Consider the following 57,671-nt stretch of genomic DNA (forward strand, 5'->3'; position numbering starts at 1 on the left):
GTCCCTCTTTGCATTGTCCCAACGGTTGTTCTGTAACAGAACTACCTGTACCTGTTGCATGGGATTCACCAGATTGAGCTGCCGCATATTCACTGTAAATACCAGTTTCTGGTGAGTAGTGAACACCTGGTTATTAAAGGGTTGTTGTACCTGCAAACCAACTGCAGCCTTCTCCTCTACTACCAGCACCCGACGGGTAAAGGCAAGCTGGGAAGGATCGCCATTCAGAAAAACCTTGAGCAGGTAGTTTCCTGAACGTGAAGGTGCCGAATTTCGGTCGGGGATCTGTGCCTGGTAATGGGTATAACGGGTAAGTGCAACCGAAGAACTCCGGTATGTAGTAATACGTTGCTGCGAAAATCCCTTGATATAATCCATGCTGTTCAGGTTCACCGGAGTCCAGTCTGCATTACAAAGCTGCCAGGCATAAGAAAATCCTTTGGTTCCTCCTTCCCTGTCATCAAAATGAAGTTCCAACTGATCAGCGGAACCCAGCCGGATTACCGGATACCCTAATGGATTACCCACCGGAAATAATTTCACCTGTTGAATATTCGTCTGATAAACCTGATCTGGTTCAATTTGCTGAGCCAGGGCCGCACAACCAATACAGGCAAACACCCAGCTAAATAACAGTTTTCTATACATGAAATTTTTTCTTGGTGATTCTTTCACAGGGAGCAATCTACAAAACGCATCCGGTTAAAAATAGTTTTCTCACCTATATTTGGCGACTAAAACCATGCCGATTGAATATCGCCGGATTTATTGCACGCAAAGTTGCTTTCAACAATAACCAATCCTTTTCCCGGTTTATCATCCGGCTGGCGATTGCGGCAACCACGATCAGCGTAGCTGCCATGATCCTGGCACTTGCATTTACCAATGGCTTTCAGTCGGCCATCAGTCAGAAAATCTTTAATTTCTGGGGACATATACGAGTACAACATTATGAACCTACCAAATCTGTGATTTCTGAGGAATACCCGATCGACCGGAATGATACGGTAGAACAGCTTCCAAAAACGCTTGCAGGGATTCGCGGTATCCAGGCCTACGCAACCAAAAACGCTATCTTAAAAACAGCAGAAAGCCTCGAAGGTGTACTGTTTAAAGGGATTGATCAGTTGTATGATTCCGTCCGTTTGCAAAGCTTCCTGAAAGAGGGGCGTTGGATGCAATTCCCCGATTCCGGTTACAGTAATGAAATCGTTTTAAGTGCATATACCGCCGGACAACTTAAACTTAAAACCAACGATCAGGTTCTGATTTATTTTATTCAGAGCGATGGGAGTCCGCCCAGGGCACGCAAACTAACGGTTTCGGGCATCTACAAAACCGGCATTGAAGAGTACGACAAACTCATCGCAATGGGGGATCTCCGGCTAATACAGCGACTTAATAACTGGTTGCCGAACCAGGTGGGAGGATATGAAGTATTCCTCGAAAAGCAGGATGACATGGACCTGATGAATGAGGCAATCTTCAGCAGATTACCCATGTTATGGAACAGCAAAACGATCTTTGAAATCTACCCCAATATCTTTGACTGGCTCTCCCTGCAAGACCAGACCATCGGCATCACCCTGATCATTATGATCATCGTAGCAGTCCTAAATCTGATCACCTGCCTAATCATTCTGGTATTGGAACGCACGCGAATGGTGGGCATTCTCAAGGCGCTGGGGGCCAGTGATCGCACTATCCAGCATATTTTCCTGTACAATGGCGCCATTATTACCCTGATGGGTATTGGGTTTGGCAACCTGCTTGGTTTTACCCTTTTATGGCTTCAGAATAAATTCAAGTTCATCCGCCTGCCCGAAGACATGTATTATATTGATAAAGCGGAAATTCTGGTTATTCCCTGGCAGATCATAGCGGTGAACCTGGGAACTTTTCTCATTTGTATCGCTGTTTTGACCATCCCAAGCCTGATTGTCAGAAAAATCCAGCCGGTGAAAGCGATTCAATGGAAGTGAAAGGTGAAAGGTGAAAAGTGAAAGAAGGGTGAAACGTCAAACGTGAAAAGTGAAAGAAGGGTGAAACGTCAAACGTGAAAAGTGAGACGTCAGATGTCAGAAGTCAGACGTGAGAAGTGAAAAGATGGAGGAATGGATGAAGCCTTCTCCAGCTTCCCGTCTCCCGCCCCCTTTATTTCCCGTCTCCTTTGTTTCCCGTCTCCTTTGTTTCCCCGCCTCCTTTGTCTCCTCTTCCCTGCCTCCCTTACTCCACCATACCTGCCAATATAATGCCTGTTGCTACTGCAGCATTGAGAGATTCTGCGGCGCCTTTCCGGGGGATAGTTACGAAATGGCGTAATACTTCCCGTAGTTCAGGGCGAATGCCTTTGGATTCATTTCCGATTACCAGTGCGGCAGGCTGATGGATTTTGAGCTCCTTTAATGGGGTGCCATCCAGGGTAGCTGCAATAAAATCACGGTGTGCATGCGCTTTTACATAGGCAACCAGGTCTGTGTAAATGATTTCAACCCTCCCAATGCTTGCCATGGTACTCTGTACTACTTTTGGATTAAAGGCATCGGCAGCGTCCTCACTGCAAATGATCTGCTGTATGCCAAACCAGTCGGCAATCCGGATGATGGTACCCATATTTCCGGGGTCCTGGATCCCATCCAGTACTAACTGCCAGCCGCCGGGTTCAACGGTGAGATCCGGCTTTTCAAAAACTGCCAGCACCTGGTTGGGGGTCTTCAGGAAGGAGATTTTTTCCAGTTCCGCTTCGGTAATCATCACTGCCCAATTGGCCGATTGCCATTCCGGATGAAGCTGCCACCAGCTTTCCAATCCGTATACCTGCCTGGGCCGCATATGTGACAGTTCAAGCAGTTCTGCTACAGTTTTAGTTCCTTCTGCTACAAATACGCCCTCCTCATCTCTGAATTTTTTATGGCTCAAACTTTGGATATATTTGGCCTGATTTTTCGTCATCATTTGCATTATTTTTCAATCAACTATGCCTTTTACCAAGAACAACTACATCCGTACAAGCTGGCTTCGGGTGTATGGTTACGCTTTATTGTTCCTGGTTACGGGGTGCAAGGTCATAAAAAATTATCCCAGTCCCCAGCCCTTTGTCTATAAAACTACGATCAAACTGGATGCAAAACTTCCTTCTACTGAAAGAGCAAATCTTATCAGTAAAATCGAAAATCAGTTATCCGACAGCCTGCAGGTCCGCTACAGCAAAAAGGGCTTTTTAAAAAAACAACTCGACCGGCCAGCTGTATTCGACACTACCTATGCGGTTGAATCCGTCCGTTATATTGACGACCTGCTGCGTGCCTATGGATATATGTATGGAAAAATCAGCTGGGACAGTTCACTTACCCAGGTCGAAGATCAAAAAAGAGTGACTACTACTTTTCGGGTTAATCCGGGGAAAGTATTACGACTCGACTCCATCGGTTTTGATTTTCGCGACAGCACGCTGCAAACCCTGGTGCAGAGCTCCAGGAAAGAAAGCACACTGAAAAAAGGAGATCCCTATTCCAATGAAAAGGTATCGGCTGAAATTGACCGGATGTTAAATGTCTTCCGCGATAATGGGTATCTGAAAATAACCAGACAGGATGTGTATGCAGAGGTTGACACTATTGTAGCGGCATTGATTGACCCGGGACTGGATCCCTTCGAACAGATCCGCTTACTGGAAGAAGTACAGAAGCGAAGAGAGAATCCCCAAATTGATATAATATTCAAACAGCGGGGTACAGAAAACCCGGAACATCTTCAGCAATACAGGTTTCGATACATTCGGTTTTATCCGGATCTGTCAATTGTGGCTGACAGTTCCATGTTCGCCAAAAAAGACACGGTTAGCCGCAGGAATATCAGTGTGATTCGCTCACGCAACATGACAAAACCTTCTTTTCTGATCCGGAACAACCAATTGACCCCGGGCAACCTGTACAGGCAAAAAGATGTATACCGGACCAATAATGTCTTTCAGCAGATGAGTGCCTGGCAGCAGGTAGGCATCGACTTATTTCCGGTTGACAGTCTCGGCGTAGTAGATGCCGACGTTAATATGTACCTGGCCAAAAAGCAGAATATTTCAGTGGATGTGGAAGCCAGCCGAAACGCAACAGATCTTATCACCACTACCAACCTGTTCGGCCTGGCACTCAACTTCGGATTGCAGGACCGTAACCTGAGTAAACAATCCGTATTGGCAAGCACCAATTTTCGTTTTGGTATTGAATTGGGTAACCAGGGCAGAATCATTCAAACTTTTCAAACCAGCATTACACAGAGTTTCACCATACCAAAATTTGTAACTCCCTTCAAAATCCCGAGGGAACGCCGGCTGCAGAGTTCCCGCACCTTACTTTCTGCCAGTGGTTCTATCACCAACCTGCGTGATTTCTTACGGGTACAATCTATTAATACGTCAATCGGCTATGAATGGACGAATTCGAAGAATCGAAACTGGTATTACAGTCCGCTGAATGTGGAATATGTTCGTTTGTACAAAACCGATAGTTTTTTCAAACAGGCAGCTATTATTCCCAATCTCGAAAACTTTTACAATGATGGTCTGATCATTTCTCAATACCTCATTCTTCGCAATGCATGGGCCCGCAACAAAAAAGTGTATAACCTAAAAATTCAACTGGAAGAAAGCGGGGGCATATTCGGTAATTTCAAACAGTTTGATCTAAGAGCCCGCCTGTTCAGGTTTGCCAAAGCCGATATTGATTTCAGGCATTATATTAATCGGGGGAGTACTTCCTGGGCTTTCCGGTTTTTTGTTGGTATGGGTATCCCATATGGAAAACAATACGACACCCTGGGAAATATCATCACAGAACCCAATCTGCCATTCTTCAAATCTTATTTTGCCGGAGGCCCAAGCAGTATGAGAGCCTGGCAGGTCAGGCAACTGGGTCCGGGTTCTTCCAAATTTTTCCAGGGCACCAATACTTTTCGATTTGCCGATTTCCAGTTGGAATCGAATATTGAATACCGTTTCCCCTTAGGTACCCTGTTTGGCATCAACCTTAAAAGTGCCTTCTTTGCGGATATCGGAAATATCTGGTACCGTAACAACCAGGGTAATCCTGCTTTGGATGCCGGTGTATTCAAGCTGAAAAATCTGTACAGGGATATCGCCGTTGCTGGTGGAACCAGTCTGCGACTCGATTTTAATTATTTCATGATTCGGTTCGACTGGGCTTACAAATTAAAAGATCCGCTGTTTGCTGAACAGCAGAATGGCTGGTTTCAAAATGTAAATCTGTTGAAAGGACAATTCCAGCTAGGAATCAACGCCCCTTTCTAACTGGTCACGGATAAATCCTGCTGCCTGTTCCATATTCAGGGCATCCTCCACTTTAAAATTTCCGATTCTGGTTCTGCGAAGACTGGTAAGATAAGCACCGCAACCCAGGGCCTGTCCCAGGTCATTTGCCAAACTACGTATATAGGTGCCCGTTGTACAGATTACTTTAAAATGAACGAGTCCCGCTTCCAGTTTGGTACAACTGAATTCAAGAATAGTAACCGGACGTGGTTCTAGTTTTACTTCTTTTCCCTTGCGGGCCAATTCATATACCCGTTGGCCATTGATCTTGATAGCAGAGTGTATGGGAGGAACCTGCATAATTGGGCCTCGAAATGCCTCCATGGCGGCATCCACTTCCTTCCAATCAATTTTATGTCCATCCTCTCTGAAAACACCATCCTCTTTTATTGAAAAGCCCGCCGTTGGCACCGGCTCAGATTCAAGGTCATAGGTTGGCGTAGAAGCTCCAAGTTGCAGGGTGCCGGTATATTCCTTTTCCTGCGCCATGTATTCATTGATCTTCTTGGTAAATTTTCCGGTACAGACAATCAGTAATCCGGTAGCAAGCGGATCAAGGGTACCTGCATGGCCCACTTTTTTTGTCCTGACCTGGTTCCTGAGTTTCCTTACCACGTCAAAAGAGGTCCAGTCGAGTGGTTTGTCAATCAATAGTACAGCACCTTCAGCAAATGGATTCTCAGGTATTCTATCGTGTATGTCTGTCAATTTTTTTTGCAAAGGTAAGCCCGTACATCTTAGCATGTATCACCATTCGTTCTTACCCGATCCGGAAATGCTGTTCCTGAGTTGTTTCCAGGATTCGGCAATGGGTGCAGGTGTTTCATAGGTTTGAGGAAACTGCCGGATATATTTTTCAGCAGTCGCTTTTCGATCGGTAGTCAAGGGATGCGTACTTAAAAAACCAGGCAGTTTAGTGCCTGATTCCGCCTTTTTCAATCGATCCATGAGGCCGATCATACCCCTTGGATCCACCTTATTGCCCCGCATCAGGTCCATTGCGCTTGCATCAGCTTCTTCTTCCAGTGAACGTGAATAGGAAAGCGAACGCAACTGATCAGCCTGACCAACCACTGCTGAGCCGATTGATCCAAGGTCACCAAAGACCATGGACAAGAGAACCGAGCCGGATAACTGGCGCAAAATGGATCGGAGACTGTGTCGTTCGTTAACGTGGCTGGCTTCATGCCCAAGCAAGGCAACCAGTTCTTCAGGCTCCTTCATTTCTTCCAGAATACCTTTATAAACAACGATTCGTCCCCCCGGAATGGCAAATGCGTTGATTTCCTTTTCATCCACCACTGTAAAATTCAGTCTATACTGTTCACTCAGTTTGAGTTCATTGGCAAACAGGGTTAGCTTTTCAGTTGCGGCGGAATCAATTTTTAATCCTTCAGCCATGGATGCATATATCATCTCACCTAACTCTCTTTCCTTTTCCGTTGAAACCAATTGCAGACCAATGCCTGTTATCAGGGAAATCAGCAGAAAATAAATACCAAGTAAGCCACCAGCTATTACAAGCAGCAAGACTGGCCATTTCCAGTGTTTTTTTGCTTTTGTAGAAAATTTGCCGGTATTCGAAAGTTTCTGGTTGAGTTCCGGCCAAAGCAGGTGGTTAACAGAAACTGTCAATCGCTCATAACCATCAGGCAACAATTGAAGCATAGCCGCTCCGGCACTGGTTTCAATCAGCCGGATGCCACCAACTGCAAATGCCCCAATAAAGGATTCATCTGCTGCATCATATAATTGAATGGCCTGATCAAATAAAAGTATACGAACCTTCCTGGGAGGATCCTGTTGCCTTGCCTGGTACCAAACCTCATGTTGCTTATCGAGCATTCTGCAAAATTAAATAATCTGCCTGGCCTTCCACTCCAGGTATTTGTTAATGGTTTGTGTTGTCAATTGCCTGGGAGGGGTAAGAATAGACTGAATCCCATATTTCTGAAGTTCCTTGACCATTCGTTTTTTTTCAAGGATAAACTTCTCGGTTATAACCTTGATATAAAGTTGCTCCAGGTTTTCAACCGGCTGCTCCGCCTGTTGCTGCAATTCGGTATTCTCGAAAAACACTACCAATAACTGATGTTGCCTGGCCAATGAACGGATATAGGGTAATTGCCTTTGCAAACTACTCATCGATTCAAAATTGGTAAAAAGAATCAGTAGGCTTCGGTGGGTAATCCGGCTTTTCACCAGTGTTACCAGTTTTTCATAATCCGCCTCCAAAAAGTTGGTCTGCTGGCGATAGAGCGTTTCTGCCAGCAGGCTCATTTGCATGCCTTTACGGTCTGCAGGGACGAACTGCCCCATAGTTTCCGCGAAACAGATCAAACCGGCTTTATCGTATTTAACCAGCGCAACTCTGCTAAGCACCAGGCTTGCATTGATTGCATAATCGAGCAGGGTCATTCCTTCAAAAGGCTGTTTCATTACCCTACTTTTATCAATCAGGCAATACACCTGTTGGCTTCTTTCATCCGTGTAATTGTTCACCATCAGGGCGCCGCCTTTTCTTGCAGTAGCTTTCCAGTTAATGGTACGAAGATCGTCTCCGGGTACATAGTCCTTGATCTCTTCAAACTCCATACTATGACCAACTTTGCGGATCTTCCTGTTTCCAATATCTGACGTTGTGGCATTATGAGCCACTAATTCATATTGCCGAAGGGAATGAAAAGCGGGCCATACCATAACCATTTTTTCAGCAGGCAAATTGTATTTTCTCTCAGCAAGAGAAAGAGGGGAACGAACCAATACCGTTATATTCCCAAAATGGTATTCTCCCCTGCTGACCGGCCGGAGTGAATACACTAATTGCTTTTTCTCATTGGCCTCCAACGTAACCGGAATTAAAAAGTTACGTGCCTGAAACTGAACCGGAACTTCATCTATCAGATCTGCTTTAACCGAAAAAGGATAATCCGATTGAACATCAAGGTGAATTTTATTTTCATCCCCATTGCTAAAAACGTCCGCCATCCTTCTATTTGCCTTGATGCCATCTTTTAACCGGAACAACATCACTATATCAATGAGCACCAGCAAGATCAAAGTTCCCAGCAGTATGAGTCCCAGTTCAAACAATACGGGAATAAAATAAGTAAGTACAAAAAAGCAGGCTATCCCGATCAGCATCCTGATGAGACGGGGTGTAAAAAAAAGACGGTATACAATTAATTCCTTTTCAGCCATTAGCGGGGCACTTCAATGGTTTGTACTATTTCCTTTATCACTTCATCAGCGGTGCCGCCTTCCATCTCTTTTTCAGGTGTTATTATAATACGATGGCGCAAAACCGGAGCAGTTACAAATACCACATCTTCCGGAGTTACAAAATCTCTTCCATTGATAGCGGCATAAGCTTTGGATGCATTCAGTATCCCGATAGAAGCACGGGGTGAAGCACCCAGGTAGATATGTTTGTGATTACGGGTCTGGTGTACAATGGCAGCTATAAATCCTAACAATTTTTCTTCTACATGAATTTGTTTCACCTGTTGCCTCAATTGCAACAATTGTTCTTTATTTAATACAGGGCGGATAACGTTGAGCAAATTTTCAGCACCTTTCTCATGATGTAACTTAAGAATGGTAACCTCCTCATCAATGGATGGATAATCTATGAGAATCTTGAATAAAAATCGATCCAGCTGGGCTTCCGGCAAGTGATAGGTCCCCTCCTGTTCAACCGGGTTCTGTGTTGCCACTACCAGGAAAGGGGGATCCATTTTATAGGTGTTTCCATCAATGGTAACCTGCTTTTCTTCCATGACTTCAAAGAGTGCGGCCTGTGTTTTTGCAGGGGCCCGGTTGATTTCATCAATCAGCACAAGGTTGCTGAAAATCGGACCTTTACGAAACTGAAAACAGGCTTGTTGCGGATGGAAGATACTGGTACCAAGAACATCCCCAGGCATCAGATCAGGCGTAAATTGGATACGTGAAAAACCAACATCCACAGCCTTGCTAAGCAACCGGGCGGTCAGTGTTTTGGCAACGCCAGGAACTCCTTCAATCAAGACATGCCCATCGGCCAGCAATGCTACCAGCAATAATTCAACCATCGCTTCCTGGCCGATAATTACCCTGGCCACTTCCTGTTTGAGTTCATCAACAGCCGTGTTGAGCTGCTGGAGATTGGTTCTTTCTTCAAATAATTGTTCTTCCATCAGGATCGTTTTATATGAAATTGTTCAATTAGGTCATTCATGCGCAACAGGTCCTCGTCCGACACAGTCCCGTGCTCCTCAATCATACGGAATTCATAAAACAGGCTGGTAAGCAATTCCGACGCCACACCGCTTTTCAGAGACAACTGTCTCACCAGCTGATCTTCCGGCAGATTCCCCTGAATATGATAGTGCTGTCGTATGAATTCCATTAAATGTGTTTCCATTTTTATGGCAAGATCACTATTGTCTTTATGCTGATAATACAATCTTCCAATGGTTTTTACGAAATCAAGCGAACTGTTTTCAGGAGGAGTTAGTACAGGAATTATTTTCCTTCTTCTTTTTATTTCACTGAACAACAAAACTACCAGCAAGAGCAGGATGGTATACAAGGCCCATTTAAGAGCAGGATATTTCATAAACACGCCCATACTGGAAAAATTATCTGTTTCAGTTTTGGGCGTCCTGAAATAATCATCCCACCAGATGAAGGAATACGAATGGGGCAGTCCGCTCAGCAAATCTGACCAATACCGATGATTGTCTTTATGAAGTAAAAAGAAATTGGTTAACTGCAATGGATTTGAATGCAGGGTAATACTTCCTGAATCCAATTGCATCCTGATACAGTTGGGCGCACCCGATTGAACAGTACCCAGAACCTCCCATCCCGAACTAGTATCAACAGTAAAATGATAGGGTATTATTTCACCTGGATATCCATAGGTTTGGTAGGTATCGAGGACGGAAGCGCGGAGCGTGTAGAGAACAGTGTCAGTAGAACTGATCATTGGTTGACCATACACTTTCTGCACACCAATAGAATCTAAAAAGGAATCGTCAAACTCTATTGCGGCTATAACCAGGTGGTTACCTTTCCTGACAAAACGCAGGAGATCCTCTTTTTCCGCATCAGTTGGTAAAAACCGGGGAGAAACAACCAAATATAGCTCCGGCTGCAATTCTTCCGTTACGGTTGAGTCATTCGTTTCAGTTGACTCCTCCCAATCTACCGAAGACCCACCAATACCAACAGCTGGCGATTCTTTAATAATGAAGATATCTTCCGCCTCGGGGAAATAGGTAAATAAGCTATTGTAGGCATACCAGGTGCCGTATGGAATTTTATCCTGGTGCCACAGACTAATCCGGGGATTGATAAACTTGGAATCGCAGCCGGCGCAACCCACAAGACAGCAGGTTATCAGCAACAACATCATTTTATCCAGCCCGATTAACTTCATACAGTCTGTTGAAACTTGGAAAATTCCTGTTTGATCAGTTGATACTTAGCGGCATCGGCAGGAAACCCACCATAGCACACATATTCATATATTCTTGAAAGCTGACGAAACTGTTCAAAATTTGGGTGCTTTCTAAACTGTTGCAAATACCTGGCATTGGTCCATTCAGGATGATACTCCAGTAAACCCTTTCTTTTCAACAGCAAGAGTGTTTTCAGGTATTGCAGCCGAACTGATTCATGGAAATCCTTCATAGCTTCTGCAGAACTCAAGAGTTGATCCAGGTCTGGTTCCAGATCGCCTGCAGGAGTACGTACAGTTTTTTTACGCGCTTTTGATTTTTTTGTAAAAAGCAGCAGATTTCGTTCAGACAAGATTCGATATAAAATAAAACCCAGGAATAGTATAAGGAGCACATAAAAAAATAGTTTCAACCATCCACTTTTCAAGAAAGATTCCAGCCAGTCCAAATTTTCCTCTTTTTTTACTTCCACTTTTTTGGGCCAGTAAGCAGGGTCATTGGCGTAACTAAATTCTTTTAGTGCTTTCAGTGAATCGACTTGTTTTACAGGCATTTCCAGTTTATCCTGTGCATAGGTGCAAAACCCGCTAATACTATGGATAAAAACTACCGCCAGAAAATGATATAAGAGTCGTGCTTTCAGCTTTCTTCTATTAAACTTGTTTTTCCAATTGGATTTTTTTTGCTAACCGGACAGGATAATAAATAAAATACCATCCAATAAATGTAAAGGATCCGATTAATATAAATAGACTTAACCAAACCGGCATCCCGGTATGACGGGTTATATATCCTTCAAAAAAAGCTGCACACAAAAAAACGGGCACCAATCCTATCATGATTTTCAGCCCGTCTTTAACACCCATTCGTAATGACTGCAGGTGTGTATAGGTGCCAGGGAAAAGAAGACTTCGGCCAACTATCAGTCCGGCACCACCTGCAATTACAATCGCTGAAATCTCCAGTGCACCATGTATCCAGATCACCAGTATGGATTCCCATCCCAACCCTTTAGCAAAAAAGAAATATTGGAAGGATCCCAGCATGACACCATTTTGGAACAGCATGTACACTGTTCCGATGCCGGCAAAAAATCCAGCTACAAACATGTTAAATGCCACCCTGATATTATTAAGCGCTATCGCTAGAAACATATACAGCTCCCCTTCCTGTTTATACACGCCAAAAGGATCTCCCTTAGTTATATTTTCTTCCGTCATCTCAACATACTGATTACCCAGAACACCCCGAACAAATTCTTGGTCCTGTGCGGAAGAAAAGACAGCAATCAATGCAAATACAACAAATACCAGTAAGGAGTAAAACAACATTTGGTGATGCTTTCTAACCACCAATGGCAATTCAATTACAAAAAAACGACGAAGCCGGGAGGTCTCTTCTTTTTTATTGCTGTAAATAGAAAGATATTTTGAACTTGCCAGCCCGTTGAGATAAACGGTAACCTGGCTTTTGGGATAAAATGTTTTAGCATATCCAAGATCGTTTACCAGTTCCGTGAACTGTGTGGCCAGTTCATCCGGACCAGCTGCACCATCTTCCTGGATGCTTTTCCATTTTTCAATATTCGATTGCAGGAATTTTCCTTCTCGCATAGGCCAACAATATAAGGTCAAAATTTTATTTCCGGAAATCAGTATGAGGTATTATCTTTTCGCACTGTACTATGCCTGTAACAAAACTTCATACCGGTTTTAACATTGAGGTAGAATTTACAATCAGTGCTTTTCACAAACGACTGCTGGCCTGGTTCATTGACCTTGTAGTAATATTAATATATAGCTGGCTGGCCAATAAATTCGTAAATAGTTTTAAATCGAGCCCGTTTGATACTTCCTTAGGATGGCTGGATATACTTGCATGGATTCCCATTTTATTGTATTTCCTGATTGCGGAAGTGACCATGAATGGCCAGTCGCCGGGCAAGCGAATCTTGCGCATAAAAGTAATAACTGCAACCGGAGGTCAACCAACGCTCAGTCAATACCTGATACGATGGCTATTTCGTTCGGTAGATTTTCCACTCATGGTTTTTGTATCGCTCATTTATTCCATCTGGCCATGGTATCTTTTTCCGCTATTATTTACCGGCCTGATCAGTTTTATTTTAACACCCCTCTCTCAACGAATCGGCGATCTGTTGGCAGGAACAATTGTAATTGATACCAATACAGAATCAGCCTGGCAGCACACTGTTTTTACTGAGGTGGAAGACAGTTATCAGGCAGTATTTCCAAATGTGATGAAACTGAGCGACCGGGACATGAACACAATTAAACAGGTACTGCTTTACACACGAAAAAGACCGGGTGATCCGGTATTGGAAAGAGTTGCTGATAAAATAAAAATGGCACTCAAAATCGAAACCGATCTGAGTGCCGAAGATTTTCTGGAAACCCTTCTGAAGGATTATAATTACCTGTCGAGAAAATAATTTAAAACGAAGCAAATCCGATTATAGCAACCCCCACAATTGCCAGGAGGTAGATAGACATTAAGATTATTGTCAATATGCCAATAAAGCGAAAACAGGATTTCAGGTTCCTGAAGGAAGTCTGTAGTTGAACTGGTTCACCTGCCCGGAGTGCAGCCTGCATTCCCGTAGAAAACCGATACAGATACAAACAGGGAAAAAAATACAAAGCAGCCAGGGCAATATATACCAGAGAAAGACCAGAGGAATACATACCTACAGAGCCGGTTAACTCAGGCGAATTAAAAGAAGAAAATAAAAAAGTCATACCAAGTCCGATTAATACAATCAGACCACATCCAATAAAGCCCAGGATGGACAAAAACTTTGCCCACTTGGCAGTCTCTTTCAGGTAACCGTTTGAAAGCTCATCAATTTGCAATTCAAACAGATTTGATTGGGTTGTTTCCATTATTATGATTGATTTGGTTTAATGATGTACTTATTGTGCACCCCAGCCCAGTATGGAAGCAATTCCGGTAAATAGCACAAAGGCCGCATACAATCCAATTATCAGAAAGGTCCATATTGCCAGGTAGCGAAAAAAAGAACGGAGACAGAGCAGTGAAATTGTAAGGCTGGTGGAATTTTCCCGCCCGGCCATTCGTTTCAGATGAAAGCCAAACCGGTACAACCAGCGAAATGGAAAATATAAAAACAATACACCCAACAGGGATACAATACTGGTAGTGGCTGCCAGATCCCTGGCGGCTTCTTCTTTTACCTGAAGTACAACTAACGTATACACCGACCTCATTCCGAGATATACCAAACCGATCAAAAACAGGTATCCGGCAATTGCCAGCCATCGGGCCCATTTGGCCGCATCCTGTAACAATAGCCAGTTCCCCGCTTCCACTTCTATCCGATTCTTTGAACTTTCCGCTTCCATAACAATTAAAGCATTAATATAAAAAAAACATGCAGAAGCCAATCAGCTCTGCATGTTTATATTTTTGATGGCATCCCTGGATCAGTACGCTCTGGCAAACAAAACCCGCTGTGTGCTGGGCTTTCCTGTCAGGATACAGGTGCCTGCTTCCTGTTTGTTGTCAAGAGGGATACAACGGATGGTTGCCTTGGTTTTTTCCTTAATGGCTTCTTCGGTTTCAGCTGTTCCATCCCAATGAGCAGCAAGAAATCCACCCTTTTCATCCAGTAGCCGTTCGAATTCTGCCCAATCATTCACCTCGGTAATATGACTATCTCTGTAAGATTTAGCCTTATTGAACATATTCATCTGGATTTCATCCAGCAGATTTTTTACCTGCCCTGCCAGGTTCTCCAGCGGAAGTGTTTGTTTTTCTTTGGTATCTCTCCTGGCTACTTCGGCTACTTTGTTTTCCAGGTCTCTGGCCCCTATTGCAATTCGTACCGGAACACCTTTCATTTCGTATTCAGCGAACTTCCAGCCCGGACGCGCATTATCGCTGTCGTCGTATTTTACGGATATGCCAAGCGCTTTCAATTCTTTAATGATTTCATCCACCTTTTCTCCAATCAGTGCCTTTTGCTCATCCCCCTTGTAAATTGGTACAATTACTACCTGTAAGGGTGCAATTTTCGGAGGCAGGATCAATCCCTGGTCATCACTGTGTGCCATCACCAGCGCTCCAATCAAACGGGTACTCACACCCCAGCTGGTAGCCCATACATATTCCAGCTTGTTTTCCTTGGTCAGGAATTTTACATCAAAGGCCCGGGCAAAATTTTGTCCGAGGAAATGAGAGGTTCCCGCCTGCAGGGCTTTTCCATCCTGCATGAGCGCTTCAATACAGTAGGTGTCCTCCGCTCCGGCAAATCGTTCGGAAGGCGTTTTTACGCCCTTGATTACAGGAACTGCCATGTATTCCTCCACAAAGCGGGCGTATACATCCAGCATTTTTTCTGTTTCTTCAACCGCTTCTTCTTTTGTAGCATGAGCCGTATGTCCTTCCTGCCAAAGGAACTCAGCGGTTCTCAGAAAGAGTCGGGTTCTCATCTCCCAGCGAACCACGTTGGCCCACTGGTTGATCAGCAAGGGCAGATCGCGGTAACTCTGGATCCAGTCTTTGTAGGTATTCCAAATGATGGTTTCAGAAGTCGGACGAACAATCAACTCCTCTTCGAGTTTGGCATCCGGGTCAACGACCACTCCGCCCCCATTTGGATCATTTTTTAAGCGATAATGGGTTACCACGGCACACTCCTTGGCAAAGCCTTCCACATGGGCAGCTTCTTTGGAAAGGAAACTTTTCGGGATGAACAGCGGGAAATAGGCGTTTACATGCCCTGTTTCCTTGAACATCCGGTCGAGCTGGTCGCGCATATTCTCCCAGAGGGTAAACCCATAAGGTTTTATTACCATACAACCTCTAACGGCAGAGTAATCCGCCAGTCCGCCTTTCAGAACTAAATCGTTATACCACTGGCTATAATCCGCTTCCCGGCTCGTAATTTCTTTACTCATGCTAACTGATTGGGTTTTAACATTTAACTTGCAACGAAAGATTAAAAATCGCTGTCTAATTTGTACTTTAGTAAAGCGAACGCAAAAGTAATTTTTTAACTCATTAATCGCTGAGCCATGAACCTCAAAATTTCTTCCTTACTGGTGGTGGCCGCTGCTCTCACACTGGGTAGCTGTTCCTCCGTATACAAATCCGGTCAAACTCCGGATGATGTTTATTATTCTCCCGGAAGAACGGGGGCGGCCTATGCATCAGGAAATGATGACAATGGCTCAGATTACCTTGCTACCAATCAGCGCCGTCGGTACAATGATCGCGTAACTGATCCGAACTATGCGGATGACCAGTATATGCGGATGGCGATCGCGACAGGTCGTCGTCCTATGTTCTTCGATGATTTTGCCATGATGAACCCCTATTACCGGAACAACTGGGCATTTAACAGCTGGATGGTTTGGAACAGTCCCTGGAACAGCCCCTGGAATTCCATGTATATGTGGAACAGCTTTTACAACCCTTACTGGGGAATTGGAAACGGCTGGTATGGCGGCGGATTTGGCCTTGGCTGGTCTCCCGGATGGGGTTCCGGTTGGGGTCCAGGCTGGGGCGGTGGTCACTGGGCTGGTGGTGGAATCATCAACAAACCCGGCTATTATACTGCTCCGCGTCCGAGTCGCCCGAGATCTGGTTTTACCATGGGTAGCTACCTGAACAACAACAACAACAACCGGAACAGTTATCGCGTAAACAATTCTTATTACGGAAACTATAACAACCGGAATAGTTACAACAATAACCGCAGTTTCAATAACAGCAACAACCGGAGCATGTATAACAACAATCGCTCTACCAATTCAGGTTCTTTTGACCGGCCAACCCGCTCTTATTCACCTTCTTCCTCACCTGCTGGCGGTAGCCGTGGTAGCTCAGGAGGTGGTGGTGGAGTAAGTCGTCCAACCCGATCAGGTAACTAAATCTTTCAAATAACGTATCGGAGGAAACAACCCAAAACAGGCCGTTTCCTCCTTTTTTATATCCATCCTGTATCTAAAGTAAAGGCACATGCGAAAAAAAATTCTTCTTGTATCCTTCAGCTTCTGTTCACTTATTGGCTTTGCCCAGGTACCCGAAGATGCACTGCGAATGTCCTGGAATACACCCGGTGGTACCGCTCGCAACCAGGCAATTGGTGGCGTGATGGGTTCACTTGGAGGAGATATAACTTCCAATTTCATTAACCCCGCCGGTATCGGTATTTACCGAACCAGCGAAGTAGTTATTAGTCCGGGGTTCAACTTCTTAAACAATAACGGTACTTTCAGAGGCACTAAAACAAGCCAGAATAATTCCAATGCATTTTTTGGAACAAGCGGATTTGTATTAGGCATCCCATCCAATCCTCGAAGCCGTAATAAAAGCAGCAGCGCTTTCAGTATCGCCATCAACCGGGCGGCGGATTTTAACCAGAAAATAAATTATCGCGGACAGAATGATTTCAGCTCTTTTTCTGAAGCCTATGCTTCCGAAATTGCCAACTCAGGTCTTTCACTGGATGATGCACTGAACTCGAATAGTATTTCATTCCCTGCCCGAATGGGACTATACACCTACCTGGTTGACACCCTTACCACTCCAGGTTTTGGCACTGAAGTAGTGGCATCCCCGCTCCGATATGCTTTTGAACAGGATACCGCCTTTTTATTAAACCAGGATAATTATATTGAATCCAAAGGTGGCATCACAGAGTTAGCTTTCAGTTTTGCGGGTTCCAGTAAGGAGAAAATCTTTTGGGGTGTGAGCTTGGGAGTGCCCATTATGAATTATGAGCGGGCCAGTACACTTACTGAATCCGATGCTACCGGGAATAACACTAATTATTTCAAAGAAACCTACCTCCGTGAACGATTTACCAGCCGGGGTGTTGGCCTTAACTTAAAAATGGGATTGATTGTGCGTCCGGTTGAATCCATTCGGCTGGGTGCAGCCATCCATACGCCCACTATTTATGGTATGCGCGAAACCTATGATGCAGAACTATTTGCTGACCTGGAAAATTATAACGCACCCACCACGGTGAACGTAGGCACACTGAATGAAGGATTTACTCCCGAATACCGGTACGACCTCACATCTCCCTGGAAGTTCCTGGTTAGTGGGGCCTATATTTTCCGTGAAGTTGAGGATACCCGCCAACAGAAAGGGTTTATTTCAGCCGATCTGGAATATGTTACCCATTCTTCCAGCCGCTTCCGCGATGCCGAATTGGATGGTTCTGGCAGCAACAATTATTTCAATGCGGTTAACAATGTAATACGCGATATCTACAAAGGAACCTTGAATATGAAAATTGGTGGTGAGTTGAAGTTCAACACCATTATGGCAAGAGCCGGTTTCGCTTATTATGGTAATCCTTATCGGGACGAAGCCTTAAATGGAAAGCGCATGTTCATCAGTGGTGGACTGGGGTATCGTAATAAAGGCTATTTCATTGATTTGGCCTATGTACATCGCATCACCAATGATGTTAACTTTCCTTACCGTTTGAACGATAAGGCTAACACGTTTGCAGATCTGCGCGGTGGTGGCGGTAATGTAGTGGCTACAGTAGGTTTCAAGTTTTAAGAAAATCTCTCCACCAGAATCCGGAATCTTTCACGGTTCGGAGCTGCGTTTTGAAGTCGACATGAACCAGCCCGAACCGTGCTTCATATCCTTCCGCCCACTCGAAATTATCCATGAGGGTCCAGGCGAAATAACCGCCCAGTTTTACTCCTTCCCTTTTTGACTTCAAAAGCGCCTGAAGATACAATTGGAAAAACCTGATCCTATCCTGGTCATGTACTCTGCCCTGCTGTACCTGGTCTTTAAAGGCAGCACCATTTTCGGTGATCATGAGTTGTTTAATGGCCCCATATTTCCAGAATCTTCGGATAATATGCTGAAACGAATCTGCATTGATTTCCCATCCCATGGCAGTAACCGGAACCTTCCGCTCCCTTGGTTTTACTTCCGCAGCCTGGATCAGTGGAATAAAGGAATGATGTTTGACAACTATCGGGAAATAATTCTGTAATCCGATAAAATCCATATCAAACTGCATCTGCTCTGCAAATTTCCAACTCTTGTTCTTCCGGTTCATTTTGTCAACAATTCCTCTGTCATCTTCCGGAAATCCTTTTCCCAATAAGGGCTCAATGAACAACCGGTTCATGAACAGGTCAATCCTGCGGGCAGCAGCCAGATCAGCGGGAGTATCCGAAAAAGGAATGACTTCCGAACAGGAAAAACTGGTTCCGATAATGGCATCCGGAATATACTGGCGCAGCATTCTTCCACCATCCGCCTGCGCAAGGGCAGCATGATGCACTGATTTCAGAAATCCTTCCAGGGATCTTCTACCGGGGGCGTGGATGCCCAGCATATGTCCCAATGTGGTGAAACCCGATGGCTCATTCAATACCAGCCAGTGTTTAACAGATCCGAAATTCTTGGCACACACTTTTGCAAAATGACGGAACCATCGATTGATAAGCGGACTCTCCCATCCTCCTTCTGCCTGTAATACCTGTGGAAGATCCCAATGATAAAGGGTTACGAAAGGGGTAAGTCCAAGTGAAAGGCATTCATCAATGAGTCGCTGATAAAATGCGATCCCGGCTGCATTTGCCTTTCCGGAACCATCCGGCAGAATACGTGACCAGGAAATACTGAACCGGAACGAGTTGAATCCAAGTGCTTTTACCAATAATAAATCATCTCTGTACCGATGATAGAAATCACAGGCAACTGTAGGCCTTGCTCCCTTTTTAATCACTCCCTTTCGCCTGGCAAACTGGTCCCAGATGGAAGGCGACCTCCCATCTTCCGTTATGGCCCCTTCATTCTGGGCGGCCGATACCGCAACACCCCAATGAAAATCTTTTCCAAATGACGACGCTTTCAGTTCGGATGTTACCATTCCGGCAAATTAGCATTACTGCCAATTGACCCATATTATGAAATCATGAAATCTGCTTTTGAATATAATTCAGAACGCCATCCCCGTCAGCAGGATGAAACCATTGGAAGGCAGTATCTTTTTTAAACCAGGTCATCTGTCTCTTTGCATATTGACGTGTATGCTGCTTGATTTTTTCAACCGCCTCGTCCAGCGACAACTGACCTTCCAGGTACATAAACAGTTCTTTGTATCCAACCGTTTGTAAGGCAGTGATAGTCTTCCAGGATTTTCCTTTCTGATCTAATTCCACCTGCACTGATTTTACTTCTTCCAGTAAACCGTCCTTCATCATCTGTTCAACCCGTTTATCGATGCGTACTACCAATTCCTGCCGGGGCAGTTCAAGCGCAATTTTTAGAGTTTGAAAAAAGCGGGGCTTGACCTGACTGGTTTGAAAACTTCGTATACTCCTGCCCGTTGACAGCACTACTTCCAGTGCGCGCAGCAGCCGATGTGGATTCAAAATTTCACCGGTGGAATAATAGAGAGGATCTTTCTCCTGAACCATTTGCTGAAGCCATCCCATTCCATTCTGCTCATACTCAAGTTGAATGGATTGCCGGATTGCCGGGTCAACGGTTGGCACATCATCCAAGCCCTCTGTGAGCGCTTTGATGTACAGGCCGGTTCCGCCCACAATTACAGCGGTATCGTGTTCAGCAAAAATCCGTTGAAGCACTTCCATACCGTAGCTGGCATACTTCGCAGCATTCCAATCTTCCAGTATGGAATGAGATGCTATAAAATGATGGGGAACAGCCGCCAGTTCCTGTTCATCTGGCCGGGCAACCCCTATGGATAACTCCTGGTAACATTGCCTGGAATCAGCGGATAAAATCTCTGTTTTAAGTGACTGGGCCACCAAAATGGCCATGGCTGTTTTTCCAACGGCCGTTGGTCCGGCTATAACTATACTAAAATTCTTCTTCACTGCTTTCATCTTCAGCACCAAAGCTATCGCTCTCTTCGTCTTCACCTTCTCCTTCAGTACCAAATCCTTCTGCTCCGGTCTGGAGATCGTATTTCTCTTCCATTTCCGCCAGCTTATCACCCACCAATCCTTTGGTTCCGTATTGTGATGGTGCTATGCCTTCCGTACGAACAACAGCAGGATATTCTATTTTAGGATTTTCTTCTTTAGAAACATTAATCAGTTCAACCAGGAAGGTCCAGTTCCGGTTGAAATCATACTGATAAATGAATTTCTGATTAGGATCAAAAATCTCGCTACCAATGGTGGTGGATTCCATCAGCAATGGCTCTACCACGTATGATTTATCGTATTTTTCAAGGGAGATTTCCTTACCGCGCTGCCAGTTATCATTACTGCGATAAAAGGTTGCCGCATGTTTGGAATCAAATTCATAGGCTTTTAAAATTGCCTGGTGCAGATCCAGAAAAAATTGCTTGTGTCGGATTGCAATATCTCTGTAAATACTGTCGTCTTCCTCAAAATACACCCTGAACTTCAGAATTGCCATAATATACCTGCTGTTGATTTCGGGCCTAAAATAGCATCTTTTATTGAATATGAAGGTGGGATTACTGCTTCGGCTGCAGGTTGTATTCCCTGGCTTTCTCCACCATCAGGGTGTAAGCGGCTTCGTAACTATTGGGGATTTCTCCATCCAGGATAGCTTCCCGGATCGCATTTTTAATATCTCCAACAATACGACCGGGTGCCAATCCGAAAATTTCCATAATGAGTTCCCCGGAAATCGGAGGCTGCCAGTTTCGTATGCGGTCGTTTTCTTCCACCTCCTGCAACCGTTGTTTTACCAGGGCAAAATTGGTCAGGTACTTTTTAACCTTGAACTTATTCTTTGAAGTGATATCTGCAGAACATAAGAGCATCAGATCCTCTATTTCATCACCTGCATCAAACAGCAGGCGCCGGATGGCACTGTCTGTAATATTTTCTTTTGTCAAACTGATAGGCCTTAAATGCAGTTCCACCAGTTTTCTTACATACCGCATCTTTTCGTTTTGCGGGAGCTTCAGTTTGGCAAATATCCTTGGTACCATGCGTCCACCGACAACTTCATGGCCATGAAAGGTCCAGCCATGACCCGGTTCAAATTTTTTTGTTGCAGGTTTTCCAATATCATGCAAAAGAGCAGCCCAGCGCAACCAAAGATCATTGGTATGAACAGCAATATTATCCACCACCTGCAACGTATGGTAAAAATTATCCTTGTGCCCTTTGCCGTCAATATACTCTGCACCGGCAAGGTCTACCAGTTGCGGGAATATAATATGCAGCAGACCGGATTTATACAACAGATCCAGCCCAATGGAAGGTTGCGTACTTTGCAAAATTTTATTCAGCTCTTCGGTTATGCGTTCCTGTGATATGATGCGGATTCGTTCCACATGCATGCAAATACCTTTCCAGGTGGTTTCTTCAATGGAAAAGCCCAGTTGGGATGCAAAACGGATCGCGCGCAGCATGCGCAGCGGATCATCGCTGAAGGTTTGACCGGGTTCCAGTGGAGTGCGGATGATTTTATTTTCCAGGTCTTTGCGGCCCTCAAAAGGATCAATCAACACTCCATAATTCTGCTCATTCAGGCTGACAGCCATGGCATTGATAGTAAAATCCCGGCGTAATTGATCTTCTTCCAGGGTGCCCGGTTCAACTTCCGGATTCCTGCTATGGTAACGATAACTCTCCTTTCGGGCCCCTACAAATTCCACATCAAACTCTTCAATTTTCAGCGCTGCTGTACCGAAATTTTTATAGAAAGCTACACTTGGAGCAGGACTGAAACGTTGTGCAACTGCATTGGCCAGTGCAATACCATCGCCAACACAAACAATATCCGCATCCTTTGTGAGTCGTCCCAATAATTTGTCGCGAACAAATCCCCCAACCACATAAGTTTCCAATCCCAAATCGGCAGCAGCATGTGCGATTTTTTTGAAAACAAACAACTCTTTCGCTGAACAAGTAATTTCCATCGGGCTGCAAATTAGTTTAATTTAAGGGGAAATTTCAGATCATGGTCAGTTCCACAGCTCCCACTGTTTCGGATTATTTAAGAGAACTACCGGAAGAGAAACGAGCCGTAATGCAGTCCTTACGAAGCATTGTTCAAAAAAATATTCCTACAGGATTCCAGGAATGTATGCAATACGGCATGATCAGTTATGTGGTTCCGCATTCCCTTTATCCTTCAGGTTACCATTGTGATCCCAGGCAGCCGCTGCCTTTTCTGAGCCTGGCAGCACAAAAAAATCATTTTGCCGTTTACCATATGGGTATGTATGCAGATCCTCAACTGCTTAGTTGGTTTCAGGAAGCGTTTGCCGCTCACTACCCCTACAAACTGGATATGGGCAAAAGCTGTATGCGTTTTAAGAAACCAGAACAGGTACCTGTGGAGCTCATCGGTGAACTGGCTGCAAAAATGAGTCCGAAAGATTGGATCAGCCTCTATGAAGGGCAGCTAAAAAAGAAAAAGTAGCAATTGTTTCAGCCTTTTTTCAGGGTTGATTTCATCAAATCAAATAAGGACTGAATCTGCTGTTCAATACTGTAGTGTTGCTCCATGTGGAGTCGGGCGTTTTGACCCATGACCCTCATTTGATCCGGATTTTGCAATAACTGCAGTATTCCTTGCACCATTCCTTTTTCATCCCATTCGTCCACCAGAATCCCGGTTTCCCCTTCTACCACCGCATCCATGATTCCACCATGACGTGTACTTACTATGGGTAATCCGCTGGCTGCAGCTTCCAGGATTGAGTTGGGGGTGCCTTCCATGTCTCCATTGGACGCAGTAACAGAATGCTGTACAAAAAGATGCGCTCGTTTCATATAGTCTGCAATTTTATCTGGAGGCAAAATACCAGGAAACTCAACAGATGACTCTATCGATAAGGCACGAACAAGTTGCTGACATTGCTCAAAAGCTTCTTCCCTCCCACCAATCATAACCAGTTTCGCATCAGGAAACACCTTGACTACCTCATGAAAAGCACGAATCGTAACCTGTGGTGCTTTTTTTTCGGTAAACCGTCCAACTGCAAGTAGTAACGGATAAGCTGCTTTTTGAGAAGGATCCGGGTTAAATTGATTTAGCTGAATGCCATAGGGAATGATCTTTACTTTTTCTTCGGGTGCGCCAATTTTAACCAATTGCTTCTTCATCACGTTTGAAACGGCAATAATAGCCGGAGCATAATCGAATAAAAGGCGATAGCCTGCACCATATTTTTTAAGTACAGAAAGCTGGGTAGCATCATATCCATGAAAATGCGGAATCAACGGAATGTTCAAATCCCTGCAAACCGGTACCATGTGTACAGCTGACAATCCATAATTAGCCAAAACCAGTTCAACCTGGTTGGATAAGAGGAATTTTTTCATTCCGTAATTGCTGAAATAGTTATTCCGGTTCCCTGTTATTGCTTTCAGCACCAGGTTGCCTATCCAGAAGGGAAGGGAATGAATCCTCCGCCCATCCTCCACCCTGGCCGGCATCCTGCCGGAGTGAAGCGTAAGCACCTCACAACGTTTTGAGAGCTCATCAATCTGGCGTTTGATAAAGGTTTCCGAATAGGTTGAACGTTGGGAGCGGGTAATACAAATTCGCATGGGTGAAAGGTTGTCTGTACCGACAATCCTACAAATGTATATTTTTGCCGGAAATTCAATCGGATTCATGCAGTTATCTGTTATTATAACCACCTATAATTCTCCGGAATGGCTGGAAAAAGTGTTGTGGGGATTTGAAGCGCAAAGCTACCGTGAATTTGAAGTAATCATAGCAGATGATGGCTCAGGAGAACCAACACATGCCTTAATCGAAACCATGAAGGCAACTGTTAGCTATCCCATACAACATGTGTGGCACGAGGATATTGGATTTCGGAAATGTACCATATTAAACAAAGCCATTGAAGCTTCCCAAACGGATTACCTGGTTTTTACGGATGGCGACTGTATCCCCAGAAAAGATTTCCTGCAAGTGCATGCCAGCAGACGGGAAAAAGGACATTTTTTATCCGGAGGTTATTTTATGCTGCCAATGTCCATTTCCAGGGAGATTACAAAAGAAAATATCTTATCACAGGACTGTTTCAGGCTTTCCTGGCTAAAGGCAAAAGGATTACCCGCTTCCTTCAAAAACAGCAAGATTTCGGTAAAAGGGGGATTGGCTGAATTCATGAATGCCATCACGCCCACTAAAGCAACCTGGAACGGGCACAATGTTTCCGGCTGGAAAGCAGATATCCTGGCGGTTAACGGCTACGACGAACGGATGCGCTATGGTGCCCTGGACCGTGAATTGGGTGAGCGCCTGATGAACAAGGGGATCAAAGGAATTCAGATCCGGTACAGTGCTATTTGCATTCACCTGGATCATTCCCGTGGTTACAAAAACACGAAGGACATTAATTTCAACAAAGGCATCCGTAAAACCACCGCGGAAGAGAAAAGAACCTGGACAGATTTCGGCATTGAAAGAACGCATCGATTTCCTAATGATCCGGTGGAACAACCAGCCTGAAACCTACCAGTGGAGCGCGAAGGCGCTTGATCAACGTAAACAGATGCTGATCCTGAACCAGGGCCACCAGTGCTGATTGCATGGTTCCAAGCCATTGTTCTTCTATACCCAGGAGTCCATTCATCTCGAGCCATTCCCCCGCTTCCAGTTTTTCCGTATCAGCAAGATCGTACGCACTGACAAACTGCACCAACTGTCTCTCCTCTGCAAAAAACAGCACAGGTTGTATTGCCAGCTGAAGTTGCTCCAATTGTTGTTTCGAGGAGGGCTCCAAAATGGCGTCCCAGGCGGCATTTGCCACCAAACCATACCAGCCGCCAGCCTGTACCGGAATGGCTTTTCCGGCTCTTAATGCTGCCAGGTTATTTTCTATAAGCTGCTCAAAATCAGACATGCGGCAAAATTATAGCCCAGTTTCTATTATCTTCGCCCCAAATTTTGCTATATGAACTTGCACGAATACCAAGCAAAGGAATTATTGAAGAAATACCAGGTGCCGGTGCAGGAAGGCATCGCCTGCAGCACCCCGGCTGAGGCAGAAGAAGCCTATCGCACTATCCATACCCAGTACGGCAGCAAGTTTGCTGTTGTAAAAGCCCAGATTCATGCGGGCGGTCGTGGTAAAGGAAAAATCCGCGGAAGCGAACAAAGAGGGGTAGCCGTAGGTAAAAACGCAGAAGCCATTAAAGAAATCGCACAGAATATATTGGGCGGCACATTGGTGACCATCCAGACCGGTGAAGCCGGCAAAGTGGTAAACAAAGTACTGGTTGCACAGGACGTTTATTACGAAGGACCTAATCCAATAAAAGAATTTTACCTGTCTATTCTCCTGGACCGCGCAAAAGGGCAGAATGTAATCATGTACAGTACGGAAGGCGGTATGGATATCGAAGAAGTGGCGCACAACACACCGGATAAGATCTTTAAGGAGTGGGTTCACCCGGGTGGGCCATTACAGGCATTCCAGGCAAGAAAAATCGCTTTCAACCTCGGACTGAGTGGTGAAGCTTTCAAAAACTGCGTGAAGTTTGTTACGAATTTGTACAATGCATATGTTGGACTGGATTGTGCCATGCTGGAAATCAACCCTCTCTTCAAAACATCCGATGAAAAAATCATTGCGGTGGATTGTAAGATGAACATTGATGACAATGCGCTTACCCGTCACGCTGAACTGTCCAACCTGCGCGATTTCTCAGAAGAAGATCCAACTGAAGTGGAAGCAGGCAAATTCAACCTGAACTTTGTAAAACTGGACGGTAACGTAGGTTGTATGGTGAATGGCGCCGGACTGGCAATGGCGACCATGGATATGATCAAACTCAGCGGTGGTGAACCTGCGAACTTCCTGGACGTAGGTGGTACTGCCAATGCGCAGACCGTGGAAGCCGGATTCCGTATCATTTTGAAAGATCCTAAAGTGAAAGCGATCCTGATCAATATCTTCGGAGGTATCGTACGTTGCGACCGGGTAGCACAGGGTGTAATTGACGCTTACAAGACCATGGGTAATATCGAAGTACCCATCATTGTACGTCTGCAGGGAACCAATGCAGAAGAAGCCAAGAAACTGATTGACGAAAGCGGGCTGAAAGTTCAGAGCGCTATTCTGTTGAGCGAAGCTGCCGACCTGGTGAACAAGGCGGTAACTGCTGCCTAACGATCAGATATAACCGAATACAAAAGCCAGGGAAAAATTTCCCTGGCTTTTTTTTATCTTAGGAAGATGAAACAGCTCCTTTTTTTCCTGTTATTGGCTTTTTGTTCAAAGGCCACCCTGGCACAACAGTGGAAACTCGTTTGGTCGGATGAGTTCACGCTGCCCGGCTTACCGGATCCTTCCAAATGGGACTATGATATCGGAGGCAATGGCTGGGGCAACCAGGAAAAGCAGGTGTATACCAAGGCTGATCCCAAAACCGTGAGTATACGAAATGGCTCGCTGTTTATTACTGCCTATAAAACCCCGGAGGGCAAGTATCATTCGGCCCGATTGGTTACCCGCGGCAAAGCCGACTGGCGATATGGCCGGATAGAGATTCGGGCAAGGTTGCCCAGAGGGCGCGGGGTTTGGCCAGCCATCTGGATGTTACCAACAGACGATGCCTATGGTGATTGGCCAACCAGCGGAGAAATTGATATCATGGAATTTGTCGGACACAACCCGGATTCTGTATTCACCAGTGTACATACCGATGCCTACAATCACATGATGGGTACACAGAAAACAAAGGGGCATCTGTTACGGATGAACTGGCAGGATTTTCATGTATATGCCATCGAGTGGCTGGAAAATCACATTCATTTTAAAATTGATGGCAATACCGTATTCAGCTTTAAAAAAGAAAAAGATGAGGCGGAAGTCTGGCCATTTGACCAACCCTTCTACCTCATCCTCAACCTTGCAATTGGTGGTACCTGGGGCGGTCAGAAAGGCATTGATGACAGTATCTTCCCGCAATCCCTGGAAGTTGATTATGTGCGGGTATCCCAACCCGCTGCCCATTAAGGCGTTTTTTTCGGTGGCAGGGCGAAAGCCTTTGCTTCATGTTCAAAATGGCCTTTGTGTGAGCCATCGCAAAAGGGTTTGTTCTGTGATAAACCACAGCGACAGATACTCACCAATGTACGACCACCTAAATCATAGAGATTGCCATCTTTATCGCGGATTTCAAAATCGCCTTCCACGCGCAGGGATCCATTGTTATTAACAGTAATGATTGTTCCAGCCATTAGTCTAAATTTTAGGATGCTAAAATAAGGGTTTAATTTGCACTATGCAGGATACGGAAAACATACTGACCGCCACGCGGAACTGGATCAACAACGTGGTGATCGGTTGTAATTTCTGTCCGTTTGCAGCCCGTGAAATCAGGCGAAACAGCGTGCATTTTGAACTGGCATCTGCAACCGATCCGGACCAGGTGTTGGAACAGTACCATCAACTACTTCAAAAACTGGATGAACATCCTGCCATCGAAACCGCTTTTCTGATACTACCGGAAGGTTTCGGCGATTTTATGCACTACCTGGACCTGGTTGAAATGGCGGAAGAACTGATTGAAGAAGAAGACTACGAAGGCATCTACCAGGTTGCCAGCTTTCACCCGGCATACCTTTTTGCGGGTTCAGATACACAGGATCCGGCAAATTATACCAACCGGTCCCCCTACCCTATGTTGCATCTGCTGCGGGAAGAAAGTATTGAAAAAGCGTTAGAACACTATTCAGGTGATCCGGACGAAATTCCCGAGCGAAACATCCGGTTTGCAAGAGAGAAAGGCCTTGCATACATGAAAAGTCTGTTTAACAGCGGCATATAGACCGCTCATCCCATTTTAAACATCCTTAACCAGAACAGGGTTCATACTGGCTTAGTTTTGCGGTCAATTCCCGACCCGGTGAAAAATAGTTTGAATTGAAATAGGGGTAATAAGCAGGCAGGTTGTCGGACAGTAAAAGAACCTGTGTCGCTGAGTTTACCCATATCATACCAGCACCAACATGAACCAATGGCCACTATTGAAGCCAGGCAGCCCATAGTACGCACCGATTTTGGATTGTTGCGTTTTGAAGAGGTATTTAAAACACATTTTAAAGCCCTCCATGCCTATGCCTACACGCTGGTACGGGAAGACATGCTGGCAGAAGAAATGGTGCAACAGGTTTTTTTCAAACTTTGGGAAAAAAGAGACACACTAAAGATTGAATCATCTGCAACTGCTTATCTCTACCGCTCTGTATACCACGAATGCCTGAATTACCTGAAGCACCAGAAAGTAAAAGCGGCCTATCAGCAGTACGCAAAAGCGATGCCCGAAGCTACCGCCGGTGGAGCGGCCCAAAAAATACAGTTAAGTGAGCTCCAACAACACCTGAACAAGGCATTAAGTGAATTACCCGAACAATGCCGCACCATATTTCAGATGAGCCGGTATGAAGAACTGAAGTACCAGGAAATTGCAGATCGCCTGGGCCTATCTGTTAAAACCATTGAAAACCAGATGGGGAAAGCACTCCGTTTGCTGAGAGAAAAATTGAAAGATTTTTTACCCGTATTATTATTAATCCTGCTCAATCTCTGATATGCTGCCCTTCCAATCCAACCATGCCATAGATGAGCTGCTGGTCAGTTACCTGCTGGGAGAAGCCACAGAGGAGCAACAGCGATCCGCCCTCAAATGGATCAGTGCCTCAGCGGAAAACGAACGGTATTTTCAGGAATTCCAACAGATTTGGGAAAAAAGCCGCGAACTGGCGGCCAATTCTTCAGTAGATGTAAACGCTGCCTGGGAAAGAATGCGGGAAAAACTGGAAAAGGGCAAAAATGGAAGAAAGGAAGAAAGGAAGATGGGAAGAAGGGAAGACGGAAAGGTTGTTAGTTTGGCAGGATGGTGGAGAAGGGCGGCGGCTATCCTTGCAATTGTGCTGACCGGTGCAGTAAGCTGGACGATCTACCGGCAATGGACAAACGCCGGATGGATGGAACTGGCGAGCCAGGAGGCGACACTTCTACAACTATTACCCGACAGTTCGAAAATCACCTTGAACAAAGGCGCAACAATTGAATATCCAAAACAATTTGCCCGGAATAAACGCCGGATTAAACTGAAAGGGGAAGCTTTTTTTGATGTGAAAAGAAAGCCGGAACAACCATTTGAAGTCATGGTTAACAAACTAACCGTTACAGTATTGGGCACTTCCTTTAATATCCGGGAAACGGATTCTGCTACCATTGTAATCGTGGAATCGGGAACTGTTCAGGTAAGCGATGGGAATCAATCCATCGTGTTGAATGCGGGAGAACAGTTGATTGCCGGTAACACTAAAAAGAGCTGGACAAAGGTTCAGCAAACAGATAAACTCTATCAATATTACCGAACCCGAACATTCAACTGCGACCGTACTCCATTGTGGAAACTGGTAGAAGTATTGAATGAAGCATATGATTCGAATATTGTAATTACCAATCCCGCCATCAGGGAACTGCCAATTACTACAGTTTTTGAAAACCAGCCACTGGAAGAAGTTTTATCCATCATCTCCCAGACTCTGGACATTACCATCACCCGGAAAGACGATCAGATTTATGTGGAGTAATTGTATAACCGGACGCAGCATCTTCCGGAAAATAATGGTAGTACTTGGTTTTCTGGGTATAATGAATAGCCTGCAGGCACAGGAACATTTGAATAAACCAATATCCCTTTCAGTAAACCGGCAGCCAATCGCAGATGTATTAGAAATCATCAGTAATAAGGGAAATTTCTACTTCAGTTACAATTCCAATATCCTTCCAAAAGACAGCCTGGTAAGTCTGCCGGCAGGTACCCGATCGGTACGCAACCTGCTGGAACTGCTGTTCCCGACTGGTTTTGAGTTTAGGGAAAGCGGACAATACATTATCATCCGGAGAACCCCTCTCCAACTCAGCCTGGTAATTAAGGAATCCGCCACCAACGATAATCATTATTGGGTAAGTGGATATGTAAGGGATGACCAAACCGGCGAGTTGGTTCGGGATGCCAGCGTTTATGAAAAAGACCGGCTTGTAGCGGCGCTTACCAATCGGCAGGGATATTTCCGGATCAAATTAAAAACACGTTATCCCCGGGCAAGCCTGACCGTCAGCAAAGAATTTTACAGAGACACTACTGTCACGATCCGTTCCGGTTATAACCAGGAAGTTCGTATCACACTGGCGCCCGTTGATCTGCAGGGCGCCACAGTTGTTGTTGGTCCGGCCCGGTTACCCGCCCCCGATTCCCTCTATATGGCCATTCCTCAACCCGATAGCTCTACCCTGCTCTATTTGTATAAAAGGATGGATTCGCTTCGGGTGCAGCGCACGGCTCTTGGTAAATTTTTCCTATCCTCCAAACTCAAAGTGCAAAGCATTAACCTGAGTCGGTTTTTCACAGTAAGACCGGTGCAGGTTTCACTTACTCCCGGTCTTTCCAGTAATGGCAGGATGAATGCACAGGTAGTCAATAATTTCTCCTTCAACGTACTGGGTGGTTATTCCGGAGGCGTCAACGGAGCAGAAATCGGTGGCATATTTAACCTTAACAAAAAAGATGTGCAATATGCACAGGTAGCCGGAGTTGTGAATATAGTGGGGGGCAATATGAAAGGTGTACAGGTGGCAGGTGTACACAACATGGTACTCGATTCCGTTACAGGGGTGCAGGCAGGAGGAGTAGTCAATTTTGTTATGGGATCTTTTACCGGTGGACAGATTGGGGGCGTTATTAACTATACCAATCATGCTGTGACCGGGCTTCAGGTTGCCGGAGTTGGTAATGTGAGTGGCAGAGAAATGAATGGGGTCCAGATCGGGGGCGTATTTAATTATGCGAAAAAATTAAATGGCGTTCAGATCGGATTAATCAATATTGCAGACAGTTCAGATGGATATAGCATCGGCCTTATCAATGTGGTATTGAAAGGATATCATAAACTGGCTTTATATTCTACGGAAGTCATGCCTTTTAATGCCGCTTTTAAAACTGGTAATCACAAATTATACAGTATCCTTTTGGGTGGAGCGCACCCGGATACCGGCAGAAGAGTAGTTAGTTTTGGTTATGGCATCGGAACTGAAAGACGCCTGGGCAAGCGATTCTCACTTAACCTGGAGGCAAGTACCCAATATGTTTTCCTCGGTAGCTGGGAATACACCAATCTATTGACCAGGGCAACCGTAAACCTGCACTGGAAGATCAGCAAACATTTTTCGTTGTTTGCCGGACCTGCATTCTCGGTTTATCAGTCGGACCAGGATGTAAAGTTTCACGGTTATGCATACCCGATACCTGAAGCAGCCTACAAAACAGTTTCACTTGGTGGAAATCGCACCGGATGGCTGGGCTGGACGGGAGGCATACATTTATTCTGATATTTTTTTCGCACACGTAGGGGTAAAGACATCAATCGTTGTCGGATAAAAAAACGATTTTATGTATCTCAGGATCATTAACCTTATCCTTATTCAATGCATCTTTTTATTGCCGCTTACGGCACAGGTAAAACAGACCATAAAAGGTCAGCTGACAGACCAATTACTGCAACAACCTATTTCAGGAGCAACTGTAGAAATCATTGGTCAGCGGAGAACCACTACAACAGACAGTGATGGAACTTTCAAATTTACGTTGGTACCCATTGGGGTGCACCAGCTGCGCATCACGCATGCCGGTTACAAACCCATCCTGCTTGAAAACATCATATTAAATGCAGGAAAGGAACTGGTGTTGAATCCTGCCATGGAACTGGATGTTCAGACACAGCAGGAAGTAATAGTAAAAGCTCGCGGAGTACGATCCAAACCATTAAATGAACTCAGTCTGGTTAGTGCCCGGGCCTTTTCAGTTGAAGAAACACAACGCTATGCAGCGGCAGTTAACGATCCGCTCCGGATGGCAACCAGTTTTGCGGGCGTTATCAGCGTAAATGACGGAGGGAATCATATTGTTGTCCGCGGCAATGCGCCCAATGCACTTTTGTGGCGAATGGAAGGCGTTGAAATTCCAAATCCCAACCATTTTGCTGTGCAAGGCAGTAGCGGAGGAGGCATATCTATTCTGAGTGCGCAGGTACTCGCCAATTCAGATTTTGTAACGGGGGCATTTGCGGCAGAGTATGGAAATGCAGTGGGAGGTGTTTTTGATCTGCGATTGCGAAAAGGTAATAACGAAAAAAGAGAACATACCATTGAAGCCGGCGTACTTGGGATCAATGTAGCAAGCGAGGGTCCCTTCAGTAAAAACTATAAAGGTTCTTACCTGGTAAATTACAGATATTCAACCCTTGGGTTGTTAAGTAAAATGGGATTAAAAACGGTAGGTGAAGGAAGTACTGATTTCAGTGATCTCTCCTACAATATTAACCTGCCTGCGGGTAAAGCTGGACAGTTCACCTTATTTGGACTCAATGGATGGAATAGCCAGGATTTACCCATGGAAAAAGATCCTTCAAAATGGGAGGAAGAATGGAACCGCTATGGAGGGAAATACAGAGGGGCTACCAATGCCAATGGACTTACCCATTCCATCGCACTTTCCGCCCGCACAAAACTGAAAACCGTCCTGGTCAATAGCAAACAGGAAAACACCAGCAATCAGCAATATTTGGAAAATGATGAAACGATCACCAACGCTTTTCGTGAAAAATTCTCTACCGGCAAATGGACGGTAAGCAGCACGCTGAACAGCCAATTGAGTCGTAAACAGGCCCTTCGTGCAGGTGTAATTTTCCAGCAAATCAATTTTAATTACCTGCAGCGTTCCAGGGAAAACAATCAGGCACCAGTGGAAGAACGAATTAACGTGAAGGATCAAACGCAACTAATGCAGGCTTTTGCCCAATGGCAATACAAACCCTCCAATCAACTGGTATTAACCGGCGGCCTGCATTTTCTGCATCTGATGCTAAATAAGACAACAGCTGTTGAACCCCGGTTTGCCATGCAATGGACGCCGGATTCCAAAAACAGTTTTGGGCTTGGCTATGGCTTGCACAGCCAGGCACAGATCATGGGAGTGTATTTCGCCCGCACCAAAATTAATAATGAATGGATGCAACCAAATAAGGAACTGGGGTTTACGAAATCACACCACCTGGTCGGATCCTATACCCGGCAACTGATGAAAGGGTTGCGATTGAGAACTGAATTGTACTACCAGCAACTCTTTAATATTCCGGTTAGCATTTATGATACCAGCAGTTTATCAACCGTAAACATTGGTGAAAATTATGTGCTTGATCCACTTACAAACAAAGGCAAGGGCAGGAATTATGGTGTAGAGATCTCGCTGGAAAAACAGTTGCGTAACAATTTCTATTTTCTTTTTTCCAATTCTTTATACCAATCCAAATATACTGCTGCCGATGGCATCGAGCGAAATACCCGGTACAATGGCGGTCATGCCAATTCACTAACGTTGGGAAAAGAATTTATTCATCCCGGGAAACAACGAAGTTTTGCGGCCAATATCAAAGTTATTTATGCCGGAGGCTTCCGGGAAACACCTATGGATGAAGAAGCAACACTTGAGCTGGGATACGCCAAATACCGCGAAGCAGAAGCATTTACGATACAGCAACCTGCTTATTTCAGAACAGATATCCGTTTGAGCATGAAATGGAATGCTTCCAGCACGACACATGTTTTATCACTCGATATTCAAAACATGACCAATCGCCAGAATATTTATGCCCGTTATTTCGACAGTGTCAAAGGAGCAATCAGTACGGTTTACCAGGCAGGCATTATTCCGGTGATTGCCTATCGACTTGAATTTTAATCATTAACCATTCAGATTTTATACCATGAAAAAAACTACGCTACTATTCGCACTGCTGATCCTGGGGATCAGCGCTATACTGCCTTCCTGCACCAAAGTGAACGGCAAAGGTCCGGTTGTATCCAAGATCCGGGAGGTTGGCAATTTTACTAAAATTGATTTTGGAACAACAGGACGGCTCTATTACAAAACAGGTTCTGAGCACCGGGTTGAAATCCGTGCACAACGTAATATTCAGGACGTAATTGAAGCTTTTGTCAGTAACGGAGAATTAAATTTAAAGATCCGCAACAATACCTGGATTCATTCTTATGAAACCATAGAAGTATATATTGAATCACCTGCCATTAATGGCTTCAAAGTGAATGGTTCCGGTGATATCTATGCAAGTGATCCAATTGAAACGAATCAGTTTTACACAGATATCAACGGGTCCGGAAAAATAGATATCCGGGAACTGGTCACTCCTCAAATGGAAGCAGATGTGAATGGCAGTGGTGATATCCTTATCCGAGGAGGTTCCATTGGGAATGCCAACCTGGATATCTCCGGCAGTGGTGATATCAATATGATCGGGTGCGAGACTACTGAAATGAAAACGGAAACCAGCGGCTCCGGAGATATGCGGGTATGGGTAACCGACAAACTGAATGCCCGGATCAGCGGCAGCGGTTCAGTAAAATACAAAGGCAATCCGCAGGTAACCGTAAAAGTTTCCGGATCCGGTAAAGTTGCGCCATACTAAGCACAGGATAACAAAAATGCGATGTTAATACAAAGGACCTAATTTTGGAACTTGTATTAACATCGTACTTCATGACATCTTACGACCTGGTGATAATCGGAGGCGGCCCCATCGGACTTGCCTGTGCATTGGAAGCACGGAAAGCGAAATTGAATTATGTAATCCTTGAAAAAGGTTGCCTGGTTAATTCGCTTTATCACTATCCGGCCAATATGACTTTTTTTTCAACATCCGAACGGTTGGAAATTGGGAACGTACCATTTGTATCCAATAACAATAAACCTACCCGTGCTGAATCGCTGGAATATTACCGGCGTGTTGCTCAAAGTCACACATTGAATATCCGGCTGTTTGAAGAAGTTTTGTCGGTTAAGAAAAGCAAAAAGGGCTTCACTGTTACCAGTAGCAAGGAACGCTATAGTACCAGTTATGTAATCATCGCCACTGGTTTTTACGACATCCCCTATCAGTTAAACGTGCCTGGAGAAGAACTCCCCAAGGTTACACATTATTACAAGGATCCACATTTTTATGCATTCCAGAAAGTAGCGGTAATCGGAGCCCAGAATTCTGCTGTTGATGCAGCCCTAGAAACATGGCGGAAAGGCGCGGACGTAACCATGATCATCCGCCAGTCAGAAATTGGTCAGCGTGTTAAATACTGGGTAAGGCCGGATATCATTAACCGTATTGAGGAAGGCTCCATTAAAGTCTATTTCAACAGCCAGGTTTCGGCTATTCGTGAACGTGAGATAGATATTCAGACACCCGACGGAAAAGTAACCATCGCCAATGACTGGGTACTGGCCCTGACTGGATATGAACCCAACCTGGAATTTTTGAAAGTCTGCGGTATCCGGTTGAGTAAGGATGAAGTGAGGCAACCCGAATACGATCCCAAAACACAGGAAACCAATGTACCCGGATTATACCTGGCCGGAGTAATTTGCGGAGGCATGAATACCCACAAGTTATTTATTGAAAACTCACGTATTCATGCGGAGCATATAATCAAAGATATTCGTAGAAAGGATCGGGTTGCCGGCAGCATCAGATAATATTGGATAGCAGTAGAATCAAGAGCAAACCCAATACAGAAATAATAGATTCCATGATGGTCCAGGAGAGTAGGGTTTCTTTTACTGTCAATCCATAATACTCCTTGAACATCCAGAAGCCGGTATCGTTTACATGCGAACAAAATACACTGCCGGCTCCAACGGACAACACCATCCATTCTGGCGATACGCCGCTGGAAACCACCAGGGGTGCCAAAATTCCGGCAGCTGTAATTCCCGCTACGGTAGCTGAACCAATTATAATCCGGATAGATGCTGCCACCAGCCAGCCTGCAATTAAAGGAGGAAAAGCATATTGTGTAAAGAAATCTGCCACCTGACCGGCGATGCCGGTATCTGTCAACACCTGCTTCAATGCACCGCCGCCAGCAATTACCATCATAATAACTGCAATTCCTTCAATCGCAGCGCCATAGTATTGCATCAGTACCTGAACGGAAACGCCCCTCCTGATACAAAGAAAATAGCCGGCAGCCAACGCAGCGATCAGCATGGCCAGAACAGGGTCGCCAATCGCCTGGGTGAGTTGCAACAGTTTTGAATCTGCCGGTAAAAAATTAACCAGTAAGGCGGGTAAAGCAATAAGCAGTACAGGCAACAGCGCAACCACCATACTGGAACTAACCGATGGCAGTAGTTGCTCCTGCTCCTCTTTCTCTTCCATCAGGGGAATGGTTCCAAATTGCCGAAAGCGTTTTCCAAATTCAATACCTGCTATCCAGACAAGTGGAACTGTAACCAGTAATCCATACAACATGGTTTTTCCTATAGAAGCAGAAAAAATAGAGGCTAGACTAACCGGTCCCGGATGCGGTGGTAAAAAACCGTGAGTAACTGATAATGCAGATGCCATTGGTATGGCTACATATAAGAGAGGCACTTTAGCACTGGCAGCAATGGTAAATACAAAGGGCACCAGGATCACAAAACCGGCATTATAAAAAAGTGGAATCCCTACCAGCAATCCCATCAGTAATACCGCCCACTGAATGCCAGAACGGCCAAACCTGTCCATAAGATACCGGCTGATAACCGTAGCTGCGCCGGTTTTTTCCAGCACCTTCCCCTGCATCGCACCAAGACAAAGAATAAGCGCCATACTTCCAAGCATGGAACCTACGCCTTTTTCCATAGCCCGCATGAGTTCCGGCACCGGCATTCCATTCAGCAAACCGATCAGCAGGGTGGCTGCCAGCAATGCCAGGAATGGGCTCCATTTGTTGAGCGTCATCCAGAACAGTAAACCCAGTGCCAGCAGAATTACTAGAAATGACATAAGCGTAAAAATTCTTGGTATTGGTTACGGTAGATGGTTCTGTTCATATCATTGGGGTAAATCGAATTATAGCCAAACGGAAGATGAGCTTCCAGTTCTGTCCATTCGTTTAAATAGCCGGCTGCTTTCATTGCAATGGCAATGGCTCCCAACGTGGAAGCATCCGCATCTTCCTCCCCCACTTCGATGGTTCGCTCCAGCACATCACTCATTACCTGCACCCACCACCTGCTTCTGGTAAAACCACCGCTTGCAACAATGCGATGAACCGGTCCGTACACTTGTTCTATCCTTTCCAATAATTGCCGGAAAATAAAACAGATGCCTTCTACCAGGGCTCTTTTGAAATGCGCCTGCCGATGCTGAAAACGAACTCCTGCAAATATTCCACTTGCTCCAGCATCCCAAACTGGCGCACGTTCGCCTCCAAAATAAGGCAAACATACCAGTCCCTCACAGCCTGGCATAACCGAAGCAGCTTCCTGTTCAAATGAATCCAGCAACATTCCAAGCGGTGCTGATTTCCCCATAATTTCTTCTTCCCACCACTGTAAAACAATACCACCATTATTGGTCGGACCACCACATACAAAATGAGTGGCATCCAACTGATAGGAAAACAAACCGCTATCCGGATCTGCTTTAAATGCGGATTGCACCACCCGGATGGCACCACTGGTTCCAATGGTAAGACTTGCAGTGCCGGGCTGCATCGCTTTACTTCCGATCTGGGCTAAACAGCCATCAGAGCCTCCCAAAACAGGTAGTAGCTGAAGTCTTTCCATTTGAAAACGGTTCTCCTTCCGCATCCATTCAACCGCCTGCACAACCGGCAACTGTTCCTTTTTTACCCCGGTAAACTCTAAAGCCAATGGATGCCAATCCGCCCTAAGCGGATCATACATTCCGGTTGCGGCAGCTGTGCTGCAATCCGTTTCCCAGAATCCTGTAAAATGATGCCAGATATATTCTTTGATACCAACACACTTAAAAGCCATGTCAAGCAATGCAGGATTTGACAGCCTGAGTTGCCATAATTTAGCCAGGGGTGTCATGGGATGAAATGGGGTACCGGTTTCACTGACCAGTTTACGAACCCTTGGGTCCTGCTTGTATTGATTAACCAACAAAAGGCTGCTGGTATCCGCCCAGGTTGAAAGAGGAGTTAGGGGATTTGCCTTTTCGTCCACCAGCATCAGACTATGCATGGCAGCACTCAGCGACAGATAAATTACTGTATCACGTTTACCTATAACCGAAAATGCATCCAGCAGCAGTTTTTCTGCCAGGTCCCTTATTTCTTGTGGGTCCAGTTCAGTAGTAGTTCCCTTCGTATAGGACGACTTTGCCTGATGCAGCAGGTTGCCCTTTTCATCAAGGACAACCAGCTTGGTATGCGTGGTACCCAGGTCAAGTCCGGCAAACAATGGCATATTCGGTATTACTGTCCCGAATATAAGGATACATTCTGAGGTCCTTCAAAGCTTTGTATGTAAAGAGGGAAATAGCGGGTACTGCGACGGTTATTGGCTAATTCATTTTTTAAATAATTCGCCATTGACTCCAGGTGATAGCCATCCCGCTGGTCATAAGCATTCAATATTAAATCCGAAGCTTCCCGTTGAGCCAGTTCCGGCTTATCAAGGTAAAAATAAAGTTTACTCAAAATGAAATGGGTGGCATAACGAAGTTTCCGGTCATGTTTACTATTTCCATCATACTCACGGCGAACTTTTTCGAAATAGGCGATTGCAGGTTGCACTTCTTTCCAGATCGGCTCCACTGATTCATTAGTATTGATTTTAAAGAGTGCGTTCTTTACAATACCCCAATTACTCCGGAAGCGGTTGTATTCGGGATGTTTGCGATTCGATACCACCCAAACCATATCCGAGACCCTTTTTTCACGATAGCCATACTGACGGGTAAGGTTACCCGAAAGTTGATATATTGTATTGTAAAGCACTTCTCTGCTTACCTGTGTGGTCAGCACGACCATATTAAGCAACACATTAAATGCGGCGACTTTATTCCCTACTTCAGTTCCCTGATAGGTAAACGTCTGTTGGCGATTTACCATCTGGTATTCATCAATCTGTCTTCCGGTATAATCACGGATAAGAACACGGGCTGCATAGGTATAGGTAAGACGGGGTGCATACCACATCTTTTTACTAACAACATTCCCGTTTTTGTCTTTTTTGATTTCTTCCCGCTGGTTAATATCGGATTTGGTAATGATCAGATCTTCCATTTTTAATTGTACGGATACATGTCCATTGGCAGGAAGCCATTTCCAGCCCATGATCTCCAGGCGTTCAGCCGGAGATTCATTCCCAAGCGCCAGTTTCATAAGCGGGCCAATATCACAGGAAAAATCATAGGTTCTAAAACTACTGTCGAGGGGTAACTGTGGAAGCTCCCGGTAATTTACCTGGAAGGAAAAGCGGTCGAGGTCGACCCGTTGTGCCATTGTAGTAACAACCAGCACCAAACAGGTAAAGAGTACACTAATCTTTCTCATTTGGAAGGATTGGATTTCTCCTAAAACGCCCCCAACCCTGCTTTTAGTCTATTTTCCGCTTTTTTTCCACACATTCAAAAAGGTGGATTCCAGACTCAGGAAATAATTATTCCGGGCAATTCGGGTCGTATTTCCGGAAGCCTCCAACCTGACACCCAGGTTGAGCTTGGTAGAACTATTGAAAATCAATTGAATAGCGGGGGCAATATCCAGATAATGGGTACCCGGACCAAGGCCCTTCATCCCCAACATTTCCACATACAGGTTCAGATTGACCTGATCATAATCTGAATAGGATTTTGGAAAAAGCAGGTAACCCGCAGACAAACTGTACATCAGGGCATCCTGATCGTGCATATTGCCCATGGTTTTGAACTTCTCATCGTACACCCTCAAATAACTGGCAGTTCCGGATATAGCCAGCTTGTGTAATAGTTGTGTTCCGATCAAACCAAACTGAATCCCACTATTATCTCCATCCAGGTTCATTTCGTCATAAATCATGTTGTTCCGGCTATAGGCAGCATCTGCAAAAGCAGCCATACGAAAATGACGATGGATGCCATCTTCGGAAAAGAAACGCCATTTAACATAGCCTTTAACCGATTCCCAGCGCTGTCCGGATTGATAAAAATTGGAAAAAGTGGTACTCACCCGGCCCATCCAGTTTTTATGCAATCCGGCCATCAACTCAGGCATGTAGCGCTGACGAATCATTCCGGATTGTGGTAAATCTGCAAAACGGGCAGTCAGTTTCGCACTGAGCGATTGAGCCGGCAGGTTGGAGGCCGGATCGGTAAATACATATAACTCCTGGGCCTGGATACCAAACGAAAAGAAAAGGCACCCAAGTCCAATCCACAATGCTTTCATTGCAATTATTTTAAGCCCTGGCGCAGCACTAATTCAACTTCACCAGCACTTGGATCAATGGATATGATCCTTCCTGTTTTGTCCAGTAAAAAGGAGGTCGGCAATTGTTCAATTCCCCATGCCAATGCAACCGGTGCATACCAGCCTCCGGCTTCACGGGTTTGGACCCAGTTGATTTTATCTGCAGCTACCGCTTTTTTCCAGGCAGCTTCTTCTTCATCCAGGCTGATGCCATAAATCTCAAATCCATTTTTCTTATAAAGATCATAGATGGGTCCGAGTTGTTTATTCGATTTTCTGCAGGGTGCACACCAGCTCGCCCAGAAATCCACCAGCACATAACTTCCCTTCAATTCAGATAGCGTAATTTCCTTTCCAGCCAGGTTTTTCAACCGGATCTCCGGTGCCATATCTCCAATTTTCGGCTGTGCATATCCGATAGTAAACGACAATGCCAGCAAAACAGAAAGAACCGTTTGTTTCATACAGTAAAATTAAGTCCGGGTGGTTGAAATCACCCGGACTGTTTCAATATTAAATCGTAACGTGATAAATGCGGCTGTCGGCTGACAGTCCTTCTTTTTGACAGCAATCGCCCGCCTTTCCTGTCTGAACGCAGGACATGGAACTGGATTTACTGTATTTTTTGAACTCCTTTGCCGGAATAAAGTTTTTATCAACGATGGTTAAGACCTGCTCGCCGGAGAGCGTCTGCTTTTTAACCGACAGAAAATGGAAGGTTTTTCCATTGATCGTCGCATGTTCATCCTGGGCCACAGCCAACTGATCAAAATTACCAGTCAGCTGAAGTTTGGCTACCGAGAATCCCGCATCTTCCACTCCTTTACGCAGAGCATCAATATCAACATTAGCGCCTTCTTTGAATTCAATCAGAAAAGAAGAAGTTTTGATTTCCGGTTTAACCGATTTGATAAATTCTAATTGTTCCAGTGAATTATTAATGGCTTTTGTGCAAAGTGCACAGGTAAGCCCACTCGCCTGCAAACTGGCTTTTGAGAATTGTGCATTGGCATTCATCCCAAACAGCGCCAGTAAACAAGCTATCAATACTTGTTTCATCCTATTGCTTATTTAGATATGAATGATTATTTTTTACAACAGTCGCCGCCTTTACTGCACTTGCCATCTTTACAGCAATTGCCTTCTTTGCAGCAATCGCTACCTTTTTTACAAACACCATCTTTGCAGCAGTCTTTGCAATGGTCTGCTTTTGCGTGGTCTTTGCTACACTTACCGTCTTTGCAGCAATCCGCAGTTGCATCAGAAGCACTAGCAGTTGCGTCTTTCCGGTCGTATTTGCAGCAGCCGTGCAAGTTATCATATACAGCCTGATCAGCTGTAAACTTTTCGGTGTCATAGCCTGCATTCGCAATCGCCTGCTGGATTTTATCGGAAGAGGTTTTCTTAGCCTTATAGCTTACCTGCAATACTTTTGTTTCTTCATTCCAGTCGGCACTGGTTGCTCCGGCATTAGAAGCTGCAGTTTCGATGGTCTTTTTACACATACCACAGTTACCCCAAACCTTAATAGATTCAGTTTTCTTCTGGCCAAATGCGATTGTTGTTACAAATAAAAAGGATACTAAAGTGATGAGTTTCATGATTGTTGAATTTGAGAATTAAATAATAGATAGTCGGGCAGACAGTAAGTCTGCATAGCATAAACCAACTGTATCTCAAATTCTGAAAATGCAATAAAGCGACTGAAAACCTGGGTGCTCTCCAATTGGCGGCCCATGCGCGGGAGGTAATACAACTGTTATCAGATCCGTTTCGGGGTGCAGCCATTCCTGCCAGGGGGCCGGGTTTAACGTTGCTACAGGTGCCTCCAGCTGATAATAGATTCCGGCGGCTTTTTGATCATCGTCTACTTTAACGAGTTTAACCTCGTCCTTACAGCAATGTGCAAATTCCTCCGTTTTTGGCATGCCACATTTACCGCAGGTACCTTCCTTTTTTTCATGGGAGAAAACATGCAGACTCGCATCCGCAATACGACCCATACAGTGATGAATCTCCACCAGCAATCCACTGGAGACAAGCAGGTAGAGAAAAGCTAACGATATGGTTAACAGTTTTTTCAACAAAGCAAAGCTACTCTCTTTTTTAAGATTTCAAAGTATGGCACTGTTAAAATCGCCTGATTTTCGTCAGTTTACGAAACTCCAGTAAATACCTACGCGGATCATCAGACCCTGGTATGGATAGTTGGGAGCTGCCAGGTTATTGTTGTAAAACCCGAAAACACCATCACGCGAAACGGCCGTATTCAGATTTTCAGCCCTAACATAGGCCGCGAAACTGCGGATCCGGAAATGCACATAGGCCGCGATATCCGGGAAATTCAACCGGAGGGTAGCAGTATCCTGGAAATAAAACCGGGTTAACAGGGGTGAATAAAAATCAGCTTTGTAGGCTGTATGATACTTCCCCTCGAGCCCGGCTGCAAATCGAAGATTCTTAAATCCCAGTGTGCCTTCATACCCAAACCGATGGTGGGTAAACAATACTGGCATATTAACCGGGCCATCCCCTGCTCTCTGTTGCAATTGTACACGGGCCATCCAGTTCCAGCGACGTCCCACTTTAAAAGTTTTTTCCGCGCTCACTTCCAGTACATTGAATAATGCCGATGCTTGTGCGGGTTTATAAAAATCAGTGAAATAGGAAAAATTACTCACCAGGTAGTAACTGGCCGATAGGTTCCAGCGTTTTAACGGGTTATCCAATGAACCGTATATCCGGGTAATATTTTCTTTATTGAGGGATGGCAAAGCAACCAGGCTGAAGCTGCTGCCGGGTTCGAAAATGTAGGAAGGCGTCCGGTTCACATTCTGAAAGCCTGCCTGGATATATCCAAGTTGTTTACTAATGTATCTTTTGATACTTGCATTCAGATCAAAATCAGCGTTGTTATAACCAGCCAGGTAGAATTTACCATTGGCTTCAAGGTCCCATTTCTGGTTCCGCGTTTTATTCCGGTATTCGCCATGAATAAATAAGTTATAGAAGGTTCTCTTTCCGTCAGTAAAGGTTCCCGTCATATTTTGAAGGGATATGCCAGCTTTCAAAAACTGGCGGGCATTTTTTTCATCCGGAAAACTGTACAACGAAAAATCATTGATCACATCATTCCACGACTCTTCTATTGTAAAGTCATTGGCTGGCCGCACCAGGAAATCATAGTTTTTGATATAAAAACTATCCTGGGGCTGACGGTCAAAATACCGGTATCGATGCCGGTTGTACTGCAGGTTGTATTCGATCCGGAGCTTCGGATAAAAAAGCGGTATTACGGATGAGTCTGTTACAATGCTGTCTTTCCTGCCAAGATCATACTGCTGCCTCAACAAATACGTGGTGGTTCTTTGCCGGCTTCCCGTATTCAGCGCGCTGTTTAAGACATTTCGGCGATAGGGAACATAATCGCCCAGTTGTACAGGTATCGCACTGCGTTCCTGGTAGCTCACCAGGTCACCCATATAGTCATAATCATCCTGCAAACCGCCGTTTTCATTGGCCTGCATGGAATTGGATAGTGCTATAAAATAGAGATGGTACCGTTTATTACGGGATGTATAATCAGAATTGAAAAGATAACGGCTATGGTTAGTCGATTGATTTTTGAACATCCCCAAACTGTTAACCAGATTGTACTGAAATGCAAAATTCCAGTTGGGTTTGATGTTCTGGGTATGCATTACATTGATGATCTGTTCAGCATTGCTTCCCAGCAGATACCCTAGTTCAGAATAAGGACGGGTAGTCTGAAAAAACCGCACCTGGTCCAGTCGCAGTTTATATGGATCAAATGCATGAAAACCAGGATCCCAGCCACTTTTCAGAATAGGATTAAATCCCAGCGGCCTGGCTGCCAGTCCGAGGTTACCCAGGTACACATGATTGGCAGGAACCGGGAATCTTTTATAAAAATCAACAATGGAAGAGTCAAGACGCTGAACTGTAGAGGTATCGAGATAGCGAAACCAAATGGTGATGGAATCTTCATTGCTATCCCGTCGTTTCAAACTATCCTGGGTGGTAGAACCTCCTCGCATACCTCCGCCTCCCATACCTGGCAACCGCCGCATGGGATTTTGCGCATAGGCATCCACGATACCCAGCAAACAAAGGAAAAGCATGCTATAAGCTAAACGTAAAAGCATCAGATCACTTGAACCAGTTCCTTAAAGATGGCGGTCAGTTTGGGCTCAGCTGCCGCAGCAGCTTCGAGCACTTCCTGGTGCGTAATGATATTTTCTTCCTCCCGGATTCCCAGGTCGGTAATTACACTGATGGCGAATACCTGCATATCCATATGGCGCGCAACGATCACTTCCTGCACGGTACTCATGCCAACCGCATCTGCTCCGATCAGGTGCAGCATTTTGTATTCGGCCCGGGTTTCGAAAGTGGGCCCGGTTACTCCCACATATACACCCTGGTGCACGTTTATGCCTAACCGTGCCGCAATTTCCTGCGCTTTTACAATCACCTGCTTGTTGTAGGGTTCACTCATGTCTGGAAATCGTGGCCCCAGTTCCGCTTCGTTTTTTCCGATCAGGGGATTGACAGCAAATAAACTGATCTGATCGCGGATGATCATGAGATCGCCAACATTAAATGCCGGATTCATTCCTCCCGCTGCATTGCTGAGTAATAAGGTATGTACTCCCAGCAGTTTCATCACCCGGATCGGATAGGCTACCTCACTGGCAGAATATCCTTCATAGAAATGAAACCGTCCTGACATGGCCAATACTTTTTTATTTCCAAGCTGTCCAAAAATCAATTTGCCGCTATGCCCTTCTACGGTTGAAACCGGGAAATGTGGCAGGTCCTGGTAAGGGATTTCTTTCTCCACTTTCAGTTCGGCCACCAGGTTACCCAGGCCGCTACCCAACACAATACCAACTTCCGGCCGAACGGAGCATTGCCCCTGGATATACGCGACCGTTTCTTTTAACTGGTCCATCAATGCTGACATATCGAATTTTTCCGCAGTTTTTTGCTGTACCTACGGGGCGCAAATATAAGGATTGCAGTCCCGTAGCCGGCGCCTCTCCCCTAACTATATGTCATTTTTAAGAGTCCCGTCCGCCAATTTGTGTAGAAATCCTGGCATGGCACCATAGTTGACCTATCGAATAATCCGCAGCTGCCCTATGTAAAACAGGCAGTATGTGTTATTTTGTCATAACAACAGACGAATATGAACGAACGGAACTTTTTCTTTAGGCCGGAAGACGAAATGGACTTTATCCCCATAATTCCCCTGAACGAGCATGAAAGCGATGATGGATCCACACTGGAAATTACAGGGGACTTACCTATTCTTCCCCTGCGCAATACGGTACTGTTTCCTGGTGTAGTATTACCGATTACTGTGGGGCGCGATAAGAGTATCAAAGCAGTAAATGATGCCTATAAGGCTGATAAACTGGTAGGTGTGCTAGCGCAGAAGGACAGCAATGTGGAAGATCCCAAACAGAACGATCTGGAAGCAGTTGGAACAGTTGCTAAAATAGTGAAGCTGATCAAAATGCCCGATGGTGGCACCACTGTCATTATCCAGGGTAAACGTCGGTTTAAACTGGAAAGTTTCACTACCGAAGAGCCTTATTTCAGAGCCAAAGTTGCACTCCTGGAAGAAGGAGAAGCACCGGCAGATGATCAGTTTGCAGCGTATGTGGCTAATATAAAGGACCTTGCCACGCAGATCATCCAGCTCTCTCCGAATATTCCATCGGAGGCGGCCATCATTCTGAAAAATATTGAGAACCCTGCATTTCTTATCCATTTTGTATCCAGTAACCTGAATACCGAATTACATGAGAAGCAAAAAATTCTGCAGTCCAACGATATCGGGGAAAGAGCAGATATTCTTATGCAACTCCTGCAGCGGGAATTACAGTTCGCTGAGCTCAAGAATAAACTTACCAATAAAACAAAAACAGAGCTCGACAAGCAGCAGCGGGAATACTTTCTGCAGCAGCAGATGAAGAGCATCAAGGAAGAATTGGGGGGCGACAGCAATGAGCTGGAGATTAAGGAAATGCGGAAAAAGGCTGAACAGAAAAAATGGCCAAAAGCAGCAGCTGAGATGTTCCAGAAGGGGATTGAGAAACTGGAACGCATGCACCCCTCCACCCCGGATTATTCCATCGTATACAACCACCTCGACCTGATGCTGGATCTTCCCTGGGAAGAATATACAGAGGATGCTTACGATCTGGAACATGCGAAAAAAGTGCTGGACCATGATCATTATGGCATGGACAAGATCAAGGAAAGAATTATTGAATACATCGCAGTGCTGAAACTGAAGGGTGATATGAAGAGTCCGATCCTCTGTTTCGTGGGCCCTCCGGGTATTGGTAAAACATCACTAGGCAGAAGTATTGCCAGCGCCATCGGACGTAAATATGTTCGCCTGGCCCTGGGTGGTTTACACGATGAGAGTGAAATAAGGGGGCACCGCAAAACCTATATCGGCGCGATGCCTGGCCGAATTCTGCAATCCATCCGGAAAGTAAAATCCTCCAACCCGGTAATGATCCTGGATGAGATCGATAAAGTGGGAGCCGATCACCGGGGAGACCCCTCCTCTGCCCTGCTGGAAGTGCTGGATCCGGAGCAGAATCATACGTTCTACGATAATTACCTGGAGCTGGAGTACGACCTGAGTAAAGTATTGTTTATTGCTACCGCTAACAATATAAATAATATCCAGCCGGCACTACGAGATCGCCTGGAAATCATTGACCTTAGCGGATATGCGGTAGAAGAAAAAGTGGAGATTGCCAAAAGGCATCTTATCCCCAAACAGAAAGAAGCGCATGGACTGGACAAGGTAACCATTCGCATCAGTGATAAGGTTCTTGAAAAGGTGGTGGAAGATTATACCAGGGAGAGTGGTGTGCGGGAACTGGATCGTCAGCTGGCTGCCATTATGCGGAATGTTGCAAAGGAAGTGGCCATGCATGGAAAAGCGAAACCAACCCTTACTATTGCTGATATCACCGAAATCCTGGGTAAACCCCGCTACAGTAATGAAATCTACAAAACGGCCAACATGCCGGGAGTAGCTGTTGGACTCGCATGGACCTATGTTGGCGGCGACATTCTTTTTATAGAAACAACCCTGAGTGAAGGAAAGGGAGAACTGAGGCTGACAGGAAACCTAGGGAATGTGATGAAAGAAAGTGCCTCAACGGCCCTCACCTACCTGCAGGCCAATGCAAAAAAACTGGGTATTGATCCTGAATTGTTTCAAAAAAGAAATATTCATATTCACGTTCCTGAAGGTGCCGTACCGAAAGATGGTCCCAGTGCCGGCGTTACCATGTTAACGGCATTAACCTCCGCCTTTACTGGTAGAAAGGTAAAACCTTACCTGGCAATGACAGGTGAGATCACTTTGCGTGGACAGGTATTACCCGTTGGAGGAATCAAAGAAAAAGTACTGGCGGCAAAAAGAGCCGGATTAAAAGACATTATTCTATGTTGGCAAAATGAAAAAGATGTGGAAGAAATCGATCCTAATTTTATCAAAGGATTAAACTTCCACTATGTAAAACAAATGCAACAGGTTTTAGACCTGGCTTTACAATAATTTTAATAAACAATCCAACGAGTTCGTTGTAATTAATACGATTGAAATTTTTCATGTTGGTTGTTTTAGGGTTAATGATCCCCCATGTCAATGGGGGATTTTCTTTATTTTACCTGCTCAACCCGGCTAGCTGAATGCAATTGCTGAAATCTCTAATCATTTTCTTATCTGCCACTTATTTAGTTGGGGCCTGTTTTACAGTACAGGCGCAAACTGCCGGAGGTCAATCCATCTTTAGTTTTCTCCGCCTGCCTACCGGAGCTCAGCAAAGTTCAGTAGGGGGCGAAACTACCAGTCTGATCAGTCGCGATCTTGGCATAATTAACCAAAACCCTGCTCTCCTCAGGCCCACACACCATAGCCAGTTCTCGCTCAGTTTTACTCCAATGCCGGCGGGAATCAAACAATACTATCTGTCGGCAGCTGTCTACAAAGAAAAAATCGCCACGAGTTTTGCCGCGCAGGTGCAATACATAGGGTATGGATCTATTCCGCAAACCGATCCTTCTGGCAACGAGTTGGGTAATTTTAATCCCCGCGATTACCAGGTGCAATTGACGGCCTCCAGGCGCTATCTCGACAAATGGTATTACGGAGGCTCGTTACAGTTTATTCAGTCGAATTATGGCGCTTACCGGTCAAGCGGGATGGCAATTACACTGGGCATGAATTATTACGATAGTTCCCGGCAATTTCAGGCGGGCTTAGTTATGAAACACATGGGAGTGCAATTGAGTAGTTTTGTACCAGGTCAAGCAGAAAACCTTCCCTTTGAACTGCAGGCAGGCATTACCAAACGATTGTCAAAAGCACCCCTTCAATTTTCGGTTACCCTACGCGATTTGCACCGGTTGATTCTTTATAAACCAGACAGCACCATTTCAACAGCCGACCAGGTTTTTCAACACCTGGTGTTGGGTGCACAGGCATTTATCGGGGATAAAATTGAACTGGGGATCGGGTATAACCATTTGCGTCGAAGAGAATTATCGATCGCCAATACCAGCAATGGATTTACCGGCTTCTCCTTTGGAGCAGGCCTCCTTCTCAACCGCTTCCAGTTCCGTTATGCCAGGTCGTTTTACACAAACGTAAAGGGATACCATCAGGTAAGTGTGAATTATGAATTATGAAGTATGAAGTGAGACGTCAGACGTGAGATGTGAGACGTCTAACATCTCACGTCTGACATCTCACTTACAAATAGCTCAGGTTTGTCTTGGGGCTTAGCGTCAACAGTGTTTCATACATCAACCGAATGGTTTGTTCGATATCATTTTTATGCAGCATTTCCACAGTAGTATGCATGTACCGCAACGGGATGGAAATTAAAACTGATGGACAACCATCATTGGCATAGGCAAAGGAATCGGTATCGGTTCCGGTGCTTCTGCTCACTGTTCGCATCTGCAAGGGGATGCCTGTTTTCTCAGCCACCTCCTGCACGAGGTACAATAATTTATTATGAACAGCCGGACCGAAAGTGGGCGAAGGACCTTTGCCACAAACCACATCCCCTTCAATCGCTTTACTGATCATGGGCGTGGAAGTATCGTGGGTCACATCTGTAATAATGGCAATATTGGGCTTGATCCTTCGAGCGATCATTTCAGCACCCCGTAACCCAATCTCTTCCTGCACGGCATTTACCACATATAGTCCATAAGGAAGTTTCTTTTTATTTTCTTTAAGCAGTCTGGCTACTTCCGCGATCATCACTCCGCCAATGCGGTTATCAAAAGCGCGGGCAACATAATAACCGTTGGCCAGTTCATCAAAACCATCCTGGTACGTTACAACTGCGCCAACATGGATTCCCAGTTCTTCTACTTCTTTTTTTGATCTCGCCCCGCAATCCAGGAAGAGGTTATCCACTTTTGCTACCGGTTCTTTCTGATCTGGATTGGATAAGCGGGTATGAATAGCCGGCCATCCGAATACAGCTTTAACGGGTCCTTTTTTACCGTGAATGAATACCCGCTGTGAGGGAGCGATCTGGTGATCAACACCACCGTTGCGTTTAAGGTATAACAATCCCTCGGGGTTGATATAGTTGACAAACCAGCTGATCTCATCCGCATGTGCTTCAATTACCACTTTAAAGGGAGCATCCGGGTTCACTACACCAACTGCGGTTCCATAAGGATCCACAAAATGCGTATCAACAAAAGGCTTGATATACTCCAGCCAAACTTTTTGTCCCTCCGCCTCAAAACCAACCGGAGAAGGTGTATTCAGATAATTTCGCATGAACGCATGCGACTTTTCGGTAAGAATCGGTTCGGGTTTCTTTTCTTTCTTTGCTTTTGCCATGGGACCATTGATTTAAGTTCTCAAATATACTATCTACAGCGTTCCAAGTCCTACCAGTATTGCCTGTACCAGCATCATACCGTCAATACCGGCGAGGTAAATATAATCGTTGTTGATTTTTTTAGTCTGTTGAATCACAAATCGGGTCAACGCTGCCGATAACAGCATCGCATGAAAAAACGGATAATTCCCCGTACGAAATAGCTGCCCGAGGGAAATAACCAGAAAAAGAACCAATAAGCCATCCGCCAATTGGTAGGTTGCTTTGGTTCCGAACCGAACAGGAAGGGTCCGGATTCCATTGGCTGCGTCCAATTCCTTATCTCTGAGGTCGAACAGCAGGCAGAGTACAAACATATACAGGAAACGTCTTATGAAAACCAACCAATAACTGGTCATATCCACTCCCTGTTGATCTGCCGGGAACCAGACAGTAACAAGGGTCCACTCGAGCGACAGTAATACAATTTTTAGCAACCCATATTCCTTTAAAGGCTTTCTTACCAGGGGCAATAAAGGAAAGGAATAGAGACTAGCCAAAACAGCCAATACAACGAGTACAATAAAATGGCGGGGTTCCAGCCAGAACATACTGATACCAATCAGCACCAGGCCGATCCCGATTAACACCTTTTGTGTGGTGCGGTTGCGAATTGACCAATCCTGCCGTTCACTTGGAAAAGCATGTTGTTTCTTAAAGAAATAGTGGAGGTTGTATTGTAATATGGTAGCTCCGAAAACAAAACTGTAAAGCGACCAGTGCGCGGGTTTTAGTCCGAGTAGTATATTGGTTTCCCAACAAAGAGCAACTGCACAAAGTCCGATGAAAACAGCGCTGAAGAGTAAAAAGTCTGCGAGGTTCCGCATACTGCAAATCTACTGCCCCAACAGTACAATCGGCTCAGTAGTTACGGTATCACTTACATTACCTGCTCTGTCTTTAACCGCAATCCGGAATACGATCGTATCGTTGGCATCATTACCACCCTGGTTGTTCTGAATTTGTTTATAGTAGGCAAACCGATCCAAACGTAATTCAATTTCTCCACTTCTCTTTTCAGGAAATTCAGGAAGAGACCCAAATGCAGGTGGATAATTGGGTCCTCCAATCACGGAACGAACATTCTGCAAAACGGCCTGGTAGTAAATGGAGGAATCCCGAACACCAGAGAGATCACCTTCTTTATCCGTATATTCCAGGGTGACAAAAAAGATCGCTTCATTATCTGCAGGAACTACCCTGCTCTGATTCTTAACCGTCAACGTAGGTTTGGTTTCAAATTTATCTTTGCTGCATGCTGCAAAAGTCACCAGTAGTATAAAAAGAGGTACCAGTTTCTTAATCATAAAGCGTCTATATTGTGAACGAATTTATCAACAACCCGTTGATTTACCTAACATGCGCAGTGAATTGATTCATAAAATTTTCTCAACTCCTGCCAGTCAGCAGGATGCGCTGATCCTGGATGTTTTCCTGTACCAATATGAAAACAATCCCGTGTACAAAAGGTTTTGCGACTCGATTAACAGGAAGCCTGCTCAAGTTAGAACGAAGGAAGAAATCCCCTTTTTGCCCATCCGCTTTTTTAAAACACATGTAATTAAATCAGGAAACTTCCAGGAGGAAGAATGGTTTGAAAGCAGTGGCACCACGGGAACCATTAACAGCCGGCATTTTGTACGATCACTTGATTTGTACAGGGAAAGTTTCACGCGGTGCTTTAACAAGTTTTATGGGCATGCCTCTGAATGGTGCATAATCGGGTTACTGCCCTCCTATCTCGAGCGCCAGCATTCCAGCCTGGTAGTAATGGTAGATGAATTAATCCGACAGAGTGCTCATCCTGAAAGCGGATTTTACCTGTACGACCAGGAGAAACTTAAAGAAACCTTGCTGCGCCTGCAGGCTACCCGACAGAAAGTTTTATTGTTTGGGGTTACATTTGCCCTGCTGGATTTTGCAGAAGCTTATTCATTCCCCCTTCCTGCTGTTACCATTATGGAAACAGGCGGAATGAAAGGCCGGAGAGAAGAAATCACCCGTGCAGCACTTCATGAACGGCTGGCCACCAGTTTTCCGGGAGCCGCTATACATTCTGAATATGGCATGACTGAACTGCTTTCCCAGAGTTATTGCGGAGATAATGGACGTTTTTTTTGTCCCGATTGGATGCAGATACTACTCAGGGAGGAAGACGACCCGCTCAGCCTGCTCCCCTCCCCTGTTAACCAACCCGTGTTTGAGGGCAAAGCTGGAGTGATCAATATAATTGACCTGGCTAACCTTGATTCCTGTGCTTTTATTGCTACAGATGATATGGGCAAACGCTACGCAAACGGAGGGTTTGAAGTACTCGGCAGGGTCGATAACAGCGATATCCGCGGATGCAGTTTATTGACGGTCTAAAAAAAAATTAAAATTTCACGCAGCAATTTAAAATCTCCGGTAGTCTTATTATGCAGGTGGATATTATTACGTTATCTGCTAACTGACCAAATCTTACTGCTACTTGCTTACCAGCCACTAACCGGGGACCTTAGGGTTCCCGGTTTTGTTTATTCAAAGAAGAGCTCATCTACAAATACCCAGCCCGGTGTTCCCTTTCCAGGATGCCAGGATGGCAGTACAGGAAGATGTTTTACAATGATTTTCAATTGTTTATATTTCTTTTCAGGTAATTTTACAGAATATATCTTTTGATACTGCACCGTATCCATGGTGTGTTGACGGGGTATTTCCTTAGCCACCAGCTGTGGTTTTCCATCCTGTTCGGCACCCCAAACCTGGATTTCTTTTGGCGGCATGATATAACTGCCCACTCCTACAAGTGTACTTACTGACAATATCTGCAGGTTTCGGGGTTCTTTAAATTCCACCTGAACTTCCAGGTCCTTGTCTTTATAACCCAACCATTTGCCGCTCCTGAAATTTCCATCTCCTTTTACTTCATCAATCAGGGTTTGCGCCCCGGAACCTTTGTAAGACGGATCGGGTGCTGTAAGCAATCGAATCGAATCGGGTTTACCACCTGTTCCAAAAAACTGCCGGCTTACCGTGGCGCTGCTGATCCAGCCTTTTTTGAAGGCCCGGGCCTTCACCTGAGTGCTTTTGGAAATGGTAATGGGACCTTTATACACAGGTGACTGCAAGCTGTCGGGCTCAGACCCATCCAGTGTATACCGTAAGTCTGCCCCTTGAACAAAATGCTTGAGTTTGAGTTCGAAAGGCTGACTGAAAATCTGCTCATCGTTCTGCACAATGGGTGGATTCAATTGAATAAGTATAGTATCACCTGCAAAACCAGTTTCCAGCCGGGTTTCACCCCATGCTTTTTGAAGCGTCGGTACATCTTCCGGCTTAACACCGGTGCTCCAGCAATACAGGGATTTTACCGGTATTGGGTTTGAGCTTAAACCAGCAGTTGTTACGGCAGTACCAGACAAACTCAGTTCACGCAAAGACGGAAGTTGTTTCAACACCGGCAATGCTTTATCCGTGATGCCACTAAAGGAAAGATTCAGGTTCCGGAGATTGGGAAACTGTTTAAGCAGTTCCAGGTCTTCATCGGTTACCGGCATCCGGTTCAGGTTTAAATGAACCAATTGTTCTTTTATCTGCAACAGATCTTTTAATTCTTCCGGCTTAAACTGGCTGGCACCAAAATAATTCACTTCCAGTGCCGGCGATTCTGCCGCAATCGGTTGTACAATCCGGTAGTGAGAATTGAGTTTTTCGATCACGGATTCAGATGCAGGAGAAAATGCATAAACTGCTTCTTCCCCACTTACAAACAATGAAGCTGTGAGTAAACGAAGACTATCCGTCTCCGGTAAATCTGCCAGTTTACCATCCATACTGGAACCTGATTTTATCCAGTGATACAGTATGGCGATCTCCTCGTCGGAAAGCTGAGGTTTACCTTTTGGTGGCATGTGTTCCTTGTGATTAAGCGGTAGATGAACACGTTGTAACAACAGTCCGTATTCCTTGGCCGTAGTGTCCCAGAGCAGCCCATTTTTTCCTCCTCTCAACAGTGATGCAGCTGTTTCCATTACCAGTTCCCCTTTGGCCTTTGAACTGTTATGACAGCTTACACATTTTGCTTCCAGGATGGGTTGGATTACATGATCATATACAATCGCATCTTCAAATGCAACAGGCGGACTGCTTTCCGTTCCCTTTACCGGAGCCAGCAGGAAATCATCCCCATGCGTTAATACTGCGCCCTGATGACCTGTCAGGATTAATCCCACTATCATTAAGGCACTGGATACAGATAACGGTATTCTCCGGGATTGCATCCATTTGCGCAAATGATACCAAACCAATGCAAACAGGGATAAAAACACGCCACCCCATTTGTGCAGGGTAACGGCGTCGGAACCATATCCTTCTTCCCGGGATAAAATCCAACCAAATAAGGCAGAGAAAACGGTAAGGTTGAGGGTGCCTAACCATAGCAGGTCCATTCCGTCAGAATTATTCCGGGCCTGTGGCATCCACTCGAAAATCAGCAACAGTAATAACAATACAATAGGAAAATGCAGCAACAAGGGATGCATTCTTCCGGCTACCTGGAGCCAGGAAGGAATTACTACCCATTGCTCAGCAAGAACAAAAAACAATAAGAGTGTATTGGCTGCAAAAGCCAGGTTATAGAGGAGAGTTTTCCAGGTACGCATCAGGCGATTATATCTTTTACAACGGTTCCTGCCACATCGGTCAATCGGTAGCGGCGACCCAGGTGTTTAAATGTAAGACGTTCATGATCCAGGCCCATCAGGTGTAAAACAGTCGCATGAAAATCATTCACATGCACTGGATTTTGTACGATGTTATATCCGAATTCATCGGTTTCTCCATATACACCGGGCTTTACTCCACCACCCGCCATCCAGATAGTAAAACAACGCGGATGGTGATCCCGTCCATAATTATCTCTAGCTAACGGACCCTGGCAATAATTGGTGCGACCAAACTCACCTCCCCAAATAACCAGGGTTTCATCCAGTAATCCTCTTTGTTTCAGATCGGTAATCAGTGCGGCTGAAGCCTGGTCGGTATCCATTGCCTGTCCACGGATTTCTCCCGGCAGGTTTCCATGCCCATCCCATCCCTGGTGATACAACTGAACAAAGCGCACCCCGTTTTCAGAAAGTTTGCGAGCCAGCAAACAGTTGGCTGCGTAAGTACCCGGCACCAGGCAATCCGGACCGTATAATTTAACAATCGATTCCGGTTCTTTGCTCAGGTCGGTAACCTCAGGAACAGCGGTCTGCATCCGGTAAGCCATTTCATACTGTTGTACTTTGGCATTGATTTCCGGATCCCCAAAGGCTTTGAAATTTTCGTTGTTCAGGGCGGCCAGCTGATCCAGCATGGAACGGCGATCCATCTTGGTTATAGCTTCCTGATTATTGAGATACAATACTGGATTTTCACCACTGCTGAACTGCACTCCCTGGTGTACGGAATCAAGGAATCCGTTGGTCCAAAGTTTGGAGTATACGCCCTGTCCATTGCCTCGTCCTTTTGATAAAAGCACACAATAGGCTGGCAGGTTCATATTTTCACTACCCAGTCCATAACTCAACCAGGCGCCCATACTTGGACGGTTGCCCACCTGCGCACCGGTCTGGAAAAATGTAAGCGCGGGGTCATGATTAATCGCTTCTGTGAACATACTCTTCACAAAACAGATTTCATCCGCCACTTTTGCAGTATGAGGCAACAGCTCACTGATCCAGGCACGGGCCTGACCATATTGAGAGAACTTGAAGGTGGAGCCTGCCAATGGAAACTTCGACTGATCTGCAGTCATTCCGGTTAATCGCTGCCCCATTCGAATGGAAGCGGGCAGATCTTCTCCGAAACGCTCATTCAGCATTGGCTTGTAGTCAAACAGATCCAGTTGTGATGGCGCTCCATTCTGAAACAAATAAATGATGCGTTTCGCTTTGGGGGCAAAATGCGGGAGTCGCTGTAAAACGGCTTCTTCTGTTTCTTTTCCGGAAAAAAGATCGGGAATCAGCAGCGAACCCAATGCCACAGAACCAATACCCAAACTCATGCGGCTTAAAAAACGCCGCCGGTTCATATTGAGATGATGTTGATACAATTCTTTTTCCATAACTACGATTTTACGATTGCCTCTTCCATATTGTACATGAGATTGATAGTCTTCATTAGTGCCGCCTGTGATACCGGATCCAGGTTCGGATCCTGCGGGTACTCTCCTACTTTAAGTGTGGACTTTGCATCCAGTTGTCCCGCACGGAATAGTTCCAGCTGTTCTTTGTGATACCTGGTCAGGATCGATAATTCTTCTTTTTCCGGAGTGCGGCAAAGGATACGACGGAATGCTGTTTCAATATTCGTTTGAGCATCCTTGTTAGTACTTATTAACTTCTGTGCAAATACCCGGGATCCTTCCAGTATAGTCGGATCATTCATCATGGCCAGCGCCTGCAGTGGTGTATTGGTTTGTAAACGTGTTACCTCACATTGATCACGATTACTTGCATCAAACAGAATCATGGAAGGTGGAGGCACTGTTAATTTGATGAATGTGTACAGGCCCCTGCGGTACAATTTCTCGCCCTTATCCTGCTTATAGGTTGCCAGTTCTCCTCTGCCAGAAGTAGCACTTTCCCAGAGACCTGCGGGTTGATAGGGTTTAACGCTTG

The 57,671-nt window shown here is 45.2% G+C and carries 54 protein-coding genes (2 of these 54 cut by a window edge); 19 read left to right on the forward strand and 35 right to left on the reverse strand.

All coding sequences use genetic code 11. From position 1 onward, the window contains the following. A protein-coding gene (locus tag L0U88_RS02415; RefSeq protein ID WP_234864009.1) for a type IX secretion system plug protein crosses the window boundary here: on the reverse strand, window positions 1-648 show its 5' portion. 636 nt of this gene lie to the left of the window's left edge; only the first 648 of its 1,284 coding nucleotides appear in the window; the start codon lies at window positions 646-648; the stop codon falls past the left edge of the window. Window positions 649-662: 14 nt separating this feature from the next. Here L0U88_RS02415 and L0U88_RS02420 point away from each other — a divergent pair, with 14 nt between their 5' ends. Further along, window positions 663-1,982 (forward strand): ABC transporter permease, encoded by a 1,320-nt coding sequence (locus tag L0U88_RS02420; RefSeq protein ID WP_234864010.1) that lies wholly within the window; start codon window positions 663-665, stop codon window positions 1,980-1,982. 244 nt (window positions 1,983-2,226) lie between these two features. Here L0U88_RS02420 and L0U88_RS02425 read toward each other — a convergent pair whose 3' ends face one another. Next, on the reverse strand, window positions 2,227-2,955 hold the full coding sequence (locus tag L0U88_RS02425; protein WP_234864011.1) for a TrmH family RNA methyltransferase: 729 nt from the start codon (window positions 2,953-2,955) through the stop codon (window positions 2,227-2,229). Window positions 2,956-2,977: 22 nt separating this feature from the next. On the opposite strand from L0U88_RS02425, the gene L0U88_RS02430 reads away from it, so the two are divergent. Then, on the forward strand, window positions 2,978-5,305 hold the full coding sequence (locus tag L0U88_RS02430) for a BamA/TamA family outer membrane protein (RefSeq protein ID WP_234864012.1): 2,328 nt from the start codon (window positions 2,978-2,980) through the stop codon (window positions 5,303-5,305). Here L0U88_RS02430 and truB read toward each other — a convergent pair. The 7 genes from truB to L0U88_RS02465 all read right to left on the reverse strand — a co-directional run bounded on the left by truB (window position 5,282) and on the right by L0U88_RS02465 (window position 12,386). Further along, on the reverse strand, window positions 5,282-6,034 hold the full coding sequence (truB, locus tag L0U88_RS02435) for a tRNA pseudouridine(55) synthase TruB (RefSeq protein ID WP_234864013.1): 753 nt from the start codon (window positions 6,032-6,034) through the stop codon (window positions 5,282-5,284). The genes L0U88_RS02430 and truB overlap by 24 nt on opposite strands. A 39-nt stretch (window positions 6,035-6,073) precedes the next feature. Further along, the gene (locus L0U88_RS02440) at window positions 6,074-7,171 is read right to left on the reverse strand and encodes a M48 family metallopeptidase (protein ID WP_234864014.1); all 1,098 of its coding nucleotides are present in this window, start codon (window positions 7,169-7,171) and stop codon (window positions 6,074-6,076) included. A gap of 9 nt (window positions 7,172-7,180) precedes the next feature. Beyond that, window positions 7,181-8,527, reverse strand: coding sequence for a DUF58 domain-containing protein (locus L0U88_RS02445; RefSeq protein WP_234864015.1), 1,347 nt, complete (start codon window positions 8,525-8,527; stop codon window positions 7,181-7,183). After that, the gene (locus L0U88_RS02450; RefSeq protein ID WP_234864016.1) at window positions 8,527-9,504 is read right to left on the reverse strand and encodes an AAA family ATPase; all 978 of its coding nucleotides are present in this window, start codon (window positions 9,502-9,504) and stop codon (window positions 8,527-8,529) included. Before L0U88_RS02450 ends, L0U88_RS02445 begins: the two co-directional genes overlap by 1 nt. After that, complete coding sequence (locus L0U88_RS02455; protein ID WP_234864017.1) at window positions 9,504-10,751, reverse strand: DUF4350 domain-containing protein; 1,248 nt, start codon at window positions 10,749-10,751, stop codon at window positions 9,504-9,506. The genes L0U88_RS02450 and L0U88_RS02455 overlap by 1 nt, the downstream gene beginning before the upstream one ends. Further along, the gene (locus tag L0U88_RS02460) at window positions 10,748-11,326 is read right to left on the reverse strand and encodes a DUF4129 domain-containing protein (RefSeq protein WP_234864018.1); all 579 of its coding nucleotides are present in this window, start codon (window positions 11,324-11,326) and stop codon (window positions 10,748-10,750) included. The genes L0U88_RS02455 and L0U88_RS02460 overlap by 4 nt, the downstream gene beginning before the upstream one ends. Window positions 11,327-11,426: 100 nt before the next feature. Further along, window positions 11,427-12,386, reverse strand: coding sequence for a stage II sporulation protein M (locus L0U88_RS02465; RefSeq protein ID WP_234864019.1), 960 nt, complete (start codon window positions 12,384-12,386; stop codon window positions 11,427-11,429). A 71-nt stretch (window positions 12,387-12,457) separates the two neighbouring features. Between L0U88_RS02465 and L0U88_RS02470 the strand changes: the two genes are divergently transcribed. Beyond that, window positions 12,458-13,225 (forward strand): RDD family protein, encoded by a 768-nt coding sequence (locus L0U88_RS02470; RefSeq protein WP_234864020.1) that lies wholly within the window; start codon window positions 12,458-12,460, stop codon window positions 13,223-13,225. A gap of 1 nt (window position 13,226) precedes the next feature. Here L0U88_RS02470 and L0U88_RS02475 read toward each other — a convergent pair whose 3' ends face one another. The 3 genes from L0U88_RS02475 to proS form a co-directional block, all read right to left on the reverse strand. Beyond that, window positions 13,227-13,676, reverse strand: coding sequence for a DUF5362 family protein (locus L0U88_RS02475; RefSeq protein ID WP_234864021.1), 450 nt, complete (start codon window positions 13,674-13,676; stop codon window positions 13,227-13,229). 30 nt (window positions 13,677-13,706) lie between these two features. After that, the gene (locus tag L0U88_RS02480) at window positions 13,707-14,156 is read right to left on the reverse strand and encodes a hypothetical protein (RefSeq protein ID WP_234864022.1); all 450 of its coding nucleotides are present in this window, start codon (window positions 14,154-14,156) and stop codon (window positions 13,707-13,709) included. An 81-nt stretch (window positions 14,157-14,237) separates the two neighbouring features. Next, entirely contained in the window at window positions 14,238-15,713 is a 1,476-nt protein-coding gene (proS, locus tag L0U88_RS02485; protein ID WP_234864023.1) for a proline--tRNA ligase, read from the reverse strand. Between the two features lie 117 nt (window positions 15,714-15,830). Here proS and L0U88_RS02490 point away from each other — a divergent pair, with 117 nt between their 5' ends. Both L0U88_RS02490 and L0U88_RS02495 read left to right on the forward strand, forming a co-directional pair. Continuing rightward, window positions 15,831-16,688 carry a hypothetical protein gene (locus L0U88_RS02490; RefSeq protein ID WP_234864024.1) on the forward strand — a complete coding sequence of 286 codons (858 nt, stop codon included), beginning with the start codon at window positions 15,831-15,833 and terminating at the stop codon, window positions 16,686-16,688. 88 nt (window positions 16,689-16,776) lie between these two features. Next, window positions 16,777-18,336 (forward strand): outer membrane protein transport protein, encoded by a 1,560-nt coding sequence (locus L0U88_RS02495; RefSeq protein WP_234864025.1) that lies wholly within the window; start codon window positions 16,777-16,779, stop codon window positions 18,334-18,336. Here L0U88_RS02495 and L0U88_RS02500 read toward each other — a convergent pair. The 4 genes from L0U88_RS02500 to L0U88_RS02515 all read right to left on the reverse strand — a co-directional run bounded on the left by L0U88_RS02500 (window position 18,326) and on the right by L0U88_RS02515 (window position 22,675). Then, complete coding sequence (locus L0U88_RS02500) at window positions 18,326-19,672, reverse strand: GH1 family beta-glucosidase (protein ID WP_234864026.1); 1,347 nt, start codon at window positions 19,670-19,672, stop codon at window positions 18,326-18,328. The two genes, L0U88_RS02495 and L0U88_RS02500, sit on opposite strands and share 11 nt — an antisense overlap. A gap of 43 nt (window positions 19,673-19,715) precedes the next feature. Continuing rightward, window positions 19,716-20,654, reverse strand: a complete 939-nt coding sequence (miaA, locus tag L0U88_RS02505; protein WP_234864027.1) for a tRNA (adenosine(37)-N6)-dimethylallyltransferase MiaA — start codon at window positions 20,652-20,654, stop codon at window positions 19,716-19,718. Further along, window positions 20,629-21,195 carry a plasmid pRiA4b ORF-3 family protein gene (locus tag L0U88_RS02510; RefSeq protein ID WP_234864028.1) on the reverse strand — a complete coding sequence of 189 codons (567 nt, stop codon included), beginning with the start codon at window positions 21,193-21,195 and terminating at the stop codon, window positions 20,629-20,631. The genes miaA and L0U88_RS02510 overlap by 26 nt, the downstream gene beginning before the upstream one ends. Window positions 21,196-21,256: 61 nt before the next feature. Beyond that, on the reverse strand, window positions 21,257-22,675 hold the full coding sequence (locus tag L0U88_RS02515) for a CCA tRNA nucleotidyltransferase (protein ID WP_234864029.1): 1,419 nt from the start codon (window positions 22,673-22,675) through the stop codon (window positions 21,257-21,259). A gap of 41 nt (window positions 22,676-22,716) precedes the next feature. Between L0U88_RS02515 and L0U88_RS02520 the strand changes: the two genes are divergently transcribed. Then, window positions 22,717-23,181, forward strand: a complete 465-nt coding sequence (locus tag L0U88_RS02520) for a DUF1801 domain-containing protein (RefSeq protein ID WP_234864030.1) — start codon at window positions 22,717-22,719, stop codon at window positions 23,179-23,181. A gap of 8 nt (window positions 23,182-23,189) precedes the next feature. On the opposite strand, the gene L0U88_RS02525 is transcribed toward L0U88_RS02520, so the two are convergent. Beyond that, window positions 23,190-24,314 (reverse strand): glycosyltransferase family 4 protein, encoded by a 1,125-nt coding sequence (locus tag L0U88_RS02525; protein WP_234864031.1) that lies wholly within the window; start codon window positions 24,312-24,314, stop codon window positions 23,190-23,192. 67 nt (window positions 24,315-24,381) lie between these two features. Between L0U88_RS02525 and L0U88_RS02530 the strand changes: the two genes are divergently transcribed. Beyond that, window positions 24,382-25,230, forward strand: a complete 849-nt coding sequence (locus L0U88_RS02530; protein ID WP_234864032.1) for a glycosyltransferase family 2 protein — start codon at window positions 24,382-24,384, stop codon at window positions 25,228-25,230. On the opposite strand, the gene L0U88_RS02535 is transcribed toward L0U88_RS02530, so the two are convergent. Beyond that, complete coding sequence (locus L0U88_RS02535; RefSeq protein WP_234864033.1) at window positions 25,202-25,624, reverse strand: hypothetical protein; 423 nt, start codon at window positions 25,622-25,624, stop codon at window positions 25,202-25,204. The genes L0U88_RS02530 and L0U88_RS02535 overlap by 29 nt on opposite strands. 51 nt (window positions 25,625-25,675) lie before the next feature. Between L0U88_RS02535 and sucC the strand changes: the two genes are divergently transcribed. Both sucC and L0U88_RS02545 read left to right on the forward strand, forming a co-directional pair. Further along, entirely contained in the window at window positions 25,676-26,893 is a 1,218-nt protein-coding gene (gene sucC / locus L0U88_RS02540; protein WP_234864034.1) for an ADP-forming succinate--CoA ligase subunit beta, read from the forward strand. 66 nt (window positions 26,894-26,959) lie between these two features. Then, window positions 26,960-27,742, forward strand: a complete 783-nt coding sequence (locus tag L0U88_RS02545) for a glycoside hydrolase family 16 protein (RefSeq protein WP_234864035.1) — start codon at window positions 26,960-26,962, stop codon at window positions 27,740-27,742. On the opposite strand, the gene L0U88_RS02550 is transcribed toward L0U88_RS02545, so the two are convergent. Beyond that, window positions 27,739-27,966: a CDGSH iron-sulfur domain-containing protein gene (locus L0U88_RS02550; protein ID WP_234864036.1), complete on the reverse strand. Its 228-nt coding sequence runs from the start codon at window positions 27,964-27,966 to the stop codon at window positions 27,739-27,741. The two genes, L0U88_RS02545 and L0U88_RS02550, sit on opposite strands and share 4 nt — an antisense overlap. Window positions 27,967-28,010: 44 nt before the next feature. Here L0U88_RS02550 and L0U88_RS02555 point away from each other — a divergent pair, with 44 nt between their 5' ends. The 7 genes from L0U88_RS02555 (at window position 28,011) to L0U88_RS02585 (ending at window position 36,341) form a co-directional block, all read left to right on the forward strand. Further along, window positions 28,011-28,556: a DUF1415 domain-containing protein gene (locus L0U88_RS02555; RefSeq protein ID WP_234864037.1), complete on the forward strand. Its 546-nt coding sequence runs from the start codon at window positions 28,011-28,013 to the stop codon at window positions 28,554-28,556. A 189-nt stretch (window positions 28,557-28,745) separates the two neighbouring features. Next, complete coding sequence (locus tag L0U88_RS02560; RefSeq protein ID WP_234864038.1) at window positions 28,746-29,318, forward strand: RNA polymerase sigma-70 factor; 573 nt, start codon at window positions 28,746-28,748, stop codon at window positions 29,316-29,318. Between the two features lies 1 nt (window position 29,319). Beyond that, window positions 29,320-30,333, forward strand: a complete 1,014-nt coding sequence (locus tag L0U88_RS02565; RefSeq protein WP_234864039.1) for a FecR family protein — start codon at window positions 29,320-29,322, stop codon at window positions 30,331-30,333. Beyond that, window positions 30,323-32,131 (forward strand): peptidase associated/transthyretin-like domain-containing protein, encoded by a 1,809-nt coding sequence (locus tag L0U88_RS02570; protein ID WP_234864040.1) that lies wholly within the window; start codon window positions 30,323-30,325, stop codon window positions 32,129-32,131. Before L0U88_RS02565 ends, L0U88_RS02570 begins: the two co-directional genes overlap by 11 nt. Window positions 32,132-32,192: 61 nt before the next feature. Next, window positions 32,193-34,538, forward strand: a complete 2,346-nt coding sequence (locus tag L0U88_RS02575; RefSeq protein WP_234864041.1) for a TonB-dependent receptor — start codon at window positions 32,193-32,195, stop codon at window positions 34,536-34,538. 25 nt (window positions 34,539-34,563) lie between these two features. Then, a complete protein-coding gene (locus L0U88_RS02580; RefSeq protein ID WP_234864042.1) occupies window positions 34,564-35,283 on the forward strand; it encodes a head GIN domain-containing protein in 720 nt (239 codons plus the stop codon). A 71-nt stretch (window positions 35,284-35,354) separates the two neighbouring features. Next, window positions 35,355-36,341, forward strand: coding sequence for a YpdA family putative bacillithiol disulfide reductase (locus L0U88_RS02585; RefSeq protein ID WP_234864043.1), 987 nt, complete (start codon window positions 35,355-35,357; stop codon window positions 36,339-36,341). Here L0U88_RS02585 and L0U88_RS02590 read toward each other — a convergent pair. The 10 genes from L0U88_RS02590 to L0U88_RS02635 form a co-directional block, all read right to left on the reverse strand. After that, window positions 36,334-37,638, reverse strand: coding sequence for a gluconate:H+ symporter (locus L0U88_RS02590; RefSeq protein ID WP_234864044.1), 1,305 nt, complete (start codon window positions 37,636-37,638; stop codon window positions 36,334-36,336). The genes L0U88_RS02585 and L0U88_RS02590 overlap by 8 nt on opposite strands. After that, on the reverse strand, window positions 37,626-39,071 hold the full coding sequence (locus tag L0U88_RS02595) for a gluconokinase (protein ID WP_234864045.1): 1,446 nt from the start codon (window positions 39,069-39,071) through the stop codon (window positions 37,626-37,628). The genes L0U88_RS02590 and L0U88_RS02595 overlap by 13 nt, the downstream gene beginning before the upstream one ends. 8 nt (window positions 39,072-39,079) lie before the next feature. Further along, complete coding sequence (locus tag L0U88_RS02600) at window positions 39,080-40,162, reverse strand: hypothetical protein (RefSeq protein WP_234864046.1); 1,083 nt, start codon at window positions 40,160-40,162, stop codon at window positions 39,080-39,082. 48 nt (window positions 40,163-40,210) lie between these two features. Further along, window positions 40,211-41,035, reverse strand: coding sequence for a hypothetical protein (locus L0U88_RS02605; RefSeq protein ID WP_234864047.1), 825 nt, complete (start codon window positions 41,033-41,035; stop codon window positions 40,211-40,213). A 5-nt stretch (window positions 41,036-41,040) separates the two neighbouring features. Beyond that, complete coding sequence (locus tag L0U88_RS02610) at window positions 41,041-41,520, reverse strand: TlpA family protein disulfide reductase (RefSeq protein WP_234864048.1); 480 nt, start codon at window positions 41,518-41,520, stop codon at window positions 41,041-41,043. Between the two features lie 49 nt (window positions 41,521-41,569). Further along, the gene (locus tag L0U88_RS02615; protein ID WP_234864049.1) at window positions 41,570-42,115 is read right to left on the reverse strand and encodes a heavy-metal-associated domain-containing protein; all 546 of its coding nucleotides are present in this window, start codon (window positions 42,113-42,115) and stop codon (window positions 41,570-41,572) included. A gap of 26 nt (window positions 42,116-42,141) precedes the next feature. Beyond that, the gene (locus L0U88_RS02620; RefSeq protein WP_234864050.1) at window positions 42,142-42,657 is read right to left on the reverse strand and encodes a heavy-metal-associated domain-containing protein; all 516 of its coding nucleotides are present in this window, start codon (window positions 42,655-42,657) and stop codon (window positions 42,142-42,144) included. 75 nt (window positions 42,658-42,732) lie between these two features. Beyond that, window positions 42,733-43,140 carry an HYC_CC_PP family protein gene (locus L0U88_RS02625; RefSeq protein ID WP_234864051.1) on the reverse strand — a complete coding sequence of 136 codons (408 nt, stop codon included), beginning with the start codon at window positions 43,138-43,140 and terminating at the stop codon, window positions 42,733-42,735. A 66-nt stretch (window positions 43,141-43,206) separates the two neighbouring features. Then, window positions 43,207-45,222: a putative porin gene (locus L0U88_RS02630; RefSeq protein WP_234864052.1), complete on the reverse strand. Its 2,016-nt coding sequence runs from the start codon at window positions 45,220-45,222 to the stop codon at window positions 43,207-43,209. Beyond that, entirely contained in the window at window positions 45,222-46,043 is an 822-nt protein-coding gene (locus tag L0U88_RS02635) for a purine-nucleoside phosphorylase (RefSeq protein WP_234864053.1), read from the reverse strand. Before L0U88_RS02635 ends, L0U88_RS02630 begins: the two co-directional genes overlap by 1 nt. Before the next feature lie 225 nt (window positions 46,044-46,268). Between L0U88_RS02635 and lon the strand changes: the two genes are divergently transcribed. Both lon and porQ read left to right on the forward strand, forming a co-directional pair. Beyond that, window positions 46,269-48,671 (forward strand): endopeptidase La, encoded by a 2,403-nt coding sequence (gene lon / locus L0U88_RS02640; protein WP_234864054.1) that lies wholly within the window; start codon window positions 46,269-46,271, stop codon window positions 48,669-48,671. Window positions 48,672-48,805: 134 nt separating this feature from the next. Then, window positions 48,806-49,804, forward strand: coding sequence for a type IX secretion system protein PorQ (gene porQ / locus L0U88_RS02645; protein ID WP_234864055.1), 999 nt, complete (start codon window positions 48,806-48,808; stop codon window positions 49,802-49,804). Between the two features lie 64 nt (window positions 49,805-49,868). On the opposite strand, the gene L0U88_RS02650 is transcribed toward porQ, so the two are convergent. Genes L0U88_RS02650 through L0U88_RS02660 form a run of 3 tightly spaced genes read right to left on the reverse strand, consistent with a single transcriptional unit; the run spans window position 49,869 to window position 52,331 of the window. Continuing rightward, window positions 49,869-50,984: a M42 family metallopeptidase gene (locus L0U88_RS02650; protein WP_234864056.1), complete on the reverse strand. Its 1,116-nt coding sequence runs from the start codon at window positions 50,982-50,984 to the stop codon at window positions 49,869-49,871. A 33-nt stretch (window positions 50,985-51,017) separates the two neighbouring features. Further along, the gene (locus tag L0U88_RS02655) at window positions 51,018-51,851 is read right to left on the reverse strand and encodes a UbiA family prenyltransferase (RefSeq protein ID WP_234864057.1); all 834 of its coding nucleotides are present in this window, start codon (window positions 51,849-51,851) and stop codon (window positions 51,018-51,020) included. Window positions 51,852-51,860: 9 nt separating this feature from the next. Continuing rightward, a complete protein-coding gene (locus L0U88_RS02660) occupies window positions 51,861-52,331 on the reverse strand; it encodes a hypothetical protein (RefSeq protein WP_234864058.1) in 471 nt (156 codons plus the stop codon). Between the two features lie 52 nt (window positions 52,332-52,383). Between L0U88_RS02660 and L0U88_RS02665 the strand changes: the two genes are divergently transcribed. After that, window positions 52,384-53,391 carry a LuxE/PaaK family acyltransferase gene (locus L0U88_RS02665; RefSeq protein WP_234864059.1) on the forward strand — a complete coding sequence of 336 codons (1,008 nt, stop codon included), beginning with the start codon at window positions 52,384-52,386 and terminating at the stop codon, window positions 53,389-53,391. A 149-nt stretch (window positions 53,392-53,540) separates the two neighbouring features. Here L0U88_RS02665 and L0U88_RS02670 read toward each other — a convergent pair whose 3' ends face one another. The 3 genes in view from L0U88_RS02670 to L0U88_RS02680 are tightly spaced (at most 2 nt apart) and all read right to left on the reverse strand, a layout consistent with a single transcriptional unit that may run on beyond the window. Beyond that, entirely contained in the window at window positions 53,541-55,667 is a 2,127-nt protein-coding gene (locus L0U88_RS02670) for an FN3 associated domain-containing protein (protein WP_234864060.1), read from the reverse strand. Next, a complete protein-coding gene (locus L0U88_RS02675; protein WP_234864061.1) occupies window positions 55,667-57,115 on the reverse strand; it encodes a DUF1501 domain-containing protein in 1,449 nt (482 codons plus the stop codon). Before L0U88_RS02675 ends, L0U88_RS02670 begins: the two co-directional genes overlap by 1 nt. 2 nt (window positions 57,116-57,117) lie before the next feature. Beyond that, window positions 57,118-57,671, reverse strand: the 3' end of a protein-coding gene (locus L0U88_RS02680; protein ID WP_234864062.1) for a PSD1 and planctomycete cytochrome C domain-containing protein. It continues 1,762 nt past the right edge of the window; 554 of the gene's 2,316 nt are visible here — the last part of the coding sequence; the start codon falls outside the window, past its right edge; it ends in the stop codon at window positions 57,118-57,120.

This window comes from Flavihumibacter fluminis, assembly GCF_021491375.1.
GTDB classification, from domain to species: Bacteria; Bacteroidota; Bacteroidia; order Chitinophagales; family Chitinophagaceae; genus Flavihumibacter; species Flavihumibacter fluminis.

Coding starts and splice junctions, on each gene's coding strand:
- sucC (WP_234864034.1), top strand. CDS start 25,676: ATGAACTTGCACGAATACCAAGCAAAGGAATTATTGAAGAAATACCAG.
- L0U88_RS02580 (WP_234864042.1), top strand. CDS start 34,564: ATGAAAAAAACTACGCTACTATTCGCACTGCTGATCCTGGGGATCAGC.
- L0U88_RS02630 (WP_234864052.1), bottom strand. CDS start 45,222: ATGCTTTTACGTTTAGCTTATAGCATGCTTTTCCTTTGTTTGCTGGGT.
- L0U88_RS02440 (WP_234864014.1), bottom strand. CDS start 7,171: ATGCTCGATAAGCAACATGAGGTTTGGTACCAGGCAAGGCAACAGGAT.
- L0U88_RS02600 (WP_234864046.1), bottom strand. CDS start 40,162: ATGAGAAAGATTAGTGTACTCTTTACCTGTTTGGTGCTGGTTGTTACT.
- L0U88_RS02535 (WP_234864033.1), bottom strand. CDS start 25,624: ATGTCTGATTTTGAGCAGCTTATAGAAAATAACCTGGCAGCATTAAGA.
- L0U88_RS02425 (WP_234864011.1), bottom strand. CDS start 2,955: ATGATGACGAAAAATCAGGCCAAATATATCCAAAGTTTGAGCCATAAA.
- L0U88_RS02605 (WP_234864047.1), bottom strand. CDS start 41,035: ATGAAAGCATTGTGGATTGGACTTGGGTGCCTTTTCTTTTCGTTTGGT.
- L0U88_RS02465 (WP_234864019.1), bottom strand. CDS start 12,386: ATGCGAGAAGGAAAATTCCTGCAATCGAATATTGAAAAATGGAAAAGC.
- L0U88_RS02545 (WP_234864035.1), top strand. CDS start 26,960: ATGAAACAGCTCCTTTTTTTCCTGTTATTGGCTTTTTGTTCAAAGGCC.
- L0U88_RS02430 (WP_234864012.1), top strand. CDS start 2,978: ATGCCTTTTACCAAGAACAACTACATCCGTACAAGCTGGCTTCGGGTG.
- L0U88_RS02670 (WP_234864060.1), bottom strand. CDS start 55,667: ATGCGTACCTGGAAAACTCTCCTCTATAACCTGGCTTTTGCAGCCAAT.
- porQ (WP_234864055.1), top strand. CDS start 48,806: ATGCAATTGCTGAAATCTCTAATCATTTTCTTATCTGCCACTTATTTA.
- L0U88_RS02445 (WP_234864015.1), bottom strand. CDS start 8,527: ATGGCTGAAAAGGAATTAATTGTATACCGTCTTTTTTTTACACCCCGT.
- L0U88_RS02615 (WP_234864049.1), bottom strand. CDS start 42,115: ATGAAACAAGTATTGATAGCTTGTTTACTGGCGCTGTTTGGGATGAAT.
- L0U88_RS02620 (WP_234864050.1), bottom strand. CDS start 42,657: ATGAAACTCATCACTTTAGTATCCTTTTTATTTGTAACAACAATCGCA.
- L0U88_RS02560 (WP_234864038.1), top strand. CDS start 28,746: ATGGCCACTATTGAAGCCAGGCAGCCCATAGTACGCACCGATTTTGGA.
- lon (WP_234864054.1), top strand. CDS start 46,269: ATGAACGAACGGAACTTTTTCTTTAGGCCGGAAGACGAAATGGACTTT.
- L0U88_RS02675 (WP_234864061.1), bottom strand. CDS start 57,115: ATGGAAAAAGAATTGTATCAACATCATCTCAATATGAACCGGCGGCGT.
- L0U88_RS02460 (WP_234864018.1), bottom strand. CDS start 11,326: ATGCCTGTAAAACAAGTCGATTCACTGAAAGCACTAAAAGAATTTAGT.
- L0U88_RS02550 (WP_234864036.1), bottom strand. CDS start 27,966: ATGGCTGGAACAATCATTACTGTTAATAACAATGGATCCCTGCGCGTG.
- L0U88_RS02650 (WP_234864056.1), bottom strand. CDS start 50,984: ATGGCAAAAGCAAAGAAAGAAAAGAAACCCGAACCGATTCTTACCGAA.
- L0U88_RS02515 (WP_234864029.1), bottom strand. CDS start 22,675: ATGGAAATTACTTGTTCAGCGAAAGAGTTGTTTGTTTTCAAAAAAATC.
- L0U88_RS02510 (WP_234864028.1), bottom strand. CDS start 21,195: ATGGCAATTCTGAAGTTCAGGGTGTATTTTGAGGAAGACGACAGTATT.
- L0U88_RS02470 (WP_234864020.1), top strand. CDS start 12,458: ATGCCTGTAACAAAACTTCATACCGGTTTTAACATTGAGGTAGAATTT.
- L0U88_RS02530 (WP_234864032.1), top strand. CDS start 24,382: ATGCAGTTATCTGTTATTATAACCACCTATAATTCTCCGGAATGGCTG.
- L0U88_RS02635 (WP_234864053.1), bottom strand. CDS start 46,043: ATGTCAGCATTGATGGACCAGTTAAAAGAAACGGTCGCGTATATCCAG.
- L0U88_RS02525 (WP_234864031.1), bottom strand. CDS start 24,314: ATGCGAATTTGTATTACCCGCTCCCAACGTTCAACCTATTCGGAAACC.
- L0U88_RS02520 (WP_234864030.1), top strand. CDS start 22,717: ATGGTCAGTTCCACAGCTCCCACTGTTTCGGATTATTTAAGAGAACTA.
- L0U88_RS02595 (WP_234864045.1), bottom strand. CDS start 39,071: ATGCCATTGTTTGCCGGACTTGACCTGGGTACCACGCATACCAAGCTG.
- L0U88_RS02655 (WP_234864057.1), bottom strand. CDS start 51,851: ATGCGGAACCTCGCAGACTTTTTACTCTTCAGCGCTGTTTTCATCGGA.
- L0U88_RS02455 (WP_234864017.1), bottom strand. CDS start 10,751: ATGAAGTTAATCGGGCTGGATAAAATGATGTTGTTGCTGATAACCTGC.
- L0U88_RS02585 (WP_234864043.1), top strand. CDS start 35,355: ATGACATCTTACGACCTGGTGATAATCGGAGGCGGCCCCATCGGACTT.
- L0U88_RS02475 (WP_234864021.1), bottom strand. CDS start 13,676: ATGGAAACAACCCAATCAAATCTGTTTGAATTGCAAATTGATGAGCTT.
- L0U88_RS02575 (WP_234864041.1), top strand. CDS start 32,193: ATGTATCTCAGGATCATTAACCTTATCCTTATTCAATGCATCTTTTTA.
- miaA (WP_234864027.1), bottom strand. CDS start 20,654: ATGAAAGCAGTGAAGAAGAATTTTAGTATAGTTATAGCCGGACCAACG.
- L0U88_RS02500 (WP_234864026.1), bottom strand. CDS start 19,672: ATGGTAACATCCGAACTGAAAGCGTCGTCATTTGGAAAAGATTTTCAT.
- L0U88_RS02450 (WP_234864016.1), bottom strand. CDS start 9,504: ATGGAAGAACAATTATTTGAAGAAAGAACCAATCTCCAGCAGCTCAAC.
- L0U88_RS02480 (WP_234864022.1), bottom strand. CDS start 14,156: ATGGAAGCGGAAAGTTCAAAGAATCGGATAGAAGTGGAAGCGGGGAAC.
- L0U88_RS02610 (WP_234864048.1), bottom strand. CDS start 41,520: ATGAAACAAACGGTTCTTTCTGTTTTGCTGGCATTGTCGTTTACTATC.
- L0U88_RS02570 (WP_234864040.1), top strand. CDS start 30,323: ATGTGGAGTAATTGTATAACCGGACGCAGCATCTTCCGGAAAATAATG.
- L0U88_RS02495 (WP_234864025.1), top strand. CDS start 16,777: ATGCGAAAAAAAATTCTTCTTGTATCCTTCAGCTTCTGTTCACTTATT.
- L0U88_RS02665 (WP_234864059.1), top strand. CDS start 52,384: ATGCGCAGTGAATTGATTCATAAAATTTTCTCAACTCCTGCCAGTCAG.
- L0U88_RS02565 (WP_234864039.1), top strand. CDS start 29,320: ATGCTGCCCTTCCAATCCAACCATGCCATAGATGAGCTGCTGGTCAGT.
- L0U88_RS02660 (WP_234864058.1), bottom strand. CDS start 52,331: ATGATTAAGAAACTGGTACCTCTTTTTATACTACTGGTGACTTTTGCA.
- proS (WP_234864023.1), bottom strand. CDS start 15,713: ATGAGTAAAGAAATTACGAGCCGGGAAGCGGATTATAGCCAGTGGTAT.
- L0U88_RS02590 (WP_234864044.1), bottom strand. CDS start 37,638: ATGTCATTTCTAGTAATTCTGCTGGCACTGGGTTTACTGTTCTGGATG.
- L0U88_RS02555 (WP_234864037.1), top strand. CDS start 28,011: ATGCAGGATACGGAAAACATACTGACCGCCACGCGGAACTGGATCAAC.
- L0U88_RS02490 (WP_234864024.1), top strand. CDS start 15,831: ATGAACCTCAAAATTTCTTCCTTACTGGTGGTGGCCGCTGCTCTCACA.